We start from the raw sequence: 56,677 nt of genomic DNA on the forward strand, positions 1-56,677 counted from the left end.
GGCGCTGCGCGAACTGAACGATTAAACCTCGATATCCACCCACAGGCCCTGGCGCGGCGCGTCTTCGATCAGCGGCGCCACGGGCACGGTGTTGTCAGCGTTGAGCAAGTCGCCGGGAATCGGCAAATGCTGCTCCGCGTCGTCGTCGGCTTCACGCCGGCGTTTCTGCTGCTCCTGCTGGCGACGCTGCTCTTCGCGCAGCAGAAAGGTCGATTGCTCGGCATCGCCTTTTTTCAGGTCGATCGTGCTCTCGTTGGAGCCCGGTTGAACGGGCACCACCGGCGGAATATCCGGTTTCTGGCGTGCCGGGTCGAGTTGCGACGTGACCGGCACAACACTGACGGGCAGCATGGGTGGCAGCATGATAATTATTCTCCTGATCAACAGGCTGTCGGCGGGTGGCAGGGCGACTTGAGCACCCGCGTGCCAAGCTGTGACTCAGTCGACACTCTCAAGTGCCCGCCACCCGTCGATTCAATTTCCGCCTGCCCGTACAAACAGCGTAGTTTTTGTCAGAGTTCTTGGGCGCCGGGCCGTGTTCCGTTAACATAGTCGGCTTTTTCACGGCGGGAGTCAGGCAGCATGGCGCAGCAGTATCAACCGGGGCAACGCTGGATTAGTGACAGCGAAGCAGAGCTGGGGTTAGGCACCGTTCTGGCACAGGACGGCCGCTTGTTGACCGTGCTCTATCCGGCCACTGGCGACACTCGCCAGTATGCGCTACGGAATGCGCCCCTCACTCGCGTGAGGTTTTCGCCGGGTGACACCATCACCCATTTCGAAGGCTGGAAAATGACCGTACAGGAAGTCGACGACGTCGATGGCCTGCTGGTCTACCACGGCCTCAATGGGCAGAACGAGCAGGTCACCCTGCCAGAAACCCAACTGTCCAACTTCATCCAGTTCCGCCTGGCCAGTGATCGCCTGTTCGCCGGGCAGATCGACCCGCTGGCGTGGTTCTCGCTGCGCTACCACACCCTGGAACACACCAGCCGCCAGTTGCAGTCCTCGCTGTGGGGCCTGGGTGGCGTACGCGCCCAACCGATTGCCCACCAACTGCACATCGCCCGCGAAGTCGCTGACCGTATCGCGCCACGCGTGTTGCTGGCGGACGAAGTGGGTTTGGGCAAGACCATCGAAGCAGGCCTGGTGATCCATCGCCAACTGCTCTCGGGCCGTGCCAACCGCGTACTGATCCTGGTCCCGGAAAACCTGCAGCACCAATGGCTGGTGGAAATGCGCCGCCGCTTCAACCTGCAGGTTGCGCTGTTCGATGAAGAGCGCTTTATCGAAAGCGATGCCACCAACCCGTTCGAAGACACCCAGCTTGCACTCGTTGCGCTGGAATGGCTGGTGGACGACGAGAAGGCCCAGGACGCGCTGTTCGCCGCCGGCTGGGACTTGCTGGTAGTCGACGAAGCCCACCACCTGGTGTGGCACGAAGACAAGGCCAGCGCCGAATACTCGCTGGTCGAACAACTGGCCGAAGTGATTCCTGGCGTGCTGCTGCTGACCGCCACTCCAGAACAACTGGGCCAGGACAGCCATTTTGCGCGCCTGCGCCTGCTGGACCCGAACCGCTTCCACGACCTGCAAGCCTTCCGCGCCGAGAGCGAAAACTATCGTCCGGTGGCCGAAGCCGTGCAGGAGCTGCTGGACAAGGGCCGCCTGTCGCCGACCGCGCACAAGACCATTCAAGGCTTCCTCGGTGACGAAGGTGAAGCCCTGCTCACCGCCGTCAACGATGGCGACACCGAGGCCAGCGCGCGCCTGGTGCGTGAACTGCTGGACCGCCACGGCACCGGCCGCGTGCTGTTTCGCAACACCCGTGCTGCGGTGCAAGGCTTCCCCGAGCGCAAGCTGCACGCCTACCCGCTACCGAACCCGGACGAATACCTCGAACTGCCCCTGGGCGAACACGCCGAGCTGTACCCGGAAGTCAGCTTCCAGGCGCAACCGGACATCGAGGAAGAGAACCGCTGGTGGCGTTTCGACCCTCGGGTCGAGTGGCTGATCGACCAGTTGAAAATGCTCAAGCGCACCAAGGTCCTGGTGATCTGCGCCCACGCCGAAACCGCCATGGACCTGGAAGACGCCCTGCGTGTGCGCTCCGGCATCCCGGCCACGGTGTTCCACGAAGGCATGAATATTCTGGAGCGTGACCGCGCCGCTGCCTATTTTGCCGATGAAGAGTTCGGTGCCCAGGTGCTGATCTGCTCGGAAATCGGCAGTGAAGGCCGCAACTTCCAGTTCTCCCATCACCTGGTGCTGTTCGACCTGCCGTCCCACCCCGACCTGCTGGAACAGCGCATCGGGCGCCTGGACCGGATCGGCCAGAAACACGTGATCGAACTGCACGTGCCCTACCTGGAAACCAGCCCGCAAGAGCGCCTGTTCCAGTGGTACCACGAGGCGCTCAATGCCTTCCTCAACACCTGCCCGACCGGCAACGCCTTGCAGCATCAGTTCGGCCCACGCCTGCTGCCCTTGCTGGAAGCCGCCGACGACGGCGAGTGGCAAGCCCTGATCGACGAAGCCCGTGCCGAGCGCGAGCGCCTGGAGCAGGAGCTGCACACCGGTCGCGACCGCTTGCTCGAACTCAATTCAGGCGGCGCTGGCGAAGGCGATGCACTGGTCGAGGACATCCTCGAACAAGACGACCAGTTCGCCCTGCCGATCTATATGGAAACCCTGTTCGACGCATTCGGCATCGACAGCGAAGACCATTCGGAAAACGCGCTGATCCTCAAGCCCAGCGAAAAAATGCTCGACGCCAGCTTCCCCCTGGGCGACGACGAGGGTGTAACCATCACCTACGACCGTAACCAGGCGCTGTCGCGCGAAGACATGCAGTTCATCACCTGGGAGCACCCGATGGTGCAAGGCGGCATGGACCTGGTGCTGTCCGGTTCCATGGGCAACACCGCCGTGGCACTGATCAAGAACAAGGCGCTCAAGCCAGGCACCGTATTGCTTGAACTGCTGTATGTCAGCGAAGTGGTCGCCCCGCGCTCCCTGCAACTGGGTCGCTACCTGCCACCGGCCGCCTTGCGCTGCCTGCTGGATGCCAACGGTAATGACCTGTCGGGCCGCGTGTCGTTCGTAACCTTGAATGACCAGCTGGAAAGCGTGCCACGGGCCAGCGCGAACAAATTCGTACAGGCGCAGCGCGACCAACTCACACCGCGCATCAACGCCGGTGAAGAGAAGATCGCCCCGCGTCACGCCGAGCGTGTAGCCGAAGCCAAGCGTCGCCTGGCGGCAGACACCGACGAAGAGCTGGCGCGCCTGACCGCGCTGCAAGCGGTCAACCCGACCGTACGTGACAGCGAGCTGGTTGCCTTGCGCAACCAGCGCGAGCAAGGCCTGGCCATGCTTGATAAAGCGGCACTGCGACTGGAAGCGATTCGGGTGTTGGTGGCGGGTTGATAATCCGCTGAACGTAAAAGGCCCGCGCAATGCGGGCCTTTTTATTAGCCTTAGAGATCGTTCCCCCGCTCGGCGTGGGAATGCATCATGTGACGCTCTGCGTCACGACTTTTAAGCGGACGCAGAGCGTCCAGAGCGGCGTTCCCACGCAGAGCATGGGAACGATCACTCGGTCTCACGCCGTTGCCGCCGCTGCCGGCACCTCAACCGCACTCAACCCTTCCTTCATCCGCTTGGCATCACGCACAAAACTGCGCGAGGCCTGGAACAGAAACAGCATGGTCAAGAACAACGCCACTGGAATCAGGTACATGGCGTCATGCAAGCCTACCGCTTTATAAGCCTCTGTCATCTGCTGCGCCCCAGCCGCATACATCGCTGAATGGGCAAAGTGATCGGACAACGCCCCGACCACCACCGGCCCCATGCCACCGCCGAGCAGATACAGCCCGGCAAAGAACAGCGCCATCGCCGTTGCGCGCAAGCGTGGTTCGACCACGTCCTGGATCGCGGTATACACGCAGGTATAGAAGTTGTAGGCAAACAGCCAGCCCACACTGAACAGCGCGACAAACACCCCGATTTCGACACGCCCGGCATGCAATGCCCAGGCGGTGGTGACCGTGGAGATGATCAAGCTGAAGGCGGCGAACAACAGTCGGCCATTGGCGACCCGCTGATGAATCTTGTCGGCAATCCAGCCCCCCAGCGTCAAGCCCACCAAACCGGTCAGGCCGACGATGACACCCGTCGCGACGGCCGCGTCCTGCAACGGCATGAGGAAATAGCGCTGCAGCATCGGCACCAGGAACGAGTTGCACGCATAGGTGGCAAAGTTAAAGCACAACCCGGCCAGCACCAGCCACAGAAAGGTCGGCACAGCCAGCACGCGACGGATCGGGCGGTCGACGCGCTCTTGGGAGACTTGCACGGTTTCCGCCGCACCACGCTTGGGTTCTTTTATGTAGAACATAAACACCGCAAGGATCAGCCCCGGCACCGCCGCGATAAAGAAGGGCGCGCGCCAGCTGTCGAACGCCTTGACCATCGCACCGATCGTAAAGAACGCCAGCAACAGGCCCAACGGCAGACCAAGCATGAAAATCCCCATGGCTCGGGCACGGCGGTGGGCGGGAAAGAGGTCGCCAATCAGCGAATTGGCCGCGGGTGAATAGCTGGCTTCGCCGATGCCAATGCCCATGCGCACCAGCAGGAAGGTCCAGAAACTGCCGACCATGCCGTTGACCGCCGTCAGCCCACTCCAGGCGAACAAGCCCCAACCCATCAACTTGCTGCGTGAACCGGTGTCGGCCAGGCGCCCGAGCGGCAGCCCGGCAATGGCGTAGACGATGGTAAAAGCGGTGCCGATGATACCGAGCTGGAAGTCGCTCAGGTGCCATTCCATGCGGATGGGCTCAATGATGATCGCGGGAATGGTGCGGTCAAAAAAGTTGAACAGGTTAGCGAGGAACAGCAGGAACAGAATGCGCCAGGCATTCGCCGCTTGGGTCGAGTTCTGCATGGGTCCGTCTCTTTTATTGTTATGAGAGCTGCGATGCCCGATGCATCCTGCTCAGGTCACTGCAACATAGTCAGGCTGGCAGTGATTGTCTGTAATGATTCGTAAAGCTGATAGGGCATGATTTCACCCAGGCAACAGCGGATTTTGCCCACGAAAATATAAGTGCGTGCCCCTCTTCCCAATGGCGATGGCACGGATAGAATGGCGAGCCTTTCGTAGCACCCTCCTCCTACTTTTCTTATTGATGACGCCCATGTCCGAAGCCAGTCCGTGTCTGAATTGCGGTGCCTGCTGTTCACACTTTCGCGTGTCTTTCTTCTGGGGTGAGTGCGCCTCGTCCGGGGGCACGGTGCCCGATGACCTGGTGGTGCAGATCAACCCCAGCCGCGTGGCGATGATCGGCACCGATCAGAAACCTGCACGGTGCTGCAGCCTTGAAGGTGAAGTCGGACAGGCCACCAGCTGCTCTATTTATGAGCAACGCTCCAGCGTATGCCGTGAGTTCGACTCGTCCTGGAGCCAGGGCGAGCAAAATGTCGATTGCGACGCCGCCCGTGCCGCATTCGGCCTGGCGCCGCTGGAAGCCCCACACTTCGAACTCGACCTGCCCATCAGCGCTTAGCACCAAACGCTATGGAAGGCATGTCAAAATAATTTGAGATCAAAACGCCATTACTCATGGCAAATCTTCGGAGACTTCTATACTCGATCTCATCGGTCATCGCCTCTGGCAGTGACATGGCTCTATGACGGGATACGCTATGGAATGGCTGGGGCAGCACTTTTTTACCGACCTTCCAGACAGTGGGCATTTATTACTCAATTGCAGTCATAACCCCTTTCTGGTGCTACTGGCGTACCTGGTCGCCTGCGCGGCGGGCTTCGGTACGCTGGACATGGCCGAACGTGTGGGCCATGTCGAAGACCCCACCGCCCGCCGCCATTGGCGCTGGCTGGGCGCGGGTTGCCTGGCAGGCGGAATCTGGTCGACCCATTTCATCAGCATGCTGGCGTTCCAGGCCCCCATCGCCATTCACTACGAATTGATCATGACGTTCGCCTCGCTGCTGATCGCCCTGATCGCCTCGCTGCTCGCCATGCAGACCCTCAGTCATACTCACCTGCGCTTTCATCAGTACCTGGTGGCTTCGGTGTGGATGGGACTGGGTATCGCGCTGATGCATTACGTGGGCATGTCGGCCATGCGCTCCCAGGCCCAGGTGTACTTCGAAACACGGCTGTTCCTGGCCTCGGTGGCGATTGCCATCGGCGCCAGCCTGGCGGCATTGTTGCTGTCCAGCTACCTGCGCAACGGAACCGGCATGTTTCACCAACTGCTCAAATACGCCGCCAGCCTGGTGCTGGGGGCCGGGATCCTGAGCATGCATTTCACCGGCATGGCGGCCATGCAAATGCTGGTGCCCGCTGGCGCGGATCTTTCATTGCCGGTGGATGGCAGTCCGGTTCAACTGGGGTTGTCGGTGGCGGTAATTACCTTGCTGGTGATCGGCAGTAGTGTCAGCGCAGCCCTGGCAGATAAAAAGCTGCAGCACAAAGAGCGGGACCTGCGCCGGGTCAATGCGCTGCTCAGCGAACTCGACCAGGCCCGCGCTTCACTGCAACAAGTGGCCCACTTCGATGCACTGACCAGCCTGCTCAACCGCCGTGGTTTCAATCAGATCTTCGCGGAAAAGGTTGCGGAAAAAACCCGAAGCCAAGGCATGCTGGCGGTAATCTTTCTCGACATTGATCACTTCAAGCGCATCAATGACAGCCTTGGCCACGATGCGGGCGACCAGTTGCTCACGGTGCTGGCCGGGCATATCAAGGGCTCGATACGCAGCCATGAAGATGTAGTGGCACGCTTTGGCGGCGATGAATTCTGCATTCTGATCACTATTCATCACCGCGACGAAGCCCGGCAGATGGCCCAGCGCATCATGCAGAAGATGAAAGAGCCCATCGAGCTGGCTGGCCGGCGCATGGTGATGACCACCAGCATCGGCATCAGCCTGTTTCCCGAGGACGGCCACACCTGCGAAGAGCTGCTGAAAACTGCCGACCTGGCGCTGTACCAATCCAAGGACGCCGGGCGCAACAGCTTGCACTTCTTCAGCTCCAACCTGAAAACACGCGCCTTCCTTGAGCTGCAACTGGAGGAGGAACTGCGCGCCGCCTTGCGTACGCGCAACCAGCTGGTGCTGTTTTATCAGCCGATCTTCGACATGAAGCTGGGCAAGGTCACGCGCCTGGAAGCCCTGGTGCGCTGGCAACACCCCCAGCACGGACTCCTGGCTCCGGACCGCTTTATCGGCATTGCCGAGAACAACGGGCTGATCGCCGAGCTGGACCACTGGGTATTGCGCCAGGCCTGTCACGACCTGAGCCTGTTGTCTGACCGGGGCTACACCGAGTTGATCATGGCGGTAAACTGCTCGGCGTTGAACCTGGCGCGTGACGAACTGGCCGATGAAATCGAAGACGCCCTGCGCTTCGCCGGCATAGGCACCAACCGACTTGAACTGGAAGTCACTGAAAATGCGCTGATGGGCAACATCAGCAGCACCCTGGCACTGTTGCGGCAAATTCGCGCCCTGGGTGTGTCACTGGCCATCGATGACTTCGGCACTGGCTATTCGTCGCTGGCTTATCTCAAGCGCTTGCCGCTCAACACCTTGAAGATCGACCGCTCGTTTATCCAGGACATTCCCAAATCCACCGCAGACAGTGAAATCGTCCAGGCGGTTATCGGCATGGCCCACACCCTGCACTTGCAGGTGGTTACCGAAGGCGTGGAAACCCAGGCACAGTTCGAGTTGCTGCTCAAGCATGGCTGTGACTACATCCAGGGCTACCTGCTCAGCCCGGCGGTGCCTTTCAATGACATCATCGGCGTGATGCAGGGGATTGCCATGCGCAACCCGCTATACCCGCTCAGCGTAGAGAACAACGACGCTCCACAGCCAAAAGACCCGGCGCCAGGGCGTATCGGCCCGCCGTCTATTGTCAGGCCGATTCGCTGAGACGCAGGCACGGGGAGTGGTGGTGTAATCGCTGCTTCTCTTCACGCCGGGTCATACCTGGAAACAATTGCGCCACTCATTCCTTCGGACCTCAACTGTTCCCGTGACGCTTACGTCACCCTCGGCTGTGACCTTTCTCTACGGCAAGGTGCCATCACGCGTTCAGCGGTTACTCGGCTACACACTTCAGCGCGTGAAAAATACGCACCTTTTTCGTGCGCGCCATTCTTATGCTGCCCTTTCCTGGATCAGGATCCATGGCGAGACCACCACTGCCCATAAGCTTGGATCCCGTTCGACCAGGTCCAATGCCCGCGTCGCAGACACCTCGCCAAGGGTGCCTGCAGCCAGCCAGGCGGCGACTTTGTCACGGTTGTCTTCGGCCATTCCTTCGGCGGCCTCGATCAAATCCAGGCCGGCATCGACCCACAATAGGGCACCCTTGGCAAAGAACGGTTCAAGCTCCTTCCAGGAAATTTCGGCGGTTTCACCGAGCAGCTTGGCATAGAGGGTGCTTGGTTCTTGCGTCATGGGAATTCACCTGAGTAGAAAATCGGCGCAATCATAGCCCCGTCGCTCAGGCAGAAAAACCCAGTAGCAAATGAAGTAGCGATTGAAACTGCCAGGAAAGCCAAGGAATGCCTTGAAAGCTGTTAGGAGCCCGGCGCAATTCTGTCTTTTTCTTTCACTTAAGCGACATACCCAGGTTTTGCCCCCAGCTGCCAGCTTTTCAAGCGATCAGCCGGCGCTCTACACTGTACCGGTACAGTTGCCAGGGCAATGCCGGGGGGATATCCGCGATATCTGATCCGGTTCTGCAGCTCACAAGGCCGCTAGAACTATAAAAAATACAACAGTAAGAGTGGAGCACTATGAATAAGGCTACTAAGCAGATTTCCAAACTGTTTGCCGCTATGGTCCTGGCTGGGGTTGCCGGCCATTCGTTCGCAGCCGACACCATCAAGATCGGCATCGCCGGTCCCAAGACCGGTCCGGTGACGCAATACGGCGACATGCAATTCATGGGTGCCAAGCAAGCCATCAAAGACATCAACGCCAAGGGCGGCGTAGACGGCAAGATGCTTGAGGCCAAGGAATACGACGACGCTTGCGATCCAAAACAAGCCGTGGCCGTTGCCAACAAAGTGGTCAATGATGGCGTCAAGTTCGTCGTCGGCCACCTCTGCTCCAGCTCCACTCAGCCAGCATCGGATATCTATGAAGACGAAGGCGTCATCATGATCACCCCCGCTGCCACCAGCCCTGAAATCACTTCCCGTGGCTACAAGCTGATTTTCCGTACCATCGGCCTGGACAGCGCGCAAGGCCCAGCGGCCGGCAACTACATCGCCGACCACGTGAAACCGAAAATCGTTGCCGTGCTGCACGACAAGCAGCAATACGGTGAAGGTATCGCCAGCGCCGTGAAGAAGACCCTTGAAGAAAAAGGCACCAAGGTTGCCGTCTTCGAAGGCCTGAACGCCGGTGACAAAGACTTCTCCTCGATCATCCAGAAACTCAAGCAAGCCAACGTCGACTTCGTCTACTACGGCGGTTACCACCCTGAGCTGGGCCTGATCCTGCGCCAAGCCAAGGAAAAAGGCCTGAACGCCAAGTTCATGGGCCCAGAGGGCGTGGGTAACGACTCCATCTCGCAAATCGCCCAGGGCGCTTCCGAAGGCCTGCTGGTGACCCTGCCGAAATCCTTCGACACCGACCCTGCCAACAAAGCCATCGTTGAAGAGTTCGCCAAGAACAAACAGGACCCAACCGGTCCGTTCGTATTCCCGGCGTACTCGGCAGTTGAAGTCATCGCCGGCGGTATCGCTGCCGCGAAGAGCGAAGACACCGCCAAAGTGGCCGAGGCCATCCACGCGGGTACCTTCAAGACCCCTACCGGCGATCTGAGCTTCGACGCCAAGGGCGACCTGAAGGACTTCAAGTTCGTGGTCTACGAATGGCACTTCGGTAAACCAAAAACCGAAGTTTCCCCTCAGTAAGCCAGGCGTTACTGGTCAACAAGCCCACTGTGCAAGCAGTGGGCTTTGTTTTACGAGGTTTATGGGCCATGTCACCCGCGATCCGGGCGCTGGCTCACCTGAAAATCTTAAAACCGTCACCAGCGGTTCGCTGGCAAACGCTTCGTGCAACCTGGTCACAGAACAGGGCACCGAGCCGGAAATGACTCCACCAGTGAAATGCGTATCGGGTTTTTAGGAGCGCTGTAATGCCTGAGATCTATCATTTTTTCCAACAGCTGGTTAATGGCCTGACCATTGGCAGCACCTATGCCTTGATAGCCATTGGCTACACAATGGTTTACGGCATCATTGGAATGATCAACTTCGCCCATGGCGAGGTGTACATGATTGGTTCCTACGTGGCCTTTATCGCCCTTGCCGGGCTGGCCATGATGGGGATCCACTCCCTGCCGCTGTTGATGACCGCTGCGTTCCTGGCATCGATCATCGTGACCAGTGCCTATGGCTACAGCATCGAGCGGGTTGCCTACCGTCCCCTGCGGGGCAGCAACCGTTTGATCCCGCTGATTTCCGCGATCGGCATGTCGATTTTCCTGCAGAACACCGTATTGCTGTCCCAGGACTCCAAGGACAAGTCCATTCCCAACCTGATTCCGGGGAGCATCTCCTTCGGCCCGGGTGGCGCACAAGAAGTGCTGATTTCGTACATGCAGATTCTGGTTTTCGTGGTCACCCTGGTGGCCATGCTGGGCCTGACGCTGTTCATCTCCCGCTCCCGTCTGGGGCGCGCCTGCCGGGCCTGCGCCGAAGACATCAAGATGGCCAACCTGCTGGGCATCAACACCAACAACATCATCGCCCTGACCTTCGTCATTGGTGCTGCGCTGGCGGCCGTGGCGGCCGTGTTGCTGAGCATGCAATACGGCGTGATCAACCCCAACGCCGGCTTCCTGGTGGGCCTCAAGGCCTTTACCGCTGCGGTATTGGGCGGCATCGGCAGCATTCCGGGCGCCATGCTCGGCGGGCTGGTGCTGGGTGTGGCCGAAGCCTTTGGCGCCGATATCTTCGGTGACCAGTACAAGGATGTCGTCGCGTTCGGCCTGTTGGTTCTGGTGTTGTTGTTCCGTCCGACCGGCATCCTGGGCCGTCCGGAGGTTGAGAAAGTATGAGCAGATATCTTAAATCGGCGTTTTTCAGCGCCTTGCTGGTGTGGGCCGTGGCCTTCCCGGTACTCGGCCTCAAGCTGAGCATTGTCGGCATCAACCTGGAGGTGCACGGCACCGGGCCTGTGACCCTGACCGTCATCGCCCTGTGTTCGGTGCTGATGTTCCTGCGTGTACTGTTCACCCAGCAGGTCGGTGCCTTGTTCAAGGGCAACCGTGGCCCGTTGGTGTCGCCCAAGGTCAGCCAATTTCTGACCCTGCCGCGCACCCAGCGCTACATCATCATCGGGTTGATCATCGCGGCGCTGATCTGGCCGTTCTTCGGCTCGCGCGGCGCGGTCGACATTGCCACGCTGATCCTGATCTACGTGTTGCTGGGCCTGGGCCTGAACATCGTGGTGGGCCTGGCAGGCCTGCTCGACCTGGGTTATGTGGGCTTCTACGCCGTGGGTGCCTATACCTACGCGCTGCTCTCGCATTACCTGGGCTGGAGCTTCTGGATCTGCCTGCCATTGGCGGGTATGGCGGCGGCCACGTTCGGCTTCCTGCTGGGCTTCCCGGTGCTGCGCCTGCGCGGTGACTACCTGGCCATCGTGACCCTGGGCTTCGGCGAAATCATTCGCCTGTTCCTGCGTAACCTCACCGATATCACCGGTGGCCCCAACGGTATCAGCAGCATTCCCAAGCCGACGTTCTTCGGGCTGTCGTTCGACCGCACCGCCGCCGAAGGCATGCAGACCTTCCACGAGTACTTCGGGATTGCCTACAACCCGGTGAGCAAAGTGGTGTTCCTGTACCTGGTCGCACTGTTGCTGGCATTGGCGGCCTTGTTCGTGATCAACCGCCTGCTGCGCATGCCCATCGGCCGTGCGTGGGAAGCACTGCGCGAAGATGAAATCGCCTGCCGTGCCCTGGGCCTGAACCCGACCATCATCAAGCTTTCCGCATTCACCCTGGGCGCTGCATTCGCCGGTTTTGCCGGCAGCTTCTTCGCCGCTCGCCAAGGCCTGGTGACGCCGGAATCGTTCACCTTTATCGAGTCGGCGATCATTCTCGCCATCGTGGTACTGGGTGGCATGGGCTCGCAACTGGGCGTGATCCTGGCGGCCATCGTGATGATCCTGCTGCCGGAAATGATGCGTGAGTTCAGCGAATACCGCATGTTGATGTTCGGCGCCATGATGGTGCTGATGATGATCTGGCGCCCTCAAGGCCTGCTGCCCATGCAACGTCCACACATGGAGCTGCGCAAATGAGCCGCGAGATCCTGAAAGTCGAAAACCTGAGCATGCGCTTCGGCGGTTTGCTGGCGGTCAATGGCGTGGCCCTGACCGTCAAAGAGAAACAAGTGGTAGCGCTGATCGGCCCCAACGGCGCCGGCAAGACCACGGTGTTCAACTGCCTCACCGGTTTCTACAAGCCGAGCGGTGGCAGCATCCTGCTGGACGGCCAACCCATACAGGGCCTGGCCGGCCACGAAATCGCCCGCAAAGGCGTGGTGCGTACCTTCCAGAACGTGCGGTTGTTCAAGGACATGACGGCGGTCGAGAACCTGTTGATCGCCCAGCACCGTCACTTGAACACCAACTTCTTCGCTGGCCTGTTCAAGACCCCGGCGTTCCGCAAGAGCGAACGCGAGGCCATGGAATACGCGGCGTACTGGCTGGACAAGGTCAACCTGACCGAGTTCGCCAACCGCCCGGCAGGCACCCTCGCCTACGGCCAGCAACGTCGCCTGGAAATCGCCCGCTGCATGATGACCCGCCCGCGCATCCTGATGCTCGACGAACCTGCCGCGGGCCTGAACCCCAAGGAAACCGAAGACCTCAAGGCGCTGATCAGTGTGCTGCGTGAGGAAAACAACGCCACGGTGCTGTTGATCGAACACGACATGAAACTGGTCATGAGCATCTCCGACCATATCGTGGTGATCAACCAGGGCACGCCGCTGGCCAACGGGACGCCGGAGCAGATCCGCGACAATCCTGAAGTGATCAAAGCCTACTTGGGGGAAGCGTAAAATGCTGCAATTCGAAAACGTTTCCACTTTCTACGGCAAGATCCAGGCCCTGCACAGCGTCAATGTGGAAGTGCGCCAGGGTGAGATTGTCACCCTGATCGGCGCCAACGGTGCCGGCAAATCGACCTTGCTGATGACCTTGTGCGGTTCGCCGCAAGCCTACAGTGGCAGCATCCGCTACATGGGTGAAGAACTGGTGGGCAAGCACTCCGCCGAGATCATGCGCAAGAGCATTGCGGTGGTGCCCGAAGGCCGTCGGGTGTTCTCGCGCCTGACCGTGGAAGAGAACCTGGCCATGGGTGGGTTCTTCACCGACAAGGGCGATTACCAGGAGCAGATGGACAAGGTGCTGCACCTGTTCCCCCGTCTCAAGGAACGCTTCAGCCAGCGCGGCGGCACCATGTCCGGCGGCGAGCAGCAAATGCTTGCCATCGGCCGGGCGCTGATGAGCAAGCCCAAGCTGTTGTTGCTGGACGAGCCTTCCCTGGGCCTGGCACCGATCATCATCCAGCAGATCTTCGACATCATCGAACAGCTGCGCAAGGACGGTGTGACGGTGTTTTTGGTGGAGCAGAACGCCAACCAGGCGCTGAAAATCGCTGACCGTGCCTATGTGCTGGAGAATGGCCGGGTGGTGATGCAGGGTACGGGTGAGCAATTGCTGACCGATCCGAAGGTGCGGGAGGCCTACCTCGGCGGCTAAGAAAGAGTGAGTTCCAAATGGGAGTTGGCTTGTGTGGGAGCTGGCTTGCCTGCGATGGCATCACCCCGGTGTATCTGAAGAACCGAGGCGTTTGCATCGCGGGCAAGCCCGACTCCCACATTTGCTTTGTATAAGTCATTAAACAGGTGTTGTTTGCAGTTTTTTTCGATGGCTTTGTAACGAATTCCCTCCCCCTTTCTCTAGTGGTGCATGCAGGCAATCAAGCCTGCGCATTCAACCACTGCTGGAGACACACCATGACCACCAAACTGTCCGCCGCCACCCTCGTTCTGGCCCTTGGTTCTGCCCTGAGCCTGTCCGCCCTGACCACCACCGCCCACGCGGCCGACGACATGCAGAAATGCTTCGGCGTGGCTGAAGCCGGCAAGAATGACTGCGCCGCGGGCGCCGGTACGTCCTGCGCTGGCACCTCCAAAACCAAAGACCAGGCCAATGCCTGGAAGCTGGTACCCGCCGGCACTTGCACCAAGACCCCAAGCACCACCTCGCCGACCGGTTTTGGCCAGGAAGCGGCCTTCACCGCCAAATCCTGAACCCCGCGCAGCCTGAGTACTGATGATGACGCCTACAGCCCAACACGCGGTCTCACCGGCTCAGGTGCCCGGCCTCCCCTATCGGGCCGGGCTGGGGCTCAAGACCGAGCACTTCAGCGAGGTGCTCGAGACCCGCCCCGACATCGGTTTTTTCGAAGTACACGCCGAAAACTACATGGTGGCCGGCGGCCCGTTTCATCACTACCTGGGGTTGATTCGTGCGCAGTACCCCCTGTCACTGCACGGCGTCGGCCTGTCCATCGGCGGCGAAGCCCCCTTGGATCGCGAGCACCTGGCACGCCTGGCCACGCTGATCGAACGCTATCAACCCCAGTCTTTTTCCGAACACCTGGCCTGGTCCAGCCACGGCCCGGTGTTTCTCAACGACCTGCTGCCCCTGGCCTACGATGCCTGCACCCTGGAGCGGGTATGCGAACACGTGGATCAGGTACAGAGCGCGCTCAAGCGGCCGATGCTGTTGGAAAACCCCTCCACTTACCTGCAGTTCCAGCGCTCTACCCTGGACGAAACCGACTTCATCAGCCAGATAGTCCGCCGTACCGGTTGCGGCCTGCTGCTCGACGTCAACAACGTCTACGTGTCCTGCATCAATCATCAGCGCGACCCGCTGACCTACATCGATGCCTTGCCATTGCACGCAGTGGGTGAGATTCATCTGGCCGGTTTTGCCGAAGACACCGACAGCCTGGGCGACCGCCTGCTGATTGATGACCACGGCGCGCCGATCGATAACGCCGTGTGGCAGCTTTACGCACAGGTACTGGCGCGGACCGGAGCGGTGGCGACGCTGATTGAGCGGGATAACCAGGTGCCCGCGTTCAGCGTGTTGCAAGCAGAGGCCCGGCAGGCCGAATGGTATTTGTCGCAGGTGGCCCGATGAGCATTCAGCAAACATTCGCCGAGGCTTTACTGGCCCCGCAAGCAACCTGCCCCGAGGGCGTATTCAGCAGCAACGGTGCTGAGCCGGCGAGCCGCTTTGCGGTGTATCGAAACAATGTCCATAGCGCTTTGATCAATGCTTTGGCAGCCGCCTACCCGGTGGCGCGGCAACTGGTCGGCGATGAGTTTTTCCGCGCCATGGCCGGCCTGTATGCCCAGGCCCACCCGCCCACCAGCCCCTTGATCAGTGAGTACGGCGGCACGTTCGCTGACTTTATCCAGGGTTTCGAACCAGCCTGGAGCGTGCCCTACCTGGCCGATGTCGCCCGGCTGGAACGCTTGAGGGTCCGCGCTTATCACGCGGCGGATTGCCAGGTTCTGGATCAGCACAGCGTACTTCGGCAACTGCAAGGTTGCGCGCAACTGGGGCAACTGCGTGTACGACTGCATCCATCACTTGCCACGCTGGAATCTTCCTACGCGGTGGTATCGGTTTGGGCGGCGCACCAGGCCGACGGGGCCATCGCCAGCTTGAACCCCTGGCATGCCCAAGGCGGGCTGGTCTTGCGCCAAGGGTTGGTGGTCAAGGTATTCGCCATCGACCGCGGGTCTGTGACCTTTATCAACCGACTCAACCAAGGCGCAGGGCTGGAAATGGCCATAGCTGATGCCCTGAAAGCCTCTGACGAATTCGATTTGCACCTATGTCTCACGCTATTGATCAGCCACGACGCCATCACCCATTTGCATCTGCAACCAGAGGTATCGCCATGAACTTTCCCGCTCCCTGCCTGGTAAAACGAACCGTGGCACTGTTTGAAAAAATCCCCTACAGCCTGATCGCCTTTATCGCGCGCTTCTCCATTGCGGCGGTGTTCTGGAAGTCTGGCCAGACCAAGGTCGAAGGCTTTGCCATTGACCTGATCAGCGGCACCTTCCAATGGGGTGAGCCCAAACTCGCCGCCTCGACCCTCTTTTTGTTTCGCAGCGAATACCAATTGCCTCTGCTGTCGCCAGAGGTGGCCGCGCACCTGGCAACCTTTGCCGAGCACTTTTTTCCGGTATTGATTCTGCTGGGGTTCGCCACGCGCTTCTCGGCCCTGGCCTTGATAGGCATGACCTTGACCATCCAGCTGTTCGTCTACCCTGACGCCTACCCCACTCACGGCACCTGGCTTGCGCTGTTATTGTTGTTGCTTGCCAAAGGCCCCGGGTGCCTGTCCATCGACCACCTGATTGCCCGTCGTTATCGCTGAAGCCGATCCAGCGCTTCGCCGCTGCGCTTGAACCAGTCCACCAGGTAGTCGGCCAACACCTGGGTACGCCGAGGCAAACCGCCCTGGTAGGGATGCACCAAGTACATCGGCATGCTGCGTGTCTGATAATAGCGCAGCAGCCAGCGCAATCGGCCGTCAGCCAGCTCCGTGGGTAGAACGTAGGACGGCAGGCGGGCAATACCGGCGCCGACCAACGCTGCTTTTTTCAACAGGTTGTAGTGGTTGGAGGCGAAGGTGCCGCTCACCTTTACCCGCAGCAATTCGTGTTGCTGGTGGTACAACCACTCCTCGCGGCCACTGTAATGACTGTTGAGCAAACAGCTGTGCGCCGCCAGGTCCGCTGGGGTCTGCGGCTCGCCATGCTGTTCCAGATAAGCCGGGCTGGCGCAGGTCATCTCATGCCAGGCCAGCAAAGGTTTAGCCACCAAGCGTTCATGTTCGATGGCGCCCGACCGTACCCCCAAGTCAAAACCATCCCGTGCCAAGTCTCGGTAGTTGTTATTGAGCTCCAGCTCGATCTGCACCTGCGGGTATTGCTTGGAGAACTCCATCAGCAAGCCATCGAAGAAGGTTTCACCCAACGACACTGGAACGGTCATACGCACAGGGCCAGCCAAATCATCTTTGAGCCGCGCCAATGCCTGGCGGGCGCGTTCCACCTGCACCACCAATGCTTGTGCCTGGGGCAGCAACGCCGCGCCGGCAGCAGTCAGGCTCAGCTTGCGCGTGGTGCGGTGCAGCAAAACCACGGCAAACTGCGCTTCCAACTGGCTGATGCGCTTGGACAACTGCCCTTTGCTGCAGCCCAATTGTGTGGCCGCCACGGTGAAACTGCCGGCTTCGATCAGCACGGCGAACGCCGCCAGGTCATCCATTTCGCTCATGGACTGTTTCCATTTGAAAACCAAAGGTTGCCTATTAGCACGTTTATCCAATTAAAAAGCCACACTAGACTGAACGCAAATCCCAACCCCTGTAGGAGCGAGCTTGCTCGCGAAGAACGTCAACGATCACGCGGTAAGCCTGACTACACGCCGGCGACCTTGAGTTTTTCGCGAGCACGCTTGCCCCTGCAGGAAATCAGCCCCAGAGGAACAGCACGATGAAAATCCTATTGATCGGTGCCAGCGGCACCATCGGTTCAGCGGTCAAGGCGGAACTGGCCCAGCGCCACGAAGTGATCAGCATCGGCCGCACCAGCGGTGACTTCCAGGTGGATATCAGCGATAGCGCCTCGATCCGTAAGCTGTTCGAGCAGACCGGTAAGTTCGACGCCCTGATCTGCGCGGCAGGCAGCGTCAACTTCGTGCCCCTGGCAGACATGAACGACAGCGATTTCGAACTGGGCCTGCGTGACAAGCTGATGGGCCAGGTCAACCTGCTGTTGATCGGCCGTGAGTACGCCAACGACGGTGCTTCGTTCACGTTCACCAGCGGCATCCTGAACCGTGATCCGATCCGTACCGGCGCTTCGGCGGCCTTGGTCAACGGTGCTCTGGACGCCTTCGTCAAAGCGGCGGCCATTGAATTGCCTCGCGGCCTGCGTATCAACTCGGTCAGCCCGACTGTGCTACTGGAAGCCATGGGCAGCTATGCCCCTTATTTCCGTGGCTACAAACCTGCCCCCGCCGCCGATGTGGCGCTGGCTTACGCAAAAAGCGTCGAGGGCCTACAAACTGGTCAGACCTTTATCGTGGGATGAGGGTGAGTACTGTAAGAAACGCCTGAAGCTGGCAAGCGGGCTTGTGATGCACGGCCAGCCTGCGTAACGTGGCGGCACTTGCCTGGAGACCCGATAATGCGCGCCGCCCGTACCCTCGTCCTGTTTGCCTTGCTTCCTGTATTCGCCGCCTGCCAATTGTTCGAAAGCGAGCCGGCCAAGCCATCGACTGTCGGGCTGACCCGTATGCAGGGTGAGTTGACCGCGGTGGACGGCAAACTGCTGTTCCAGCCGTGCGGCGACCAGCGTAGCTACGTGGTCAACGACACCGGCGGCACCAGCGTCCTGCAGGAAGCCGCCTCGCTGGCCGGCCAGCAGGGCAAGCTGTTTGCCGACCTGCGCGGCAAGTTTTCCGGGGTCGCCAGCGGCACCCAGGGTTCAGTGGACCTGCAACAGCTGTATCGCGTCGAACGCTCGACTTCAGCGTGCTCCGACCCGGACTTCAAGCGCATGATACTGCGGGCCAACGGCCATAAACCCGCCTGGGCAATGAATGTCACGGCCAAGGGTATGGTGCTGGAACGCGAAGGCCATCCACCTTTGGCAGTACCCTACGTCGAGGAACAACTGGGCGACGGCCGCTTCAATCTGATGACTGAAGCCAACAACCAGCACATCGAACTGTGGGTGGCGCCCCAGCGCTGCGTCGACAGTGTGAGCGGCAGCCTGCAACACATGAGCGCCGAGTTGCGCGTGAACGGCCAGGTGCAGCGTGGTTGCGCAGCATTCGGCGGCTCGCGGGACGACTGATTAGGCCCTGTGCTGTTTTAACCTGACGGAAACTTGCCATTGGGGCTTATAATCGCCGGTTTGCAAAACAGCCGGCCTCCTTGCCCGCCGCCTACCGGATCCTGTCATGTTACGAATCACCGAACTCAAGCTGCCCATCGACCATCCCGAAGAAGACCTGCGCACTGCCATCGTGCAGCGCCTGGGCATCGCCAGTGATGACCTGCTCGATTTCACCCTGTTCAAGCGCAGCTACGATGCGCGTAAAAAGACCTCTGAGCTGTGCTTCATCTACACCGTCGACCTGAACGTGAAGGGTGAAGCCGCGCTGCTGCTCAAGTTTGCCGACGACCGCAACGTCAACCCGGCACCGGATGTCAGCTACAAGGTGGTGGGCCAGGCGCCGGAAGGCCTGGCTGAGCGGCCAATCGTGGTGGGCTTCGGTCCCTGCGGGATCTTCGCCGGGCTGCTGCTGGCACAGATGGGCTTCAAGCCGATCATCCTCGAGCGCGGCAAGGAAGTGCGCCAACGCACCAAGGACACCTGGGGCCTGTGGCGCAAAAGCGTGCTCAACCCCGAGTCCAACGTGCAATTCGGTGAAGGCGGCGCAGGCACCTTCTCCGACGGCAAGCTGTACAGCCAGATCAAGGACCCGAAATTCCACGGTCGCAAAGTGCTGCACGAGTTCGTCAAGGCCGGCGCGCCGGAAGAAATTCTCTACGTCAGCAAGCCCCACATCGGCACCTTCCGCCTGACCGGCGTGGTGGAAAACATGCGCGAGCAGATCATCGCCCTGGGCGGTGAAGTACGCTTCGAGCAGCGGGTCACCGACGTGTTGATCGAAGACGGCCAGTTGAACGGCGTGGTCATCGACGGCGGCGAGCAGATCCTCTCCAAGCACGTGATTCTTGCCCTGGGCCACAGCGCCCGGGACACCTTCCGCATGCTCCACGACCGTGGCGTGTACATGGAAGCCAAGCCGTTCTCGGTGGGTTTCCGTATCGAACACCCACAGTCGCTGATCGACGCCGCACGCCTGGGTAAATACGCCGGCCACCCGAAGCTGGGTGCTGCGGACTACAAGCTGGTGCACCACGCCAAGAACGGCCGTTCGGTTTACAGCTTCTGCATGTGCCCGGGCGGCACCGTCGTGGCTGCGACCTCGGAGCCCCATCGCGTCGTGACCAACGGCATGAGCCAATACTCGCGTAACGAGCGCAATGCCAACTCTGGCATCGTGGTAGGCATTACCCCCGAGGTGGATTACCCGGGTGGCCCGCTGGCCGGTATCGAGTTGCAGGAGCGCCTGGAGTCCCACGCCTACATCCTCGGCGGCAGCAACTACGAGGCCCCGGCGCAACTGGTGGGCGACTTCATCGCCGGCAAACCCTCCACCGCCCTGGGCAGTGTGGAGCCGTCCTACAAACCCGGAGTGTCGCTGGGTGACCTGGCCCTGGCCCTGCCGGACTTCGCCATCGAAGCCATCCGCGAAGCCTTGCCGGCGTTTGAGAAACAGATCAAAGGTTACTCGCTGCACGATGCGGTGCTGACCGGCATCGAGACCCGCACCTCGTCACCACTGCGCATTACCCGCAACGAGTCAATGCAGAGCCTGAACGTCAAAGGCTTGTTCCCGGCTGGAGAAGGCGCGGGGTATGCCGGTGGGATTCTGTCGGCGGGTGTCGACGGGATTCGGATCGCCGAGGCGTTGGCGCGGGATATGCTCGGCATCCACGGTTGAAGCTTCGAGTTGTAAGCTTCAAGCCACAAGCTAAAAACAGGTATGCATCCTGCTTTTCTTGTAGCTTGGAGCTTACAACTTGGCGCTGCTTGTCAGATATTAGCGCGCAGGATGTTAGCGGGTAGCGCCTCACCGCGCTCGACACTCGCCGCAACCGCCGCGATCAACCCTTCCAGCTCATAGCCCTGCCCCGCCAGCCAAGCTTGATCGTAATAGGTCGTGGCATAGCGCTCACCACCATCGCACAAGATCGCAACGATCGACCCCGACTCCCCCGCCGCTTTCATCTGTTGCGCCGCCATCAGCGCACCGATCAGGTTGGTCCCGCTGGACCCGCCAACCCGTCGTCCCAAATGCTCAGCCAGGTAATGCATGGCCGCCAGGGACAATGCATCCGGTACCTTGACCATGGCGTCAATCACCGCCGGCAGAAACGAGGCCTCCACACGTGGGCGACCAATCCCTTCAATCCGTGAGCCACAGTCCAGGCGCAGGCTGGCATCACCACTCTGGTAGAAGTCGAAGAACACCGAGCGTTCGGCATCGGCACACAACACCCGGGTGCAATGCTGGCGATAACGCACATAGCGGCCCAGGGTCGCGGTGGTGCCGCCGGTGCCAGGGCTGGAAATCAACCAACTCGGCTCCGGGTGCTGTTCAAAGCGCATCTGCTGGAAGATCGATTCGGCGATGTTGTTGTTCGCCCGCCAGTCGGTGGCACGTTCGGCGTAAGTGAACTGGTCCATGAAGTGACCACCGCTTTCCTGGGCCAGGCGTTCGGATTCGGCGTAGATCTGCGTCGGGTCCTGGACCAGATGGCTCTTGCCCCCATAGAAGGCAATCTGGGCGATCTTCTCTTGGGACGTGGTAGCGGGCATGACGGCAATGAACGGCAAGCCGAGCAAGCGCGCGAAGTAGGCTTCCGAGATCGCGGTGGAGCCGCTGGACGCTTCAATAACGGGGGCGCCAGGCTTGAGCCAACCATTGCACAGCGCATACAGGAACAACGAGCGCGCCAGCCGGTGTTTCAGGCTGCCGGTGGGGTGGCTGGACTCATCCTTGAAGTACAACTCGATGCCTGGCAAACCCGGTAATGGCAGCGGGATCAGGTGGGTATCGGCGCTCCGCTGGAAGTCCGCTTCAATGATACGAATGGCTTCGCGGGCCCAGGTACGGTGGTCGCTCATGGTGGCTTCTCTAAAGGCTTTCAGCGGTGATCTTAGGATGTTTCCCACGCTTCACACAGATACAGTGACGACGCAATTGGACACACAATTGCTAGTCTTTAACCCACCGATGTTCCGGCCAACCACTTATAACAAATAAGAATATAACTTTTGTTTTAACAACTAACGGTACGGGTTAGGGTACCCACCTATTGAACCTGGATTGGAGAGCATCCCTTGCCTCTGCGTAGCACTTTCACCCGTTTCTTCCAGCTGGAAGCCGCCAGTGGTCTGTTGTTGATCGCCGCTGCCGCTTTGGCGCTGATTATCAACAACTCACCGTTGTCGCACCTGTACAACGCCTTTCTCGACACGCCGGTGGTGGCTCAGGTTGGCGCGTTGAAAATCGCCAAGCCGGCGCTGCTTTGGATCAACGATGGCCTGATGGCCCTGTTTTTCCTGCTGATCGGCCTGGAGGTCAAGCGTGAGCTGCTGGATGGTCACCTGTCCAAGCCTTCGCAAGTGGTGCTGCCTGGCGCAGCGGCCATCGGCGGCATGGTTGTGCCGGCGCTGATCTACTGGGCGCTTAACAAGGACAACCCGGCCGCCCTGGCCGGCTGGGCGATCCCCATGGCCACCGACATTGCCTTTGCGCTGGGCGTTCTGGCCCTGCTGGGCAAGCGCGTACCAGTGTCGCTGAAGCTGTTCCTGATGACCCTGGCGATCATTGATGACCTTGGCGCCATCATCGTCATTGCCTTGTTCTATTCCGCTGACTTGTCCACGGCATCCCTGGCGGGCGCGGGGGCGTGCTTGATTGCGCTGATTGCGATGAACCGCCTGGGCGTGATCAAGCTGGGGCCGTATATGATCATCGGCCTGATCCTGTGGGTGTGCGTGCTCAAGAGCGGTGTGCATGCGACCTTGGCGGGTGTAACCCTGGCGTTCTGCATTCCACTGCGCACCAAGAATGCCGAAACCTCACCGCTGCTGAGCCTGGAACACGCCCTGCACCCTTGGGTGGCCTACGCCATCCTGCCGCTGTTCGCGTTCGCCAATGCCGGTGTGTCACTCACCGGTGTCAGCCTGGAGAGCTTCACCCACTCCGTGCCCATGGGCATCGCCGCGGGCCTGTTGATCGGCAAGACAGTCGGTGTGTTCGGCCTCACCTGGCTGGCGATCAAGACCGGCATCGCCTCACTGCCCAGCGGCGCCAATTGGGGCCAGGTACTGGGCGTGGCGATCCTGTGCGGGATCGGCTTCACCATGAGCCTGTTTGTCGGCTCCCTGGCGTTTGTGCCGGGCGCCAGTGAGTTTGCCGGTGAAGATCGCATGGGGATTCTGACCGGGTCGATCCTGGCGGCCTTCATCGGGTATGCGGTGACGGCGATGGCAAGTCGCAAGAAAGCGGCCGTTGAATGATTGAAGTCAGTCAGTTGTAGGAGCGAGCTTGCTTGCGAAAAACTTAGAGGCGCCGCGTTCATTCATTGAGCACGCGTTATCGTTAACGTTTTTCGCGAGCAAGCTCGCTCCTACAAAAAAAACCCCCAACCGGTCACCCGGTTGGGGGTTTTTCTTCGCCTGTAGCTCAAGGCTTAGCGAGTAACGCGGCTGGTACCGTCGACGGTCATGATGCGTACGCGGTCACCAATGCGGAAGATTTCATTTTCCTGCACGGCTTGTACGTAGGCACGCATGCTGCCGTCGTCTTCGCGCACGGTGATTTCCACGCCCTGCGTACGGGTCAGGCCTTCTTCGGTGGCCGAGCCCAGCAGGCCGCCCGCAACTGCGCCGATCACAGCAGTCACGATGCTGCCACGGCCGCCACCGATGGCGCTGCCGCCAACGCCGCCGATGACTGCGCCCGCGGCGCCGCCGATTGGGGTCTTGGTGCCTTCGATCTTCACCGGACGCAGGGATTCGATGGTGCCCATGCGAACGGTCTGTACACGACGCGCCTCATCACGAGAGTACGAGTCGCCGGTCAGACTCGAGGCGCAGCCACCCAACAGCAACGACAGGGTGGTAAAGCAGGCAACTAGTAAAACGGACTTACGCATAGCATCAACTCCAAAGGACAGGTATTCATTAAACGCTGTGGCTTGGCGCGTGTCACGGCGCACCAGGCAGAAACTTGCTTTCATTCAGCCTGAGTACAGACTGCCAGCACCAGAGAACTCGACGAACGGTAACCAAGCCAGGGTACGGAACCATGCCATAACCGGCTCGATCAGTGTAGCCGCACAGCCGAAAGCGTCCGAAGTCTCTTGAACAGAGACTTCGACGCAACGGTGTTGATTCAGGTGGAATGACGAAAGGTGACGCTCAGGGCGCCAGGCGCTCGCGGCACCATTGGCCGTCTTGCAAGCGGTAGTTGAGGCGATCATGCAGGCGGCTGGCGCGGCCTTGCCAGAACTCGATGCGCTCAGGCAGTAAACGGTACCCTCCCCAATGCTCGGGGCAATCGGGCTGGGTATCGCTGAAACGCTCTTCAGTGGCCTTGAGCAGCGCCTGCAGCTCTTCGCGATCACGAATGACTTTGCTCTGCGGAGAGGCCCAGGCGCCCAGGCGGCTGCCCAATGGGCGCACCTGATAATAAGCATCCGACTCTGCAGGCGTGACCTTGGCCACACGCCCTTCAATGCGTACCTGGCGCTCCAGGGTTGGCCAGAAGAAGGTCATGGCCGCAAACGGCCGCGCCGCGAGTTGTTCACCCTTGGCGCTCTGATAGTTGGTGAAGAAGGTAAAGCCCTGTGCATCCAGGCCCTTGAGCAGCAGGATGCGGCAGTGCGGGCGGCCGTCCTGATCCACTGTCGCCAGCGTCATGGCATTGGCCTCCACTGGCGGCTGTTCGGTTTTCACCGCATCAGCAAACCAATGGTGGAACAACGCAAACGGCTCGTCCGGGGCATGGGCCTCGCTCAAACCGTCCCGTGTGTAGTCACGGCGCATATCGGCCAGTGCCTGGGTCATGCGGCTTTATCCTTGTGGTTCAACAGCTCAGTTCTTCGCCTGGTCGTTCGAAGCGGGTGCCGCCTTGGCTTTTGCCGTGGCAGGTTTCTTCGCAGCCGGCTTGGCCGCAGCCTTTTTAGCCGCTGGCTTGGCCGCCGCTTTCTTGGCCGTGGCCTTTTTGGCAGGCGCTTTGGCCGCCGGTGCTGGCGCAGGCACATTCTGCACCGCGACCATTTCGGCTACGGGCGGGGTCTTGCCGGAGTTGTACTTGCTCAGCAGTGCCAACATCGTTGTACGCTGAGTGAACATGATTTCCATGCGACGGTTCAGCGCACGCCCCTGATTGCTGTCGTTGGCGGCACGCGGCATAAGGTCGCCCATGCCACGCAGCATCAAGCGATCCTGTTTCAGACCACTCAGGCTGAAAATCGAGGCAATGGACTGCGCACGCTCCTTGCTCAACGCCTGGCTGGCCGGGGCGCTGCCCGTGGCATCAACGTGGCCCAGCACCAGTACGGCGGTCTTCGGGTCAGCTTCAACGGCCTTGGCCACCCGCGTGAACGGGCCCAGGGTCACCGGCAGCAACATAGCCGGACGCTTCGGGTTGTAGGAGCCGTCTACCGGGGCAATCACCACCAGGGTGTTGTCACGGCGCTCCAGTTGCAGGTTGCTGTCCTTGATGGCGGCACGCAGGCGTGGTTCGTATTCGTCCAGCCAGGCTTGGGTGATCTTCGGGTCAGGCATTTGTACATTGGTCACATCGACCTTGGCCAATGGCTTTGGCTTGCTTTCGAACGGCCACCACCAGCGCGGCTCGCTGTCGGTCTTGGCGACGACAGGTGCGGCGTCCGAGGCCGGGGTTGCCGCCTTGAGGTCGGCTTTCAGGTCGGCCTTGGCGTCGGCGGCTTTGTCTTCGGCACTCTTGGTGGAAAACGGCCACCAGCTGTAACCGGTGTCGGCTTTGGCAGCCGGGGCAGCGGCAGCAGCGGTGACAGGCTCAACAGGCTTGGCACCGGCGGCCGGCTTGGCGTCGGGTTTGGCATCCGGCTTGGCGTCGGTCTGGGCCACTGGATCCTTGGTCGCCGTTTTGTCAGATCCAAATGACCACCAATGCCCACCTTCGGCATCATTTTGTGGAGTTTGTGCACAACCCGTAATAGTGAGGCACAGCGCCAGTGCCAAAGACTTGTTCGATAACATGAGATATCCACAAAATGAGAAAAAACCAGAGGGTCGCAGGACCCGTTAAACAGACGCTAAAAGAACATTCAAGTTACAACATGTCGTTCAGCATCTTTTTTATACTTGCCTTTGTAACAAAAAATTGTGAAACAGCAAGGGGTTTATAGACAACCGGCCAATATTCCGACCAACTTCTGGGCCCGCGGGTCCATAAGTACGTAAGGCCCCAGGGTATTAGTCACAAAACCGAAGGCTACATCATGTTCAGGGTCGGCAAACCCGACTGAACCTCCTGCCCCGGGATGCCCGAATGCACGTGGCCCGAGGCCGAACGTGGCATTGGGCAACTGCGGTTGATCCAACATGCAGCCCAGGCCGAAGCGGGTTTGGGTCAATAAGGTTTTATCCAGCCCGATACTGTGCTCGCGGGTCAATTGTTCGAGCATGTCGCTTTCCAGCAAACTACCGTCCAACAAACCACTATAAAACCCGGCCAGGCTGCGTGCATTACCGTGGCCATTCGCCGCAGGCTGCTGCATGCGTCGCCATTCGGGCTTATTAGTGCTGGTCAGAATAGACGGTGGATTGGCAAATGCACGGGTAGTCATCGCCGCCGGCTCGCGCATCATTACTTGAAGTAACCGTTGCGCGGCTTCATCCCCCATAGTGCCTTTGCTGCGCGCTATATGAGCGACGCGATAAAACTCCTCATCCGGCAGGCCTACATGGAAGTCCAACCCCAATGGCCGTGCCACCCGCGCCACGATCGACTCCCCCGGCCCGCGCCCGTCGGCGCGACGCAACAGTTCGCCAACCAGCCAGCCGTAGGTGATCGCCTCATAGCCGTGGCCCTGGCCCGGTGTCCACCACGGGGCTTCTGCCGCCAGGGTATCGACCATCAATTGCCAGTCGTACAACGCTTCGGTGGGCAGCATTTCGCGGATGGCCGGCAGCCCGGCCTGGTGGCAGAGCAACTGGCGCAGCGTGATCGCGTCCTTGCCAGCAGCGGCAAACTCCGGCCAGTACTCGGCTACCGGCGCATCGAGCTTGAGCTTGCCTTCGGCCACCAGTTGCAGGGCAGTCACTGCCGCGAAGGTCTTGGTGCAGGAGAACAGGTTGACGATGGTATCGCTATGCCAGGCCTCGGCACCGTCCTTGTCGGCAGTACCGGCCCACAGGTCGACGACGGTTTGCCCGCCGATCTGGATGCACAGCCCGGCACCACGCTCCTGAGGATCATCGAACAGGGCGGCGAAGGCTTCGCGCACCGCTTCGAACTGCAGCTCGTAATGACCCTGAATCTGCACCTAAGTCCCCTCGGAAAACACCATGAAAAGTGGTCGCCATTCTTTCAGCCATTGTAGGTTTTGTGAACCCGTCAACGATGAATCAATGACCGTTTCCAGCGTGCCCACCAGCATGCTCAGCGCCCTGCCCCGCGCCTTTGCCGTCGCGCCCCGGCTTGCCGGCTTCACTTTCACGCATCGCTTGGGTGGCCTTGGCTTTTTGCGCCTCACGGCCCAACTGGTCGAGCGCGGCCAGGTTGCTCTTGCGCACCGTCTCGACAAAGCCCTGGAAGGGTACATCGGTGATGCCGACCAGGCCGAAATGGCCGTTTTCACCATCCAGCAGACGCCCGGTTACCGGCTGGTCCAGGTACTGGAACCAGTGCACCCCGACAATCGACGGCTCGGCCACCGCCTGCTTGAGGAACGCGGAGTACGCCGCGCCGCGGTCCTCTTCGCGGGCCAGTTGCGTCACGCCGCCCCAGAACGGGCCGCGGTCGGCGGAGCCAAAGTTGAATTCGGTGATCAGTACCGGTTTGTCCAGCGCACGCAGGGCGGCGAAGTCGTAACCGTCCTGGGGTTTCAAGGTGTACATGTTGAAGCTCAGCACGTCGCAATACTGCGCGCACGAAGCGACGGCCTCGGGCGTGCTCACCGCAAAACGGCCGCCCAGCAACAGCTGGTTGGGCGCGTGCCACTTCAGCGAGTCGGAAATGGTCTTGAAGTAGGCATCGGCGAAGGTCTTCTGGAAATACTTGAAGTCGGCTTCGATTTCCGGGTGTTCAGAGCTGGGCATCGGCGGCTCGAAGCCTGGGTCTTCCATCAGTTCCCAACCAGCCAGTTGAATACCCCAGGCTTTGGAAAGGCCCTCTTCATTGCGGTATTTATCGCGCAGTTGCTTGAGGAAGGCGCGCTTGGCCGGCACGTCGGTGGTCATGCGCAGGGTGCCGTACGCCAGGGCGTAGCGGGATTTTGCATCCTCGCCAGGACCGGCCCAGGCCAGTTCGTTGTCGGCAAAGAAACCGATCAGCCAAGGATCGTCACGGTGATCGCGTGCGGCAATAGCCACTGCGCGCTCGGTGGCCATGGCAAAGCGCGGGTCGAACGGGTCGGGCATGCCGCCCCACCAGTCGGTGCCGGTGCTGATGCTGGCATAGTCACCGACAATCGACAGCGGCAAGGTGTACGGCACGCGGTCGGCAGTGGCCAGGTCCGGATCGCTCCAGTTGCCGACGGTGTTGAAGCCCCAGGCTTGCAGGCGATCGAGGGTATGGGTCACCCAGCGTGGCTGGTCCAACGCGTCCCCGCCGTAAGTGCGTTGCAGGTTGGCGCCATAGAAATCGTACCAACGCCCGGAGCCAAAGCCGCGACCTTCGCCGGCGCCGTTGCCGGTGCGGCTGTCGTCGCTGCCGTAGTACTTGTCAAAGGGTTCGCCGGCCTTGGGCAGCGCCGCGAACATCCACTCGCGCCCCGCCACGTAGGTCTGGCTGTTGTCCGGCGCCACGGTGTTCACCCCCAGCGAGTAGAACGGATGCCCCTGCGGCGTCACCAGGTACCAGCGGCCGTCGCGCTTCTGGGTGCGGAAAAAACCGCTGGCATCGAAGGCCGGGCCCTTCTTCCAGCCACCGTATTGATCCAGGGAGGACTTGTCCCGCTCGGCCAGCCAGGTCTTGAGCTGCTGTTGTTCCTTGGCGGCCGATGCCTTGAGTTGCTCGTCGCTGCTGACCTTCTCCGGCCAGCGTGCGCGGTTGGATTGGCCATAGGCATCCACCAGTTCAGTGTAGGCAGCCTTCAATACCGGCTCGCTGTCCTGCACGCCAAAGCGCTCCAGCAGGATACTTTGAGCGGCATTGGGCTTGAGCATCGACAGGGTCACCGAGACGACCTGGCTGCGGTCGATTTCTCCGGCGCTGGCGGCCAGCAACACCCGCTGGCCATCCACGGTCATCGGCATCGGCGGGCCGGCCTTCATGCCCTGGCTCAGCGGTGAGTTGGCTTGCAGCGGGACGAGCAGCGTCTGGGCCGGGCCGGCAGGCAGGTCGATGCGGCTGACGAGCGTCTTGCCGTCGGCGCTCTGCACCTTGACGTAAAGGGTCAGTGCCCAGTTCATCGCGCTCTGGATACGCAGGCTCATGGCGCTCGATTGCGACCAGTCCCACGTCCCCGTCTGCGGGCTGAGCACCAGGCTCGGCTCGGCCGCTGGGTTGAAGGTGATGCGGCGCAGCACCTCGCCTTCGGGCGTTTGTTCGGCATTGTATTGCGGCAGGCTGGCGTCCTGGGTCGCCACCTTGACCACATCGGCAGGCCGGACGAAGTTGAACAGCGTTTGTTGCCCCTCGGGCGCCGCCATCAACGGCGCAGCGAACAGCAGGGCAAAAAGAGCGGGCAGCGTGCGAATCATACGAACAAGGTTCTCCCAAACGGCCGATGACTGGCCTGATGATAGTGATGAGATAGACCACAGAGTGGGCGAATCCGCCCACGGTGGCTTAAGAAATTTCGCGCCTGAACGGCGGCAATGCATTGAGGATCGCCTTGCCATAGCGCTGGGTAACCAGGCGACGGTCGAGCAAGGTGATGGTGCCGCGGTCTTCTTCGGTACGCAGCAGACGCCCGCAGGCCTGCACCAGCTTCAGTGAAGCATCCGGCACCGAGATTTCCATGAACGGGTTGCCGCCCCGGGCTTCGATCCATTCGGCCAGTGCGGCCTCGACCGGGTCATCCGGCACCGAGAACGGGATTTTGGCGATCACCACGTGTTCGCAGTAGGCACCGGGCAAGTCCACGCCTTCGGCAAAGCTGGCCAGGCCGAACAACACACTGGAATCCCCACCGTCGACCCGCGCCTTGTGCTTGTTCAGGGTTTCCTGCTTGGACAGGTTGCCCTGGATAAACACCTGCTTGCGCCAGTCGCGGTCGAGGCCGTCGAACACGTCCTGCATCTGTTTGCGCGACGAGAACAGCACCAGGGTGCCGCGGGAGCCTTCCACCAACGACGGCAGATCGCGAATGATCGCCGCCGTGTGTGCCGCAGCGTCCCGTGGGTCGGCCTTGAGGTCTGGCACCCGCAGCACGCCGGCGTCAGCGTGATGAAACGGGCTGGGCACCACGGCGGTAACGGCCTTTTTCGGCAGGCCGGCGCGCATGCGGAAGCGGTCAAAGGTGCCCAGGGCCGTCAGCGTGGCCGAGGTTACCAGGCAGCCGTAGGCGACGTTCCACAGGTTGCGGCGCAGCATTTCAGCGGCGAGGATCGGACTGGCGTTGACCTCGATATCGAACAGCGCACCGCTTTCCGACAACGTCAGCCAACGGGCCATGGGCGGGTTGTCTTCCGGGTCTTCGACGGTGAAGGCGGTCCACAGCTCCCAATTGCCTTGGGAACGAGACAGCAGGCTGCCGAACAAGGGGTACCACTCTTCGGCCTGGTTGCTGGCGATGCCGATATTGACCTCGCCATCCATGCCTTCCTTGAGCAAGTCCGTCAGGCGCGTGAACAGGTCGGTGAGGCGTGAAAAGCCTTTCTTCAGCTCGATGCCCATTTCGCGCATGTGCTCGGGAATCATCCCGCCGACAAAACGGTGACGCGGGCGCTCTCGGCCTTCGACGTCTTCACCGGGCTTGAAGTCCGCCACCTGCTCGCAGGCGCTGAACATGAACTGCTGCTGGGTCTTGATCTCGCGCGCCAGCTCCGGCACTTGCTCGATCAACTTGCCCAGGTCGCCGGGCAACGGGTGCTGGGCCAGTAACTTGGTGAGGTTCTTGGCAGTGGTTTCCAGCCAGTCGGCCGTGGAGCGCAAGCGGGTGTAATGGGCGAAATGGCCAATGGCCTTGTCTGGCAGGTGGTGGCCTTCGTCGAACACATAGAGGGTGTCGCGTGGGTCGGGCAGTACCGCACCGCCACCCAGGGCCAGGTCAGCCAATACCATATCGTGGTTGGTGACGATGACATCTACCTTGCCCATGCCTTCGCGCGCCTTGTAGAAGGCGCACTGGCCGAAGTTGGGGCAATGGCGGTTGGTGCATTGGCTGTGGTCGGTGGTCAGGCGCGCCCAGTCTGAATCTTCCAGGGCGGTGGGCCAACTGTCGCGGTCGCCGTCCCATTTGTTGCCGGCCAGCTTCTCGATCATGCTGGTAAACAGCTTCTGGCTGGCCTCATCCACCTCGATCTTGAAGCCTTCTTCTTCGAACAAGGAGGCAGTGGCGGTTTGGGCGTGGCCTTCCTGCAGCAATACGTCGAGCTTGGACAGGCACATATAGCGGCCACGGCCCTTGGCCAGGGCGAAGGTAAAGCTCAAGCCGCTGTTGCGCATCAGGTCGGGCAAGTCTTTGTAGACAATCTGCTCTTGCAGCGCGACGGTAGCGGTGGCAATCACCAATCGCTTGCCAGCAGCCTTGGCCGTAGGGATCGCGGCCAGGCTGTAGGCCACGGTCTTGCCGGTACCGGTACCGGCCTCGACGGCCACTACCGCAGGCTCACCCTCGCGGCGGCCTTCGTCGTCGGTGTCGATATCCCCGAGGACTTTTGCCACTTCGGCGATCATCAGGCGTTGGCCGTAGCGCGGTTTCAAGCTCTTGGCTTCGAGAAAACGCGAATAGGCGCCCTGGATCGTGGTTTTGAGTTCAGTGCTGATCATGGATAGTCGGGCGCAAAAAACGCTGGATAAATTTTCAGTGGTTCGGATCGGCCGCTATCATACCCCGCTAATTAATCCCGCGCAGAACGGAGTACCACAATGACCGCGTTTAGCCTCGCTTATACCCTGCATGTACTGGCCGCATTGATCTGGGTCGGCGGCATGTTTTTCGCCTGGATGATCCTGCGCCCCGCCGCCATGGCGGCGCTTGAGGGCCCTGCCCGGCTCAAGCTGTGGGCAAATGTGTTTCAACGTTTTTTTGTGTGGGTGTGGGTGGCGGTGGTGCTTTTACCGATCAGCGGCATCGGTTTGCTGCAACTGCGCTTCAGTGGTTTTGAGACCGCGCCGCGTTATGTGCAGGTGATGATGGGGCTGTATCTGGTGATGACGGCGTTGTTTATCCGAATCCAGGCCTTGAAGTTCCCGGAGCTGAAGGCAGCGGTGGCGGCTGAGGATTGGCCGGCGGGCGCGGCTGCGCTGGGGCAGATTCGCAGGTTGGTGGGGATTAATTTGATCGTGGGGTTGGTGGTGGTGGCGGTGGCTTCGGCTCGGCCGATGTTCTGAGCTGTTGGCTTGCCCTAACGCGTGTAGGAGCGAGCTTGCTCGCGAAAAACTCACAGACGCCGCGTTTATTCAGGAAGCACGCGTTATCGTTGACGTTTTTCGCGAGCAAGCTGGCTCCTACAGCCGCTGGATAGTCACAGACCCCGCAGGCCCAGCCGGCCCCGGTTGCCCCTCCAACCCTGGTCGGCCCTTTTCGCCGCCGTCCGCGCGGTACACCAGGCAGCCCTTGGACTGCCCGCCCTTGCCGGGTTTACCTGCAACACCCGCCAGGCCTCCAGCCCCGCCATCGACCCAGACCTTGATCTGTTCAGCCGGGAATTCCTGTGGCAACTCCAGGCGTACCTGGGCGCCCGCTGCCCCTGGCCGGCCATCGCCGCCGTTATCGCCATTAAAGCCGCGCCCGGCTGAACCCCAGGTGCAACCCGGGTCCACGCCGTTGGCACCGTCCAGGCCCGCATATCCTTGGGCTCCAGCGCCACCACGGGCATCCACCGACAGCGCTTCGGCAGTCAGCGAGTTAATGCGCAAGGTCAGATCACGCCCAGCCTTGGCGGGTTTTTCGTGGGTGCCGGGGGCGCCCCGTGAGGTGATCTGGCTACCGTGCTCCAACTGCGCCTCGCGTACCTGCATTTGCAAGGCGGTATTGCCAGGCACAATGGTGATGCGTGCGTCGCGCCCCAAGTGCAGCTCATCCACCGTGACCTGGCTGATGGTGGCCGGAATCAGCAAGGTGCCGTAGTCCGCCACGTCCAGGCGCTCGAGCTGCAACACGCTGGTGCTGCTGGGCAGGCGCATCAACGAATTGGTTTCGACACTGACGCTCTGGGCCAGGGCAACGGGGCTGACCAACAGGGCCAGCAGAAAAACCTTACGCATCATGGGGCTCCTGAGTGTTTTCAAATTTTTCTTTGAGCGCACAGTAACGACTTCTACCGGCGATTTGCCAGTGAAGGATCAAAAAACTTCAATTCCACCTCGGTGGGTATCGACCGCCGCGCTCTAGGCCCACGCGCCCAGCCGCGCTAGTCTCTACGGTCTTGATGCGAGGATCTGCAATGACCGCTGGAATTTCTGCCCGTACGCCCCAACAAGCCTTGGCGGCCCTGCTGGACCTTCACAGGCCAAAACGCCTGTTGTTAGTGGGCGCCAGCCAATTTCCGGCGCTGGATGCCTTCCGGGCTGCGCACGCGGATACCGAGGTGTTCTATGCCGCGCCAGGGCCGTTGCCGGAAGACCTCGCGGTGCAGCGCTTTGACCTCGCGCTGGTGGTCGACTGCCTGGAGCACCTGTCCAAACCCCAGGGCCTGACCCTGCTCGGAGGCATCCGTAACCTCAACGCCAGCCGCATTGCCGTGCTGGTCGACCTGGGTGCCTGCGACTGGAAGGACACCGACTTTTTCTCCCTGGCCCTGCAAGCCGGCGAACGCTTCCAACGCGATGATCAGGTGCTGACGCTGTTTACCTATGATCTGCTTGACTATAAACAGGTGCCGGACTGGCTCAACGCCCGCTTCTGGGCCAACCCGGAAAACTTCGGAAAGTATTGGTGGTAACCCGATGAGTACATCCATTTGCCCGTGTGGCAGCGGCAATCTGCTGGATGCCTGCTGCGGCCATTATCACGCCGGTCACCCGGCCCCCTGTGCCAGCGCGTTGATGCGCTCGCGCTACAGCGCCTATGTGCTGGGCCTGGTCGATTACCTGGTCGCCACTACGCTGCCTGCGCAACAGGCCGGCCTGGACCGCGACGCCATTGCCGCCTGGAGTGCCCAGAGCACCTGGCTGGGCCTGGAGGTGGAAAGCTCCGAGGTATTCGGCGGCCAGCCTGAGCACGCCTTTGTCACCTTTACCGCGCGCTGGCATGACGCTGCCGGTGAACATAGTCACCGCGAGCAGTCTTCTTTCGTACAGAATGAAGGGCGCTGGTACTTCATCGACCCTACGGTAGAAGTGAAGGCCGGACGTAACGATGCCTGTTTGTGTGGCAGCGGGCAGAAATTCAAGAAGTGCTGTTCCAGCTACTTCTAATCACTCGACGGGGATAGCGCCATGCTTCGGATGTATAGCTTGATGCTGGCGTTGACCCTGGCCCTGACCGGCTGCGCGTCCTGGTTCGAAGACGACGCGCCGCCCCCCCACGTTTCCCTGGTCAAGGTCGAAGTGGTGCGGGCCAAGCTGCTGGAACAGAAATTCAAGCTGTACTTTCGCGTGGACAACCGCGACGACGCCGACCTGACCGTGCGCGGCCTGGTCTACAAGGTCAGCCTGGGCAATCTGGTGTTGACCGAAGGCGAGTCCAACGAGTGGCTGACCGTACCGCCACGCGGTCATAAATTCTTCAAGGTCTCGGTGCGCACCAACCTCTGGCCACAGGTGCGTGAGGTGGTGCAGATGCTGAAAAATCCCGACCGGCCCGTGCCTTATCGTTTAGAGGGCGAACTGAAAACCGGATTATTCATCGGTAATGACGTGCAGGTGGCACACAATGGCGAGATAATCCCCGGCGATTTTATTCCGGAGCAACATCGATGACACAGCAACCCCATGTCCATGGTCCTGACTGCAACCACGATCACGACCACCATGATCATGATCACGACCACGGCCATGTCCACGGCCCGAACTGCGGCCACGCTCATCAAGAGCCGGTGCGCAATGCGTTGAAGGACGTAGGCCGCAACGATCCTTGCCCGTGCGGCAGCGAAAAGAAATTCAAGAAGTGCCACGGTGCTTAAACCGCACGGGTAGGAGCGAGCTTGCTCGCGAAAAACGTCAACGATAGCGCGCGTTTTCTGAGTAAACGCGGCGCCTATGGGTTTCTCGCGAGCAAGCTCGCTCCTACAAAACCTTAAGCCACCTCGATTGGTGGCTGTTTCAAGTTCTCACGCAATTGCCAAAACTCCCGCTTGCGTCGTTTCGCCGCGCTCACTAACGTAGCGCCTTTACTGACGCTACCCCCCCGCAGGAGCTTTGCCATGGCCTCGCCAGCCCTCTTACATTTTCTTCCCCGGTTCGGCGTTGCCGCGGCAGTGGTCAGTGCCTTGGGCCTGGCCGGTTGCCAGCTCCAGAACACCCAGGACACCCTGCCGCCCGTTGCTGGCGTGCAGCCAATCAAGGGCCTGGCACAGAATGTGTCGGTGCGCCGCAATGCCCAAGGCATGCCGCTGATCGAAAGCAACACCTTCCACGACGCACTGTTCAGCCTCGGTTACGTGCACGCCAGCGACCGCATCACCCAGATGGTCACCCTGCGCCTGCTGGCCCAGGGCCGCCTGGCGGAAATGTCGGGGCCGCAAGTGCTGGACGTCGACCGTTTCATGCGGGCGGTCAACCTCAAGAAAAGCGCTGGCGAGTTGTATAGCGCCTCATCGCCGCGCCTCAAACGCTTCTTTGAAGTGTATGCCCGAGGCGTCAACGCCTACCTGTTCCGTTATCGCGACAAGTTGCCGACGGACCTGGCCCAGAGCGGCTACAAGCCCGAGTACTGGAAGCCGGAAGATTCGGCGCTGCTGTTCTGCCTGCTCAATTTCAGCCAGTCGAGCAACTTGCAGGAGGAGCTTTCGTCCCTGGTGCTGGCGCAGAAGGTCGGCGTCGATAAACTGGCCTGGCTCACCCCAAGCGCACCGGACGAACCCGTCCCGCTGGCCGAAGCCGACAAGCTCAAAGGCGTCAACCTGAACCAGATCACCGGCCTCGCCGGGCTGGAGACGGTGGGCCAGCAATTGCGCGACCTCAATGCCCTGGGCGTCACCACCTCAAGCAACTGGGCCATTGGCCCACAACGCAGCCGCAGCGGCAAAAGCCTGTTGGCCAACGATATCGCCGCGCAGCCACAAGCACCGTCGCCGTGGAACTACGTGCAGATTCGTGCGCCCAAATACCAGGCCGTCGGTGCTTCGATTGCCGGCCTGCCGACCCTGCTGGCGGGTTTCAACGGCAAAGTGGCGTGGAGCATGAGCGCGGTCAAGGGCGACACCCAGGACCTGTTCCTGGAGAAGGTCAAACGCCAGGGCAGTGCGCTGTACTACGAGAACAACGGCAAATGGCTGCCGGCCGGCGTGCGCAACGAAACCTTCTTCATCAAGGGCCAGCGCTCGATTCGCGAAGTGGTGTACGAAACCCGCCACGGCGCTCTGCTCAACAGCAGCCAGGCGCTCACCAGCGGTCTTGGCCTGGCCTTGCAAACCGCCGACTTCAAGGACGACAAGAGCCTGGATGCGTTCTTCGACCTGTCCCGCGCACAAAACGCCGGCAAGGCCTCGGATGCTACCCGCGAGATTCGCGCCATCGCCCTGAACATGATCTTCGCCGACGCCAGCAACATCGGCTGGCAGGTCACCGGCCGTTTCCCCAACCGCCGCGAAGGCGAAGGCCTGTTGCCATCGCCGGGCTGGGACACGCGCTTTGACTGGGACGGCTACGCCGACGCGATGCTGCACCCGTACGATCAGGACCCGGCCCAAGGCTGGATCGGCACCGCCAACCAGCGTACCGCGCCGCGTGGCTACGGCATGCAACTGTCCAACGCCTGGGATGCACCGGAGCGCAGCGAGCGCCTGGCGCAACTGGCCAACGCCGGCAAGCATGACAGCCGCAGCCTGATCGCCATGCAATACGACCAGACCACCCTCTTCGCCGCCAAGCTCAAGAACATGTTCCAGGCACCCGGCATGGCCCAGCCGCTCAAGCAGGCCATCGAGGCCCTGCCGACAGCGGAACGTGCCAAGGCCCGCGAAGCACTTGAGCGCCTGATGACCTTCGATGGTCGGCTGGCAACCACCTCGGCTGACGCGGCAATCTACGAACTGTTCCTGCAGGAAAGCGCCCGGCAGATCTTCCTCGACAAACTCGGCCCGGAAAACAGCGCCAGTTGGAAAGCCTTCGCCAGCAACGCCAGCCTGTCCTACTCGGCCATCGCCGACCACCTGCTGGGCCGTGAAGACAGCCCATTCTGGGATGACACGCATACACCGCAAAAAGAAGACAAACCCGCGATCCTGGCTCGCACCCTGGCCGCCGCCATCACTACTGGCGACAGCCAACTGGGCGCCGACCACAAGGCCTGGCAGTGGGGCAAGCTGCACAGCACCACCTGGAAAAATACCAGCGGCCAGGTCATCCGCGGTCCCTTTGCCAGCGGTGGCGACCACAACACCTTGAACCCGGCGCCGTATAGCTGGGGCCAGGATTTCAACGCGACCCAGGTGTCGGCGCTGCGCATGATCATCGACTTCGGCCAAGTGGAACCGATGATGGGCCAGGGCGGCATCGGCCAATCCGGCAACCCGGCCAGCCCCAACTATGTCAATGGCATCGACCCGTCGCTGAAGGCGCAATACCTGAGCTTTCCGATGCAGCCGCAGAACTTTGAAAAGGTGTATGGCAAGACAAGGTTGACCCTGACGCCTGGTAAGTAACCGGGCTTCCCTGACGAAACTGGATAACGCTGTGGGAGCTGGCTTGCCTCAATGCCAGTCAGTTAAGGGCTTTTTGTAGGAGCGAGCTTGCTCGCGAAAAACTCACAGGCGCCGCTTTCATTCAGCAAGCACGCGTTATCGTTGACGATTTTCGCGAGCAAGCTCGCTCCTACAGTCGGCGATGACCGCTTGACTGACTGGCATTGTGGCTTGCCTGCGATAGCAGCCGACGGTAACCACGATGCGAAGCGAGCCGCTCTTGATCTTGCTCTTGATCTGCTTTTGATCTTGATCTTAGGCGCCCCGTCAAACCACGCTGGCCGGAATTCGACAGTGATTTGGGGGGTAAACCGGCAGGGATGCCGGTTTAGCCGCCCCGCGCCATGGATGGCGCGTGGCGGCGGCCCCCCAAATCACTGGCGAATTACGGGCACACCGAGTCCAAGCGAGGTGCCGAGTGGTGGGGCAAGAGCCTTTTTGGTTACTTTTGGCTGGGCCGGCATTCCGGGCTCTTTTCCAAAAGTGACCCGCTGTAAAAGCGGAACCCTAAGTGGCCGTTACCGCAGAAATGGATATGTACACAGATAACAGCTTCGGCTGTCAGGCCGCCATCGCAGGCAAGCCAACTCCCACCTTTGTACTACCTGCATTCAGATAGAACTTCTGCACCCAGCCCCGCCTCATAACTAACAAGCCCACCGCCCCGGCAACCCCATGGACCTTGTCATCGCCCGCCCCGAAGGCCTCTACTGCCCTGCCGGTGATTTTTATATCGACCCCTGGCGTCCAGTGGAACGTGCGGTCATCACCCACGCCCACGGCGACCACGCCCGCACCGGCAATCAACACTACCTGGCCGCCGCCCCCGGCGAAGGTATCCTGCGCTGGCGCCTGGGCCAGGACATCAACCTGCAAACCCTGGCCTACGGTGAACGGTTGGTGCATCACGGCGTGACTTTGAGTTTCCATCCCGCCGGGCATGTACTGGGCTCGGCCCAGGTACGCCTGGAATACCAGGGCGAGGTCTGGGTGGCGTCCGGCGACTACAAGGTCGAACCCGATGGTACCTGCGCGCCCTTCGAACCGGTGCGTTGCCACACCTTTATCACCGAATCCACCTTCGGCCTGCCGATTTACCGCTGGCAGCCCCAGGCGCAGATTTTTGCCGGGATCAATGACTGGTGGCAGGCCAATATCGCCAGCGGCAAAGCCAGCGTGTTGTTCTGCTACTCCTTCGGCAAGGCCCAACGCATCCTCCATGGGCTGGACGCCAGCATCGGCCCGATCCTCAGCCACGGCGCGGTCGAACCGTTGAACCGGGTGTACCGCGAAGCGGGCATCTACATCCCCGAGACGCTGTATGCCGGCGACTTCAAAAAGACCGACCCACTGCTGCGCCAAGCCCTGATCATCGCCCCGCCCTCCGCTGGAGGCAGTACCTGGATGCGTCGCTTTGGCGACTACAGCGACGCCTTCGCCAGCGGCTGGATGCGCCTGCGCGGTACCAGACGGCGGCGCGGCGTGGACCGTGGCTTCGTGCTCTCGGACCACGCTGACTGGCCGGGCCTGTTATGGGCCATCGAACAAACCGGGGCACAACGGGTGATGGTCACCCATGGTTCGGTCGGTGTGTTGGTACGCCACCTGCGGGAGAAGGGCTTGGATGCCCAAGGCTTCAGCACCGAATACGGCGATGACGAAGAAGAGGCCACGGCATGAAAGCCTTCGCTGAGCTGTACGCCAACCTCGACGCCACCACTTCCAGCAATGCCAAGCTCGCCGCCCTGCAGGCCTACTTTCTGCAGGCGCCGCCAGCAGATGCCGCTTGGGCCGTTTACTTTCTTAGCGGCGGGAGGCCACGACAGCTGGTGCCGACGCGCCTGCTACGGGACATGGCCACCGAAGCGGCCGGCATCGAACCCTGGCTGTTCGAAGAGAGCTACCAGTCCGTAGGTGACTTGGCCGAGACGATCTCACTGCTCCTGCCAGAATCCACCTACACATCCGAAGACGGCCTGGCCGTGTGGCTGGAAGAAAAACTGCTGCCCCTGCGCGGTCTGCCACCCTTGGACCTTGCAGACCGGCTGCCGGCGCTGTGGGCGCAACTGGACCAACCGAGCCTGATGGTGTGCATCAAATTGATCACCGGCAGCTTCCGGGTCGGGGTATCCAAACTGCTGGTGACCCGCGCCCTCGCCGCCATGGCCGATCTCGACAGCAAACGCGTGGCGCAGCGGCTAGTGGGCTACACCGATTTGTCGAACCGTCCCACAGCCGAAGGCTATCTAAAGCTGATTGCCGCCGAATCGTCCGACGAACACGCGCAACGTGGCGGGCAACCCTATCCGTTTTTTCTGGCTCACGGGCTGGCGCAACCGGTGGAGCAATTCGACACGCTGCTCGGTTCACCCGCCGATTGGCAGGTGGAATGGAAGTTTGATGGCATTCGCGCACAACTGGTCAAGCGCGAGGGACGCCTGTGGGTCTGGTCTCGCGGTGAAGAGTTGCTGACTGAACGCTTCCCCGAACTCCATAGCCTGGTCAGTGGCCTGCCCGACGGTACGGTGATCGATGGCGAAATCGTGGTGTGGAAAGACTCGGTGCAACCCTTCGCGCTGCTGCAACAGCGCATTGGCCGCAAGACCCTGAGTAAAAAAGTCCTTGAGGATGCGCCAGTGGCGGTGCTCGCCTACGACTTGCTGGAGTATCAGGGCGACGACTGGCGCAACCACATCCAGGCCGAACGTCGCACCCAATTGGAACAGGTGATCGCTACGTGCAACCAACCGGTGTTATTGCCTTCGCCCTTGCTGGAAGGCAAAACCTGGGCAGCCTTGGCCGAGCAGCGCGAAGCCTCTCGCAGCCTGGGCGTGGAAGGCATGATGCTCAAGGATCGCAACGGCCTCTACGGCGTGGGCCGCACCAAGGACATGGGCCTGTGGTGGAAATGGAAGGTCGACCCCTTCAGCGTCGACGCCGTGTTGATCTACGCCCAGCGCGGCCATGGCCGGCGCGCCAGCCTCTACAGCGACTACACCTTCGCGGTATGGGACGGCCCACCGGGAAGCGAGCGCACACTGGTGCCGTTCGCCAAGGCGTATTCCGGGCTGACCGACGAGGAAATGCGCAAGGTCGACGCCATTGTGCGCAAAACCACGGTGGAGAAGTTCGGCCCGGTCAGCAGCGTGACGCCCAGCATGGTGTTTGAGTTGGGTTTTGAAGGGATTGCCCTGTCCAAGCGGCACAAGAGCGGGATTGCGGTGCGGTTTCCGCGGATGCTGCGCTGGCGCCAGGACAAGGCGGTGGATGAAGCGGACAACCTGGCCACGCTACAAGACTTGCTGACTTGACATAGCACCCTGTGGGAGCGGGCTTGCTCGCGAATGCGGTGGTTTAACCAACTATTCAGTGACTGACACAACGCATTCGCGAGCAAGCCCGCTCCCACATGCCTGGTCTACCTTTGACCCGAAATAGTGCGCTCATTTGCTGACGCCCATTTTTGGGCGCCGCCTACACTTGGAACTGCCTTATCCCATCGTTTAAAAAGCCCATCCGGAACTATGGTGCAGAAATTGCTACTTGTGATGGGTCTGACACCGTTCAGTAACAGTCCTAATCGCGCCACAAGCGCTTATCTTGGTTTCCAGGGATTACATAATGAAAAAAGCATTGCTGACCCTTTCTGCACTGGCTCTGTGCATGGCTGCTGGTGTTGCTACAGCCAAGGAATACAAGGAACTGCGTTTTGGTGTCGACCCTTCCTACGCACCGTTCGAATCCAAGGCCGCCGACGGCAGCCTGGTGGGCTTCGATATCGACCTGGGCAATGCGATCTGCGCGGAGCTGAAGGTCAAGTGCAAGTGGGTCGAAAGTGACTTCGACGGCATGATCCCTGGCCTGAAAGCCAATAAATTCGATGGCGTGATCTCGTCGATGACCGTGACCCCAGTGCGCGAGAAGGCCATCGACTTCTCCTCTGAGCTGTTCTCCGGCCCGACTTCGCTGGTGTTCAAGAAAGGCGCTGGCTATTCGACGCCAGAATCTCTCAAGGGCAAATCCGTGGGTTACGAGCAAGGCACCATCCAGGAAGCCTACGCCAAGGCCGTACTGGATAAAGCCGGGGTGACCACCAAGGCTTACGCCAACCAGGACCAGGTGTACGCCGACCTGACCTCCGGGCGCCTTGACGCTTCCGTGCAGGACATGCTCCAAGCCGAACTGGGCTTTCTCAAGTCGCCAGCCGGTGCTGGCTATGAAGTGAGCGCAGCTATCGACGACCCACTGCTGCCGTCGAAAACCGCTATCGGTATCAAAAAAGGTAACACTGAACTCAAGGCGCTTTTGGATAAAGGTATCAAAGCGTTACACGATGATGGCACCTACGCCACTATCCAGAAGAAACACTTTGGCGATCTGAACCTGTACAGCGGCAAATAATGCCTGGGGCGCCCTGCTTCGGGTGGGGCGCTTTTTTATCGCCATAGGTCCTGATTTATGTTCGAAGATCTGTTGCAAACCCTCGGGCTGAGCGCATTCAGCTTGAAGGGTTTCGGCCCGCTGTTGCTGCAAGGCACCTGGATGACCATCAAGTTGTCGGTGCTGTCCCTGGCCGTCAGCGTATTGCTGGGCCTGCTCGGCGCCAGCGCCAAACTGTCCAGCCTGGCCATTGTGCGTATCCCCGCCCAGCTCTATACCACTCTGATTCGCGGTGTGCCGGACCTGGTGCTGATGCTGTTGATTTTCTACAGCCTGCAAACCTGGCTCAGTGGCTTTACCGACTTTATGGAATGGGAATACATCGAGATCGACCCGTTCAGCGCCGGGGTGATCACCCTGGGCTTTATCTACGGTGCGTATTTCACCGAAACCTTTCGCGGTGCGATCCTCGCCGTGCCCCGCGGCCAACTCGAAGCCGCCACCGCTTACGGGCTCAAGCGCGGGCAGCGGTTTCGCTACGTGACCTTCCCGCAGATGATGCGCTTTGCGCTGCCGGGCATCGGCAATAACTGGATGGTGATGCTCAAGGCCACCGCACTGGTGTCGATCATCGGCCTCGCAGACTTGGTAAAAGCCGCCCAGGACGCTGGCAAGAGCACCTATCAACTGTTTTATTTCCTGGTGCTGGCGGCGCTGATCTACCTGTTGATCACCAGCGCCTCCAACTTTGTCTTGCGCCGACTTGAACGTCGCTACTCCGCAGGCGCCCGGGAGGCAGTGCGATGATCGAGCTATTGCAGGAATACTGGCGCCCTTTTCTTTACAGCGACGGCCAGCACATCACCGGCCTGGCCATGACCTTGTGGCTGCTCAGCGCCTCATTGGTCATCGGTTTTCTGGTGTCGATTCCACTGTCCATCGCCCGCGTTTCGCGCAAGCGCATGGTGCGTTGGCCCGTGCAGTTCTACACCTACCTGTTTCGTGGCACTCCGCTCTATATCCAATTGCTGATCTGCTACACCGGCATCTACAGCCTTGCCGCCGTACGAGCACAACCGGTGCTGGATGCGTTCTTTCGCGACGCGATGAACTGCACCCTGCTCGCCTTCGCCCTCAACACTTGCGCCTACACCACGGAGATTTTCGCCGGGGCAATCCGCAGCATGGCCCACGGCGAAGTCGAGGCGGCCAAGGCTTACGGCCTCAGTGGCTGGAAGCTGTACGCCTACGTGATCATGCCTTCCGCGTTGCGACGCTCGTTGCCCTACTACAGCAACGAAGTGATCCTGATGCTGCATTCGACCACCGTGGCCTTTACCGCGACGATCCCGGACATCCTCAAAGTGGCGCGGGATGCCAACTCCGCCACCTTCATGACCTTCCAGTCATTCGGCATTGCCGCACTGATCTATCTGACGGTGACCTTTGCCCTGGTCGGCCTGTTTCGCCTGGCGGAACGCCGTTGGCTGGCCTTTCTCGGGCCGAGCCACTAAGGAGTTTGCATGCGCCACCAGCTACATGACCTGATCGCGCCGGTGCTCGGCACGGCGCGGCAGATCCACAGTTTTCACTTCGGCCCGCAGCAGCCCGAAGGCAAGGTGTACATCCAGTCCTCCCTGCATGCCGATGAATTGCCGGGCATGCTGGTGGCCTGGCATCTGAAGGCGCGCCTGGCAGAACTTGAAACGGCCGGGCGCTTGCGCAGCGAAATCGTGCTGGTGCCCGTCGCCAACCCGGTGGGCCTGGAACAGGTATTGATGGATATCCCCTTGGGCCGCTACGAACTGGAAAGCGGGCAGAACTTCAATCGCCTGTTCGTCGATCTTAGCGAAGACGTCGGTAACCAGGTCGAAGACCTGCTGGGCGATGATCCGCAGCGCAATGCCCAATTGATCCGCAGCGCACTGTCCCGCGCCCTGGCCGCGCACACCGCCCAGACCCAGTTGCACTCCCAACGCCTGGTGCTGCAACGCCTGGCCTGTGATGCCGACGTGGTGCTGGACCTGCATTGCGACTTCGAAGCCGTGGCGCACCTGTACACCACGCCCGAAGCCTGGCCACAGGTAGAACCGTTGGCGCGCTACCTGGGCTCGGAGGCCAACCTGTTGGCCACCGATTCCGGTGGGCAGTCTTTTGACGAGTGTTTCACCCTGGTGTGGTGGCAGTTGCAGCAACGCTTCGGCGAACGCTACCCGATCCCCATGGGCAGCTTGTCGGTGACCGTCGAGCTGCGTGGCCAGGGCGATGTCAACCACGGCCTCGCCGCGCTGGACTGCCAGGCCATCATTGATTATTTGATCCACTTCGGCGCCATTCGCGGCGATGCAGCCCCCTTGCCTGCCCTGGCCTACCCGGCTACGCCGTTGGCGGCGGTGGAGCCAGTGACCACTGCAGTGGGTGGCTTGCTCGTGTTCAGCGCCCTGCCGGGGGAATACCTGGATGCGGGGCAATTGGTCGCTGAAATCATCGATCCCATTACAGACCGCGTGACGCCTGTGCACTGCCAGCACGCCGGGCTGCTTTACGCCCGTTCGCTACGCCGCATGGCCACGGCCGGCATGGTGATCTGCCATGTCGCCGGCACACAGGCCTACCGCAGCGGTTATCTACTTTCGCCTTGAGGATGCATGCCACATGTACAAACTGACCGTTGAAGGCCTGCACAAAAGCTATGGCGACAATCAAGTGCTCAAAGGTGTGTCGCTCAAGGCCAAGACCGGTGATGTGATCAGCCTGATCGGCGCCAGTGGCTCAGGCAAGAGTACCTTCCTGCGCTGTATCAACTTTTTGGAAACCCCCAACGATGGCGCCATGACCCTGGACGGCCAGGCGATCCGCATGGTCAGCGACCGCCATGGCATGCGCGTGGCCGACGACGCCGAGTTGCAACGCTTGCGCACACGGCTGGCGATGGTGTTCCAGCACTTCAACTTGTGGAGCCACATGAGCGTGCTGGAAAACATCACCATGGCCCCGCGCCGCGTGCTGGGTTGCAGTAAAAAGGACGCCGAAGACCGTGCCCGCCGCTACCTGGACAAAGTCGGGCTGCCGGCGCGCGTGGCTGATCAATACCCGGCGTTCCTCTCCGGCGGCCAGCAGCAGCGTGTCGCCATCGCCCGCGCCCTGGCCATGGAGCCGGAGGTGATGCTGTTCGATGAACCCACGTCGGCGCTGGACCCGGAGTTGGTGGGCGAAGTTTTGAAGGTGATCCAGGGCCTGGCCGAGGAAGGCCGCACCATGATTATGGTGACCCACGAGATGAGCTTTGCGCGCAAGGTTTCAAGCCAGGTGCTGTTCCTGCACCAGGGCCTGGTGGAGGAGCAGGGCTTGCCGGAGGATGTGCTGGGCAATCCGAAAAGCGAGCGCCTGCAACAATTTTTGAGCGGCAACTTGAAGTAGGCGCGAGCTTGCTGTGGCGAGGGAGCTTGCTCCCGCTGGGGCGCGAAGCGGCCCCCGCTCTTTGCTCAAAAAGACTGGGACTGCTACGCAGTCCAGCGGGAGCATGCTCCCTCGCCACAGGGCAGCGCTTCTGCTTGACTGAATGGCATTAGGCAGTTGAACGTCGGCGCTGCCTACGGGGTCTTTGAACTAACCCCTCCAGAGCGTCCGCTGCCGCATGGCAAAAACCCACGATTTCGCCAAGCAATGGTTTGCCACCCAAGGCTGGAAGCCATTCGCCTTTCAGAAAGAGGTATGGGCCGCGGTCAAGGCCGGCCAGTCGGGGTTACTGCATGCCAGCACCGGGGCGGGTAAAACCTATGCCTTGTGGTTTGCCGCACTCAACCGTTTCGCCATTACCCGCCCGCCCGCCACAGGCAAACGCAAACCACCTGCCGAGCCGCTGACCGTCCTATGGATCACGCCGATGCGCGCCCTGGCCGCCGACTCCGCACGATCCCTGCAAGCACCGCTGGAGGCCTTGCAGATTCCCTGGAGCGTGGGCCTGCGGACCGGTGACACCAGCAGCAGCGAACGCGCGCGCCAGACCCGTCGCCAACCCACCGCTCTGGTCACCACTCCGGAAAGCCTGACCCTGATGCTGGCCCGTGCCGACAGTGAAACCAGCCTCGCGCACCTGCGCATGGTCATCGTGGATGAATGGCACGAACTGATCGGCAATAAGCGCGGCGTGCAGTTGCAACTGGCACTGGCACGCTTGCGGCGCTGGCATCCTGAGTTGATGGTGTGGGGTATTTCCGCGACGCTGGGTAATCAGGCCCACGCTTTGGAGGTACTGGTTCCACAGGGCGGCGGCATGAATGTACAGGGGCAAACGGCCAAGGCACTGAAAGTCGACACCTTGCTGCCGCCCGTCACCGAGCGCTTTCCCTGGGCCGGGCATATCGGCTTGAAGATGTTGCCGCAAGTGGTCGCCGAGGTAGAGGCCAGCAGCAGTTGCCTGGTATTTACCAACACCCGGGCCCAATCGGAAATCTGGTATCAGGCGATTCTCGACGCCCGACCGGACTGGGCCGGATTAATTGCACTGCACCACGGCTCGCTATCGCGGGAGACCCGGGACTGGGTGGAGCGAGCGTTGAAAGACGGGCAACTCAAGGCGGTGGTGTGCACGTCCAGCCTGGACCTGGGCGTGGACTTCCTGCCGGTGGAACGGGTGCTGCAAATAGGCTCCGCCAAGGGTGTCGCGCGGCTGATGCAACGCGCCGGACGTTCCGGCCACGCGCCAGGGCGGCCCTCACGGGTAACGTTGGTGCCAACCCACAGCCTGGAGCTGGTGGAAGCCGCAGCCGCCCAGGATGCGATCGCCCAACGGCGCATCGAAGCGCGGGAATCACCTTACAAGCCGCTGGATGTGCTGGTACAACACCTGGTCAGCATGGCCTTGGGCGGCGGGTTTACTCCGGCGGCACTGTTGGACGAAGTGCGCGGCGCCTGGGCCTATCGCGACCTCACCGAAGCGGATTGGGCCTGGGCCCTGGGGTTTGTGCGCCATGGTGGCCTGTCACTCACCGCTTATCCGGATTACCGCCGGGTGGAGCCCGATGAGCACGGCATCTGGCGTGTTCCGGATGCCCGCCTGGCACGCCGCCACCGCATGAGCGTCGGCACCATCGTCAGTGATGCCAGTATCCAGCTCAAGTTCTGGAGCAAGGGCGGCGGCGGCAAGAACCTGGGCAGTGTCGAGGAAGGGTTTATTGCAAGGCTCAAGCCGGGGGATGGGTTTCTGTTCGCCGGGCGCTTGCTGGAACTGGTGCGTGTGGAAAACATGACCGCCTATGTGCGCCGCAGCAACGCGAAAAAAGCCGCCGTGCCACGCTGGAATGGCGGGCGCATGCCCCTTTCCAACGAACTGGCCCAGGCGGTGGTCGAGCGTTTTGATACCGCCGCGCATGGGCACTTCGACGGCCCAGAGATGAAGGCGGTGCAACCGTTGCTGCACACCCAATTGCGCTGGTCCGGGCTGCCGACCCGCGAGCATTTGCTGGCTGAAACCCTGCGGTCGCGGGAGGGCTGGCACTTGTTTTTGTATCCGTTCGCTGGCCGCCAAGTACACCTAGGCTTGGCCAGTTTGCTGGCGTGGCGGGTCAGCCAGCAGCAGCCGCTGACCTTTTCGATTGCGGTGAATGATTATGGCCTGGAGCTGTTGAGCGCCACCGAGGTGCAGTGGCCCCAATTGTTGAATACTCGGTTGCTGAGCCCCCAAGGCCTGCTGGCTGACGTAATTGCCAGCCTCAATGCCGGGGAACTGGCCCTGCGCCGCTTTCGCGAGATTGCGCGAATCGCCGGGCTGGTATTTGCCGGCTATCCCGGCGCGCCAAAAAGTACGCGACAAGTGCAGGCTTCCAGTGGTTTGTTCTTTGAAGTGTTCAAGCAATATGACCCACAAAATCTGCTGCTGGCCCAGGCCGGGGAAGAAGTGCTGCGGGACGAGCTAGATATTCGCCGACTGGAACAGACGCTGAATCATCTGTCGACATTGAAGCTGGACCTGCACAGGATCCAGCGGCCCACGCCCCTGGCCTTTCCGCTGCTGGTAGAACGGATGCGCGAAAGCATGAGCTCGGAAAAACTCTCGGAGCGCATCGCGCGGATGGTCAAGGACCTGGAAAAAGTCGCCGACAAAGGGCAAGGCTGATGCATTACCCACTGACGGTTGAAGGCGAAGAACTCTGGCTATTGCCGGACAAGGCCGTGTATTGGCCCGCACGCCGATGCCTGCTGATTGCCGATGCGCATTTTGGCAAGGCTTCGGCCTATCGCAGCCTGGGACAACCGGTGCCGCAGGGCACGACTACGGCCAACCTGGAACGCCTGGACAAGCTGTTATCGGCCCTGCCGTGCGCGCAGTTGATCTTTCTCGGTGATTTCCTCCACGGTCCCGGCTCTCATGCCAGCGGCACCCTGAACGCAATCAGGGCCTGGCGTGAGCGCAATCGCACATTGGCCTTGACCTTGATTCGCGGCAATCACGACAAAAGCGCCGGCGACCCACCGTTGGATCTGGGCATCGAGGTGATCCCCGAGCCCCTGCTGATGGGCCCTTTCGCCTTGCAACATGAGCCAGACGCCCACGCCAGCCATCATGTACTGGCGGGGCATGTGCATCCGGTGTACCACTTGCGCGGCAAAGGGCGCCAGCGGCTACGCCTGCCGTGCTTCCAGATCGGCACTCAGATTAGCCTGCTGCCAGCCTTCGGCGCGTTTACAGGGGGTTATGCCGTGGAGCAGGCCCAGGACCAGCGAATCTTTGTGATTGGCGATCATCAGGTCTGGCCGATTCAATGAATCGACACAGGCCTGCTCAGGTATCAGGCAACGGGTGCGGGTGGCGGCTCGTCCGGTAAGGTCGGCTCACCCGGCTCGGTAGGCTGCGGGTAATCAGGTTCGGGTTGACCTGGGATGCCCCCCGCGTGCGCGGGGTTGGCCATCAAGGACCAGGCCAGAACACCAATCTGGTTGGGTTCAAGCCGGGCGAGTTCTGCGCTGATTCGCGGGTCGATCTTCATAGGGTACTCCTCAAGTATGGCCCGGCGCGTTTCACACGCGCCGAAGCAGTACACCTAGATAGAGTCACTTTCTGCAGACAAATTCCCTTTACCCGTAGGCGCTTTCGATCAAGCGCGTGGGAGAGTGACGCCGCGTTGGCCCTGATACTTGCCCGCACGGTCTTTGTAGGACACTTCACAGGCCTCATCGGACTGCAGGAACAGCATCTGTGCCACGCCTTCGTTGGCGTAGATTTTCGCCGGCAAGGTGGTGGTGTTGGAGAATTCCAGGGTGACGTGGCCTTCCCACTCAGGCTCAAGCGGCGTGACATTGACGATAATGCCGCAGCGGGCATAGGTGCTTTTACCCAGGCAGATGGTCAGCACGTCGCGAGGAATACGGAAGAACTCCACGGTGCGCGCCAGGGCGAAGGAGTTGGGCGGGATGATGCACACGTCGCTCTTGACGTCGACGAAGCTCTTTTCGTCGAAGTTCTTAGGATCGACGATCGCCGAATTGATGTTGGTGAACACCTTGAATTCATCGGCGCAACGCACGTCGTAGCCATAGCTGGAAACGCCGTACGAAATCACGCGCTCGTCGCCTTCGCCACGAATCTGGCGTTCGACGAACGGCTCGATCATGCCGTGTTCCTGCGCCATGCGGCGAATCCACTTGTCCGATTTGATGCTCATGGCGGTGTCCTGAATAGCGAGGCGAAAAAAATCTGTGGGCCATCTTACCGGGGCCGGCGTTGGGGTTCAAAGGCCGCACCGGTTTTCTTGATCAATGCACTGCCAGCTATAAGCCGCAGCCAGCGTGGCCGGGGCCCGGGTGCCCGGCGCCAATGACTGTAAATACCACCGCCAGTCACGAAATTAGAGAAACCTTCGGAAATACCATTGGCACGTTCCTGAAAAAGGGTTAAGGTGGCGCCACTGTGCTGCTTGTGTCACTGAGAATCTCTACACGATATGTTGAATTTCGATCCAACCATCTCCAAGAATTTTTCCTGCTCTTTGCACTCAGTCTCGGCCAGGGCTTTTCCTGAGTCGCAGTTAACTTTGTCCAAGGAGATACACCATGTCTAATCGCCAAACTGGTACCGTTAAGTGGTTCAACGATGAAAAAGGCTTCGGCTTCATCACTCCACAATCCGGTGACGACCTGTTCGTTCACTTCAAAGCTATCCAATCCGACGGCTTCAAAAGCCTGAAAGAAGGCCAACAGGTTTCTTTCATCGCTACCCGCGGTCAGAAAGGCATGCAAGCTGAAGAAGTTCAAGTTATCTAACTTGTACTGACTTAGTCGAAAAAACCCCGCCCTTAAAAGCGGGGTTTTTTTATGCCTGAATTTTGGCTGCTCGTTCCCACGCTCCGCGTGGTAATGCTTTTTGTGACGCTCTGCGTCACCCCTGCATGCCCACGCAAAGCGTGGAACGATCAGCACACCGATGTAATGACGGACACAAAAAAATGTGGGAGCGCAGCTGTATGTGGGAGCTGGCTTGCCTTCGATGCTATCGACTCAGTGCACTAGCTATACCGAGTTGATGCTATCGCAGGCAAGCCAGCTCCCACACAAGCCGGCTCCCACATTTTTGTCTTGTGTCGTTTATTGGAACAACGACTCACTCGACAAGCCATTCTTCTCCAGGATCTCGCGCAAGCGCTTGAGGCCCTCTACCTGGATCTGCCGCACCCGCTCACGGGTCAGGCCGATCTCCAGGCCTACATCCTCCAGGGTGCTGCTCTCATGGCCGCGCAGGCCGAAGCGGCGAATCACCACTTCACGCTGCTTGTCCGTGAGCTCTGAGAGCCACTGGTCAATACTTTGGGAAAGATCATCGTCTTGCAGCAGCTCGCAAGGGTCTGTCGGACGATCATCGGTCAGGGTGTCCAGCAGGGTCTTATCCGAATCCGGACCCAGCGAGACATCGACCGAAGAGACACGCTCGTTAAGGCCCAGCATGCGCTTGACCTCCCCTACCGGTTTTTCCAGGAGGTTGGCGATCTCTTCAGGCGAAGGTTCATGATCGAGTTTTTGCGTCAGCTCACGCGCCGCCCGCAGGTAGACGTTGAGCTCCTTGACCACATGGATCGGCAACCGGATCGTGCGGGTCTGATTCATGATCGCCCGTTCGATGGTCTGGCGAATCCACCAGGTGGCATAGGTGGAGAAACGGAAGCCCCGCTCAGGGTCGAACTTCTCCACAGCCCGGATCAAGCCCAGGTTGCCCTCCTCGATCAGGTCCAGCAGGGAAAGCCCACGATTGACGTAGCGTCGGGCGATCTTCACCACCAGGCGCAGGTTGCTTTCAATCATGCGCTTACGCCCAGCCGGATCGCCCTTCTGCGACAGACGCGCAAAATGGACTTCTTCTTCGGGGGTCAACAGAGGGGAAAAGCCGATTTCATTGAGGTACAGCTGGGTCGCATCGAGCGCCCGGGTGTAATCAACGTACTTGTGCTGCTTCAACGCAGCAGCATTTTTGGATTTGGTGCGAACTGAAGGTGGTGATACCCCTTCATTATCTGACATCGTTTCCAAATCGATGCCGGTCTCCATAAGGAGAACCTCATCGTCGATGTCAAACTCCGGCACTTCTTTACTGAGAGCCATTGTTATAGTCCTTTGGTGAGTTCGACCTCAAGCTCAAGCGACGCCTCTATCCTTGGCAACGCCGGAGCCTGTTCCTTCTACGTGAGGGAACAGGCTGTGCAACACATCAACGACGGGGCAGGAATTGCAGCGGATCTACAGGCTTCCCTTGGCGGCGAATCTCAAAGTGCAGTTTCACCCGGTCTGTGCCCGTTGACCCCATTTCGGCAATCGTCTGTCCGACCTTGACCTGCTGCCCCTCCCGAACCAACAACCTGCGGTTATGACCGTAGGCACTGACGTAGGTATCGCTGTGTTTGATGATGACCAGCTCGCCGTAGCCCCGCAAACCACTCCCGGCGTACACCACCGTCCCATCAGACGCAGCTAAAACAGGCTGTCCCAAATCCCCGGCGATATCAATGCCTTTATTCAAACTACCGTTTGAAGAGAATTTTCCAATCAACACTCCGTTTGAAGGCCATCCCCATCCGGTCGGCGCAGGCCCGGCAGGTGGCAACGGCGCGGGTGCCGGCTTGCTCGCAACCGTAGGCGTAGCGCTGCCTGCAGGCCGAGTGATGATGGTGGTCTTGCTCGAGGACGATGGCGAAGAACCCGACTTTGTCACAACTGCCGTAGGTGCAGAACCTGAGCGACCATCGAAACGAATGGTCTGCCCGGGATGGATCGTATACGGCACAGGAATGTTGTTACGGGCGGCCAGCGCCTTGTAGTCCCAGCCATAACGGAAGGCAATCGAGAACAGTGTGTCGCCTTTGCGCACCACGTATTGGCCGGTGGTGACCGTAGGTCTCTGGGGGGTTGCGTTGGTACGGTCAACGACCCGCGCACCGCCGGATGGCGTGCTCGAGCAGGCTGCCAATAAGGAACTCAAGACAAGGCCAAGCACCAGTCGCTGAAAGCTTGTTTTACTCATTCGCTGCGCAGGACCTGTGAGACTCACCCGCCGCTCCCTTTGTGGTGGCTGAACGTTAACGCCTGGATCAGGCTTGAAATATGACGCAAGTATAACTGGGCATTGGCTTTTTACTGGCACCTGACTGAAAGGAAAAATTCATCATGTTTAATCGTGGCTGCCAGGTGTGTTGATTCAATAGACCCCGCCGTAAGACACATCCCCGTCTACAGAATTCACTGCGCGCGAATAAATGATCAGGCCAGCGGGCCGTTGAGCAAGGGGACGAAACGCACAGCACCGAGTACATGCCGGGAAAAGCCTTCGTCTTCGCGGATAATAAGCATCAACTGTTGCACTTCGCCGGAGCCCACCGGGATGACCAAACGCCCGCCAGGCGCCAATTGATCCAGCAAGGCTTGCGGCACATCGGTGGCGACGGCGGTGACGATGATACCGTTGTAGGGCGCCAGCGCCGGCCAGCCCTCCCAACCATCGCCCCAGCGGAATACCACGTTGCGCAGGTTCAGCTCCACCAAACGCTCTTTGGCCCGGTCCTGTAGCACCTTGATGCGCTCGACCGAAAACACCCGCTCTACCAATTGCGACAGCACGGCCGTCTGGTAGCCGGAGCCGGTACCAATCTCCAGCACCTTGTCCAACGGCCCCGCCGCCAGCAGCAGCTCGCTCATGCGCGCGACCATGTAGGGCTGGGAGATGGTCTGGTTGTGGCCGATGGGCAACGCTGTGTCTTCATAGGCGCGATGTGCCAGCGCCTCATCGACAAACAGGTGCCGCGGCGTGCGCCGGATCACTTCCAGCACCTGCGCGTTGGACAAGCCTTCTTCATACAGACGCTGGATCAACCGCTCCCGGGTGCGCTGGGAGGTCATCCCAATCCCACGGCGCAACAGATCGTCTTGTTCACGAGCCATCAACGCAGTCCCTCCAGCCAGCCATCAAGGCCACTGAAGGCATCACTGAAGGTGCGATCAAACAGCAGAGGAGTAACGGAGACATAGCCTTGCATCACCGCATGAAAGTCCGTGCCTTCGCCGCCATCTTCGGCGTCGCCGGCGGCGGCGATCCAATACCCTTCCTTGCCGCGAGGGTCGACCACCTTCAAGGGCGCCGCCGCACGGGCGCGATGGCCCAGGCGCGTGAGTTGGATACCGCGAATATGGTCGAGGGGCAAGTTGGGGATATTGACGTTGAGCACCGTACGCGGCGGCAGGTCCAGGGAAGCATGGGCCTCCACCAACTTGCGCGCGTAGTAGGCCGCCGTCGCCAGGTTATCCAGTTGCCGCGAAGCAAAGGAAAAGGCAAAGCCGGTGCGGCCCAGGAAGCGCCCTTCAAGGGCCGCCGCCACGGTGCCGGAATACAGCACGTCATCGCCCAGGTTGGCGCCCAGGTTGATCCCCGAGACCACCAGGTCTGGCTGGTGCTCCAGCAAACTGTTGATTGCCAGGTGCACGCAGTCGGTGGGGGTGCCGTTAACGCTGATAAAGCCATTGGCCAGGACCCGCGGGTGCAGCGGACGGTCGAGCGTCAGCGAACTGCTGGCGCCGCTCTTGTCCTGGTCGGGGGCAACCACCACGCACTCGGCGTAATCCTGCAGCGCAGCATGAAGCGCAGCAAGACCGGGTGCGGTGGCACCGTCATCGTTTGATATCAGAATACGCATGGGCTGTCCGTCTGCCCCACCGGCACCAGATCAACAAGCTCGCGCACCAAGACAGTGGCGAAGCATCCGGCCGGCAGGACGAATTCCAATTGCAGAATGTCAGGCCCGGGATAATGCCACGTCAACCCGCCAATGGGCAGTCGCAGAATGCGACGTTCCTGGCTCATTCCCGCCTTCACCAACCAATCACGTAGGTCTGCTTCTCCAGCGACGACAGATTGTTCCAACTCGTATGTAAGACCTTTCGCCGGCGAATCGCCTTCGCCCCACTGCGGGCCGGTGGGATGCAGGTCCAGGATCGCAAGCCGCGGGTCACTGCACTCAGCTTCCCCGGCCGGAAAAAAACTGCGACTGTCGGTAAACGCCAGCAGATCGCCAACTTGGGCACGCTGCCATGAACCGTCGGCGACGCGGGCCGCCAACACTTGGTTGAACAGGTAACTGCGAGCCGTGGACAGCAAGCGCGAGCGCACGTTGCGCTGCTCGGGCAGGGCCTTGCGGGCAGCCCACTCGCGAGCATCCACCACATTGCCGCCGTTGTGGCCAAAACGCTGGGTGCCGAAATAATTGGGGATGCCGTGCCGGGCAATCAACTGCAGACGTGCGTCGATGGCAGCGGTGTCGCCGGCCAGTTGGGTCAGGCGCAAGGTGAAACCATTGGCCGAATGGGCCCCACGCTGCAACTTGCGCTTGTGACGGGCGGTTTTAAGGATCTTGAGGGTGTCGTTTTCTGCGCCGCTCATGTCCGGGTCGGCCTTGCCGGGCAACTGCACGCTGAACCACTGGCGGGTCAGGGCCTGACGATCCTTGAGCCCGGCATAGCTGACGGTGCGCAATGGCACCCCAGCAGCCTTGGCGATACGCCGTGCGGCTTCCTCAGTGTTCAAACCGCGCTTTTCCACCCACAGCCACAGGTGCTCGCCATCGCCGGTCAGCGGGAGGTCCAGCACCTCATCAACCTGGAAGTCTTCGGCCGTGGCCTTCAGTACCGCGCTGCCCAGGGCCTCGCCATAGGCCCGCGGGCCCAGCAGTTGCAGGTCGTTCATGCGCGCAGCAACAAGGCGACGGAGTGCACCGCAATGCCCTCTTCACGACCGGTAAACCCGAGCTTTTCGGTGGTAGTGGCTTTCACGTTGACTTGATCCAATTCAATTTGCAGGTCTGCGGCGATCACTGCGCGCATCGCTTCAATATGGGGGGCCATTTTCGGCGCCTGGGCGACGATGGTGTTATCGACGTTGCCGACCTTCCAGCCCTTGGCATGGATCAGGCCGACCACATGGCGCAGCAACACACGACTGTCCGCCCCTTTGAAGGTGGGGTCGGTGTCCGGAAAGTGCTTGCCGATATCGCCTAATGCAGCCGCGCCGAGCAAGGCATCGCTCAAGGCGTGCAGGACCACGTCGCCGTCGGAATGAGCCAGCAACCCATGGTGGTGTGCAATGCGCACGCCGCCCAGGGTGATGAAATCGCCTTCAGCGAAACGGTGCACATCGTAGCCGTGGCCAATACGCATAAAAAAACGCCCCGATTTAATTCAGGGCGTGATTCTACCTACTTTTGCCTCAGATTAACCGAGCAAAGCACGCCCATGATGACGCAAATGGTCTTCGATGAAGCTGGCGATGAAAAAGTAGCTGTGGTCGTAGCCAGGCTGCAGGCGCAGTTCCAGCGGATGGTTGGCTGCCTTGGCCGCCTGCAGCAGGGCTTCAGGCTTTAGCTGAACGGCGAGGAAATCGTCGCGATCGCCCTGGTCCACCAACAGCGGCAGCTTTTCCGAGGCTTCGCTGATCAGCACGCACGCATCCCATTCACGCCACTTAGAGCGCTCTTCACCCAAATAACGGGAAAAGGCTTTCTGACCCCAAGGACAGTCCATCGGATTGTTGATCGGCGAAAATGCCGACACCGACAGGTAACGTCCAGGGTTGCGCAGCGCACAGACCAGCGCACCGTGACCGCCCATGGAGTGGCCGCTGATGCCGCGCTTATCCGACGCAGGGAAATGCGCTTCCACCAAGGCCGGTAACTCCTGTACCACGTAGTCATGCATCCGATAGTGCTTGGCCCAGGGTTCCTGGGTGGCATTGAGGTAGAAGCCGGCGCCGAGGCCGAAGTCCCAGG

54 protein-coding genes (2 of these 54 running past the window's edge) are annotated in these 56,677 nt (G+C 60.6%); 33 read left to right on the forward strand and 21 right to left on the reverse strand.

Going from position 1 to position 56,677, the window contains the following annotated elements; translation table 11 throughout:
- A protein-coding gene (locus BT204_RS11555) for an aminotransferase class V-fold PLP-dependent enzyme (protein ID WP_072446870.1) crosses the window boundary here: on the forward strand, positions 1-25 show its 3' portion. It extends 1,157 nt beyond the left edge of the window; the window shows 25 of its 1,182 coding nt (coding positions 1,158-1,182); its start codon lies beyond the left edge, outside the window; the stop codon is at positions 23-25.
- Here BT204_RS11555 and BT204_RS11560 read toward each other — a convergent pair.
- Positions 22-363 (reverse strand): hypothetical protein, encoded by a 342-nt coding sequence (locus BT204_RS11560; RefSeq protein ID WP_014717286.1) that lies wholly within the window; start codon positions 361-363, stop codon positions 22-24. The genes BT204_RS11555 and BT204_RS11560 overlap by 4 nt on opposite strands.
- Positions 364-582: 219 nt before the next feature.
- Here BT204_RS11560 and rapA point away from each other — a divergent pair, with 219 nt between their 5' ends.
- Positions 583-3,429 carry an RNA polymerase-associated protein RapA gene (gene rapA / locus BT204_RS11565; RefSeq protein ID WP_034125960.1) on the forward strand — a complete coding sequence of 949 codons (2,847 nt, stop codon included), beginning with the start codon at positions 583-585 and terminating at the stop codon, positions 3,427-3,429.
- A 175-nt stretch (positions 3,430-3,604) separates the two neighbouring features.
- Here the strand turns inward: rapA and BT204_RS11570 are convergent, their stop codons facing one another.
- Positions 3,605-4,951 carry a spinster family MFS transporter gene (locus BT204_RS11570; protein ID WP_072446872.1) on the reverse strand — a complete coding sequence of 449 codons (1,347 nt, stop codon included), beginning with the start codon at positions 4,949-4,951 and terminating at the stop codon, positions 3,605-3,607.
- Positions 4,952-5,204: 253 nt separating this feature from the next.
- Here BT204_RS11570 and BT204_RS11575 point away from each other — a divergent pair, with 253 nt between their 5' ends.
- Positions 5,205-5,573: a YkgJ family cysteine cluster protein gene (locus BT204_RS11575; RefSeq protein ID WP_034125958.1), complete on the forward strand. Its 369-nt coding sequence runs from the start codon at positions 5,205-5,207 to the stop codon at positions 5,571-5,573.
- A 139-nt stretch (positions 5,574-5,712) separates the two neighbouring features.
- Positions 5,713-7,974 carry a putative bifunctional diguanylate cyclase/phosphodiesterase gene (locus BT204_RS11580; protein ID WP_072446873.1) on the forward strand — a complete coding sequence of 754 codons (2,262 nt, stop codon included), beginning with the start codon at positions 5,713-5,715 and terminating at the stop codon, positions 7,972-7,974.
- Between the two features lie 228 nt (positions 7,975-8,202).
- Here BT204_RS11580 and BT204_RS11585 read toward each other — a convergent pair whose 3' ends face one another.
- A complete protein-coding gene (locus BT204_RS11585; RefSeq protein ID WP_034125956.1) occupies positions 8,203-8,505 on the reverse strand; it encodes a DUF2288 domain-containing protein in 303 nt (100 codons plus the stop codon).
- A gap of 341 nt (positions 8,506-8,846) precedes the next feature.
- On the opposite strand from BT204_RS11585, the gene BT204_RS11590 reads away from it, so the two are divergent.
- From BT204_RS11590 to BT204_RS11630, 9 genes are all read left to right on the forward strand, one after another.
- Entirely contained in the window at positions 8,847-9,974 is a 1,128-nt protein-coding gene (locus tag BT204_RS11590; protein WP_003193533.1) for a branched-chain amino acid ABC transporter substrate-binding protein, read from the forward strand.
- 227 nt (positions 9,975-10,201) lie between these two features.
- Entirely contained in the window at positions 10,202-11,125 is a 924-nt protein-coding gene (gene livH, locus BT204_RS11595) for a high-affinity branched-chain amino acid ABC transporter permease LivH (RefSeq protein WP_003193535.1), read from the forward strand.
- A complete protein-coding gene (locus tag BT204_RS11600) occupies positions 11,122-12,375 on the forward strand; it encodes a high-affinity branched-chain amino acid ABC transporter permease LivM (RefSeq protein WP_034125955.1) in 1,254 nt (417 codons plus the stop codon). The genes livH and BT204_RS11600 overlap by 4 nt, the downstream gene beginning before the upstream one ends.
- Positions 12,372-13,139 (forward strand): high-affinity branched-chain amino acid ABC transporter ATP-binding protein LivG, encoded by a 768-nt coding sequence (gene livG, locus BT204_RS11605; protein ID WP_003193538.1) that lies wholly within the window; start codon positions 12,372-12,374, stop codon positions 13,137-13,139. The genes BT204_RS11600 and livG overlap by 4 nt, the downstream gene beginning before the upstream one ends.
- A 1-nt stretch (position 13,140) precedes the next feature.
- The gene (locus tag BT204_RS11610; protein ID WP_003193540.1) at positions 13,141-13,842 is read left to right on the forward strand and encodes an ABC transporter ATP-binding protein; all 702 of its coding nucleotides are present in this window, start codon (positions 13,141-13,143) and stop codon (positions 13,840-13,842) included.
- Positions 13,843-14,099: 257 nt separating this feature from the next.
- Positions 14,100-14,396 (forward strand): BufA1 family periplasmic bufferin-type metallophore, encoded by a 297-nt coding sequence (locus tag BT204_RS11615; protein ID WP_034125953.1) that lies wholly within the window; start codon positions 14,100-14,102, stop codon positions 14,394-14,396.
- Between the two features lie 22 nt (positions 14,397-14,418).
- Positions 14,419-15,297: an MNIO family bufferin maturase gene (locus tag BT204_RS11620; protein ID WP_072446875.1), complete on the forward strand. Its 879-nt coding sequence runs from the start codon at positions 14,419-14,421 to the stop codon at positions 15,295-15,297.
- A complete protein-coding gene (locus BT204_RS11625; protein ID WP_072446877.1) occupies positions 15,294-16,070 on the forward strand; it encodes an HvfC/BufC N-terminal domain-containing protein in 777 nt (258 codons plus the stop codon). The genes BT204_RS11620 and BT204_RS11625 overlap by 4 nt, the downstream gene beginning before the upstream one ends.
- Entirely contained in the window at positions 16,067-16,552 is a 486-nt protein-coding gene (locus BT204_RS11630; protein WP_034125950.1) for a DoxX family protein, read from the forward strand. Before BT204_RS11625 ends, BT204_RS11630 begins: the two co-directional genes overlap by 4 nt.
- On the opposite strand, the gene BT204_RS11635 is transcribed toward BT204_RS11630, so the two are convergent.
- Positions 16,543-17,457, reverse strand: coding sequence for a LysR family transcriptional regulator (locus BT204_RS11635; protein WP_072446878.1), 915 nt, complete (start codon positions 17,455-17,457; stop codon positions 16,543-16,545). The two genes, BT204_RS11630 and BT204_RS11635, sit on opposite strands and share 10 nt — an antisense overlap.
- 218 nt (positions 17,458-17,675) lie before the next feature.
- Between BT204_RS11635 and BT204_RS11640 the strand changes: the two genes are divergently transcribed.
- The 3 genes from BT204_RS11640 to BT204_RS11650 all read left to right on the forward strand — a co-directional run bounded on the left by BT204_RS11640 (position 17,676) and on the right by BT204_RS11650 (position 20,763).
- A complete protein-coding gene (locus BT204_RS11640; protein ID WP_034125948.1) occupies positions 17,676-18,275 on the forward strand; it encodes a short chain dehydrogenase in 600 nt (199 codons plus the stop codon).
- A gap of 96 nt (positions 18,276-18,371) precedes the next feature.
- A complete protein-coding gene (locus BT204_RS11645; RefSeq protein WP_034125947.1) occupies positions 18,372-19,043 on the forward strand; it encodes a COG3650 family protein in 672 nt (223 codons plus the stop codon).
- A gap of 106 nt (positions 19,044-19,149) precedes the next feature.
- Positions 19,150-20,763, forward strand: coding sequence for an NAD(P)/FAD-dependent oxidoreductase (locus tag BT204_RS11650; protein WP_034125946.1), 1,614 nt, complete (start codon positions 19,150-19,152; stop codon positions 20,761-20,763).
- A gap of 92 nt (positions 20,764-20,855) precedes the next feature.
- Here the strand turns inward: BT204_RS11650 and BT204_RS11655 are convergent, their stop codons facing one another.
- Entirely contained in the window at positions 20,856-21,950 is a 1,095-nt protein-coding gene (locus tag BT204_RS11655; protein ID WP_034125945.1) for a PLP-dependent cysteine synthase family protein, read from the reverse strand.
- 216 nt (positions 21,951-22,166) lie between these two features.
- On the opposite strand from BT204_RS11655, the gene nhaA reads away from it, so the two are divergent.
- Complete coding sequence (gene nhaA / locus BT204_RS11660; protein WP_072446880.1) at positions 22,167-23,351, forward strand: Na+/H+ antiporter NhaA; 1,185 nt, start codon at positions 22,167-22,169, stop codon at positions 23,349-23,351.
- Between the two features lie 173 nt (positions 23,352-23,524).
- Here nhaA and BT204_RS11665 read toward each other — a convergent pair whose 3' ends face one another.
- The 6 genes from BT204_RS11665 to dinG form a co-directional block, all read right to left on the reverse strand.
- The gene (locus tag BT204_RS11665; RefSeq protein ID WP_003189251.1) at positions 23,525-23,989 is read right to left on the reverse strand and encodes an outer membrane lipoprotein; all 465 of its coding nucleotides are present in this window, start codon (positions 23,987-23,989) and stop codon (positions 23,525-23,527) included.
- Positions 23,990-24,254: 265 nt separating this feature from the next.
- Positions 24,255-24,902: a pyridoxamine 5'-phosphate oxidase gene (gene pdxH / locus BT204_RS11670; RefSeq protein WP_072446881.1), complete on the reverse strand. Its 648-nt coding sequence runs from the start codon at positions 24,900-24,902 to the stop codon at positions 24,255-24,257.
- A 27-nt stretch (positions 24,903-24,929) separates the two neighbouring features.
- Positions 24,930-26,081, reverse strand: a complete 1,152-nt coding sequence (locus BT204_RS11675; RefSeq protein ID WP_072446883.1) for an OmpA family protein — start codon at positions 26,079-26,081, stop codon at positions 24,930-24,932.
- A 143-nt stretch (positions 26,082-26,224) separates the two neighbouring features.
- Positions 26,225-27,370 carry a serine hydrolase domain-containing protein gene (locus tag BT204_RS11680; RefSeq protein ID WP_072446885.1) on the reverse strand — a complete coding sequence of 382 codons (1,146 nt, stop codon included), beginning with the start codon at positions 27,368-27,370 and terminating at the stop codon, positions 26,225-26,227.
- 82 nt (positions 27,371-27,452) lie between these two features.
- A complete protein-coding gene (locus tag BT204_RS11685; RefSeq protein ID WP_072446887.1) occupies positions 27,453-29,750 on the reverse strand; it encodes a beta-galactosidase in 2,298 nt (765 codons plus the stop codon).
- 88 nt (positions 29,751-29,838) lie between these two features.
- The gene (gene dinG / locus BT204_RS11690) at positions 29,839-31,983 is read right to left on the reverse strand and encodes an ATP-dependent DNA helicase DinG (protein ID WP_014717263.1); all 2,145 of its coding nucleotides are present in this window, start codon (positions 31,981-31,983) and stop codon (positions 29,839-29,841) included.
- Between the two features lie 99 nt (positions 31,984-32,082).
- Between dinG and BT204_RS11695 the strand changes: the two genes are divergently transcribed.
- On the forward strand, positions 32,083-32,547 hold the full coding sequence (locus tag BT204_RS11695) for a CopD family protein (protein WP_019817847.1): 465 nt from the start codon (positions 32,083-32,085) through the stop codon (positions 32,545-32,547).
- Between the two features lie 117 nt (positions 32,548-32,664).
- Here the strand turns inward: BT204_RS11695 and BT204_RS11700 are convergent, their stop codons facing one another.
- Entirely contained in the window at positions 32,665-33,423 is a 759-nt protein-coding gene (locus tag BT204_RS11700; RefSeq protein WP_034125938.1) for a hypothetical protein, read from the reverse strand.
- 179 nt (positions 33,424-33,602) lie between these two features.
- Here BT204_RS11700 and BT204_RS11705 point away from each other — a divergent pair, with 179 nt between their 5' ends.
- From BT204_RS11705 to pdeM, 14 genes are all read left to right on the forward strand, one after another.
- A complete protein-coding gene (locus BT204_RS11705; RefSeq protein WP_034125937.1) occupies positions 33,603-34,100 on the forward strand; it encodes a DUF6231 family protein in 498 nt (165 codons plus the stop codon).
- Positions 34,101-34,104: 4 nt separating this feature from the next.
- Complete coding sequence (locus BT204_RS11710) at positions 34,105-34,575, forward strand: YchJ family protein (RefSeq protein WP_034125936.1); 471 nt, start codon at positions 34,105-34,107, stop codon at positions 34,573-34,575.
- 21 nt (positions 34,576-34,596) lie between these two features.
- Entirely contained in the window at positions 34,597-35,079 is a 483-nt protein-coding gene (locus tag BT204_RS11715; protein WP_057975616.1) for an LEA/WHy family protein, read from the forward strand.
- Positions 35,076-35,282 carry an SEC-C metal-binding domain-containing protein gene (locus tag BT204_RS11720; protein WP_057975615.1) on the forward strand — a complete coding sequence of 69 codons (207 nt, stop codon included), beginning with the start codon at positions 35,076-35,078 and terminating at the stop codon, positions 35,280-35,282. The genes BT204_RS11715 and BT204_RS11720 overlap by 4 nt, the downstream gene beginning before the upstream one ends.
- A 240-nt stretch (positions 35,283-35,522) precedes the next feature.
- Positions 35,523-37,964, forward strand: coding sequence for a penicillin acylase family protein (locus BT204_RS11725; protein WP_072446889.1), 2,442 nt, complete (start codon positions 35,523-35,525; stop codon positions 37,962-37,964).
- 714 nt (positions 37,965-38,678) lie between these two features.
- Complete coding sequence (locus tag BT204_RS11730; RefSeq protein ID WP_054897985.1) at positions 38,679-39,683, forward strand: ligase-associated DNA damage response exonuclease; 1,005 nt, start codon at positions 38,679-38,681, stop codon at positions 39,681-39,683.
- Complete coding sequence (locus tag BT204_RS11735) at positions 39,680-41,314, forward strand: ATP-dependent DNA ligase (protein ID WP_054917886.1); 1,635 nt, start codon at positions 39,680-39,682, stop codon at positions 41,312-41,314. Before BT204_RS11730 ends, BT204_RS11735 begins: the two co-directional genes overlap by 4 nt.
- Positions 41,315-41,624: 310 nt before the next feature.
- Entirely contained in the window at positions 41,625-42,404 is a 780-nt protein-coding gene (locus BT204_RS11740; protein WP_014717255.1) for a transporter substrate-binding domain-containing protein, read from the forward strand.
- Positions 42,405-42,461: 57 nt separating this feature from the next.
- Entirely contained in the window at positions 42,462-43,190 is a 729-nt protein-coding gene (locus BT204_RS11745; RefSeq protein WP_003189227.1) for an ABC transporter permease, read from the forward strand.
- On the forward strand, positions 43,187-43,897 hold the full coding sequence (locus BT204_RS11750; protein WP_054917884.1) for an ABC transporter permease: 711 nt from the start codon (positions 43,187-43,189) through the stop codon (positions 43,895-43,897). Before BT204_RS11745 ends, BT204_RS11750 begins: the two co-directional genes overlap by 4 nt.
- Positions 43,898-43,906: 9 nt before the next feature.
- Entirely contained in the window at positions 43,907-45,025 is a 1,119-nt protein-coding gene (locus tag BT204_RS11755) for a succinylglutamate desuccinylase/aspartoacylase family protein (RefSeq protein ID WP_072446890.1), read from the forward strand.
- A gap of 13 nt (positions 45,026-45,038) precedes the next feature.
- Complete coding sequence (locus BT204_RS11760) at positions 45,039-45,803, forward strand: ABC transporter ATP-binding protein (RefSeq protein ID WP_034126849.1); 765 nt, start codon at positions 45,039-45,041, stop codon at positions 45,801-45,803.
- 217 nt (positions 45,804-46,020) lie between these two features.
- Positions 46,021-48,501, forward strand: coding sequence for a ligase-associated DNA damage response DEXH box helicase (locus tag BT204_RS11765; RefSeq protein WP_057975610.1), 2,481 nt, complete (start codon positions 46,021-46,023; stop codon positions 48,499-48,501).
- Entirely contained in the window at positions 48,501-49,151 is a 651-nt protein-coding gene (pdeM, locus tag BT204_RS11770) for a ligase-associated DNA damage response endonuclease PdeM (protein ID WP_054917875.1), read from the forward strand. Before BT204_RS11765 ends, pdeM begins: the two co-directional genes overlap by 1 nt.
- Positions 49,152-49,174: 23 nt before the next feature.
- Here pdeM and BT204_RS11775 read toward each other — a convergent pair whose 3' ends face one another.
- Both BT204_RS11775 and dcd read right to left on the reverse strand, forming a co-directional pair.
- Entirely contained in the window at positions 49,175-49,372 is a 198-nt protein-coding gene (locus tag BT204_RS11775; protein ID WP_005785769.1) for a hypothetical protein, read from the reverse strand.
- 108 nt (positions 49,373-49,480) lie between these two features.
- A complete protein-coding gene (gene dcd / locus BT204_RS11780; protein WP_003189215.1) occupies positions 49,481-50,047 on the reverse strand; it encodes a dCTP deaminase in 567 nt (188 codons plus the stop codon).
- A gap of 388 nt (positions 50,048-50,435) precedes the next feature.
- On the opposite strand from dcd, the gene BT204_RS11785 reads away from it, so the two are divergent.
- The gene (locus BT204_RS11785; protein WP_002554837.1) at positions 50,436-50,645 is read left to right on the forward strand and encodes a cold-shock protein; all 210 of its coding nucleotides are present in this window, start codon (positions 50,436-50,438) and stop codon (positions 50,643-50,645) included.
- A 321-nt stretch (positions 50,646-50,966) separates the two neighbouring features.
- On the opposite strand, the gene rpoS is transcribed toward BT204_RS11785, so the two are convergent.
- The 7 genes from rpoS to fghA all read right to left on the reverse strand — a co-directional run.
- Positions 50,967-51,974, reverse strand: a complete 1,008-nt coding sequence (gene rpoS / locus BT204_RS11790; protein WP_034126846.1) for an RNA polymerase sigma factor RpoS — start codon at positions 51,972-51,974, stop codon at positions 50,967-50,969.
- Between the two features lie 106 nt (positions 51,975-52,080).
- Complete coding sequence (locus tag BT204_RS11795; RefSeq protein ID WP_003189213.1) at positions 52,081-52,917, reverse strand: peptidoglycan DD-metalloendopeptidase family protein; 837 nt, start codon at positions 52,915-52,917, stop codon at positions 52,081-52,083.
- Between the two features lie 209 nt (positions 52,918-53,126).
- Positions 53,127-53,762: a protein-L-isoaspartate(D-aspartate) O-methyltransferase gene (locus tag BT204_RS11800; RefSeq protein WP_169850588.1), complete on the reverse strand. Its 636-nt coding sequence runs from the start codon at positions 53,760-53,762 to the stop codon at positions 53,127-53,129.
- 41 nt (positions 53,763-53,803) lie between these two features.
- A complete protein-coding gene (gene surE / locus BT204_RS11805) occupies positions 53,804-54,553 on the reverse strand; it encodes a 5'/3'-nucleotidase SurE (RefSeq protein ID WP_003189210.1) in 750 nt (249 codons plus the stop codon).
- Positions 54,541-55,599, reverse strand: coding sequence for a tRNA pseudouridine(13) synthase TruD (gene truD, locus BT204_RS11810; protein WP_072446892.1), 1,059 nt, complete (start codon positions 55,597-55,599; stop codon positions 54,541-54,543). The genes surE and truD overlap by 13 nt, the downstream gene beginning before the upstream one ends.
- Complete coding sequence (gene ispF / locus BT204_RS11815) at positions 55,596-56,069, reverse strand: 2-C-methyl-D-erythritol 2,4-cyclodiphosphate synthase (RefSeq protein WP_034126843.1); 474 nt, start codon at positions 56,067-56,069, stop codon at positions 55,596-55,598. Before ispF ends, truD begins: the two co-directional genes overlap by 4 nt.
- Positions 56,070-56,123: 54 nt before the next feature.
- On the reverse strand, positions 56,124-56,677 hold the 3' portion of the coding sequence (gene fghA / locus BT204_RS11820; protein WP_058410376.1) for an S-formylglutathione hydrolase. Its footprint extends 292 nt past the window's final position; only the last 554 of its 846 coding nucleotides appear in the window; its start codon lies off the right edge, out of view; its stop codon occupies positions 56,124-56,126.

The organism is Pseudomonas sp. NFPP02, assembly GCF_900119355.1.
GTDB classification, from domain to species: Bacteria; Pseudomonadota; Gammaproteobacteria; order Pseudomonadales; family Pseudomonadaceae; genus Aquipseudomonas; species Aquipseudomonas paracarnis.

Coding starts and splice junctions, on each gene's coding strand:
- BT204_RS11560 (WP_014717286.1), bottom strand. CDS start 363: ATGCTGCCACCCATGCTGCCCGTCAGTGTTGTGCCGGTCACGTCGCAA.
- rapA (WP_034125960.1), top strand. CDS start 583: ATGGCGCAGCAGTATCAACCGGGGCAACGCTGGATTAGTGACAGCGAA.
- BT204_RS11570 (WP_072446872.1), bottom strand. CDS start 4,951: ATGCAGAACTCGACCCAAGCGGCGAATGCCTGGCGCATTCTGTTCCTG.
- BT204_RS11575 (WP_034125958.1), top strand. CDS start 5,205: ATGTCCGAAGCCAGTCCGTGTCTGAATTGCGGTGCCTGCTGTTCACAC.
- BT204_RS11580 (WP_072446873.1), top strand. CDS start 5,713: ATGGAATGGCTGGGGCAGCACTTTTTTACCGACCTTCCAGACAGTGGG.
- BT204_RS11585 (WP_034125956.1), bottom strand. CDS start 8,505: ATGACGCAAGAACCAAGCACCCTCTATGCCAAGCTGCTCGGTGAAACC.
- BT204_RS11590 (WP_003193533.1), top strand. CDS start 8,847: ATGAATAAGGCTACTAAGCAGATTTCCAAACTGTTTGCCGCTATGGTC.
- livH (WP_003193535.1), top strand. CDS start 10,202: ATGCCTGAGATCTATCATTTTTTCCAACAGCTGGTTAATGGCCTGACC.
- BT204_RS11600 (WP_034125955.1), top strand. CDS start 11,122: ATGAGCAGATATCTTAAATCGGCGTTTTTCAGCGCCTTGCTGGTGTGG.
- livG (WP_003193538.1), top strand. CDS start 12,372: ATGAGCCGCGAGATCCTGAAAGTCGAAAACCTGAGCATGCGCTTCGGC.
- BT204_RS11610 (WP_003193540.1), top strand. CDS start 13,141: ATGCTGCAATTCGAAAACGTTTCCACTTTCTACGGCAAGATCCAGGCC.
- BT204_RS11615 (WP_034125953.1), top strand. CDS start 14,100: ATGACCACCAAACTGTCCGCCGCCACCCTCGTTCTGGCCCTTGGTTCT.
- BT204_RS11620 (WP_072446875.1), top strand. CDS start 14,419: ATGATGACGCCTACAGCCCAACACGCGGTCTCACCGGCTCAGGTGCCC.
- BT204_RS11625 (WP_072446877.1), top strand. CDS start 15,294: ATGAGCATTCAGCAAACATTCGCCGAGGCTTTACTGGCCCCGCAAGCA.
- BT204_RS11630 (WP_034125950.1), top strand. CDS start 16,067: ATGAACTTTCCCGCTCCCTGCCTGGTAAAACGAACCGTGGCACTGTTT.
- BT204_RS11635 (WP_072446878.1), bottom strand. CDS start 17,457: ATGAGCGAAATGGATGACCTGGCGGCGTTCGCCGTGCTGATCGAAGCC.
- BT204_RS11640 (WP_034125948.1), top strand. CDS start 17,676: ATGAAAATCCTATTGATCGGTGCCAGCGGCACCATCGGTTCAGCGGTC.
- BT204_RS11645 (WP_034125947.1), top strand. CDS start 18,372: ATGCGCGCCGCCCGTACCCTCGTCCTGTTTGCCTTGCTTCCTGTATTC.
- BT204_RS11650 (WP_034125946.1), top strand. CDS start 19,150: ATGTTACGAATCACCGAACTCAAGCTGCCCATCGACCATCCCGAAGAA.
- BT204_RS11655 (WP_034125945.1), bottom strand. CDS start 21,950: ATGAGCGACCACCGTACCTGGGCCCGCGAAGCCATTCGTATCATTGAA.
- BT204_RS11665 (WP_003189251.1), bottom strand. CDS start 23,989: ATGCGTAAGTCCGTTTTACTAGTTGCCTGCTTTACCACCCTGTCGTTG.
- pdxH (WP_072446881.1), bottom strand. CDS start 24,902: ATGACCCAGGCACTGGCCGATATGCGCCGTGACTACACACGGGACGGT.
- BT204_RS11675 (WP_072446883.1), bottom strand. CDS start 26,081: ATGTTATCGAACAAGTCTTTGGCACTGGCGCTGTGCCTCACTATTACG.
- BT204_RS11685 (WP_072446887.1), bottom strand. CDS start 29,750: ATGATTCGCACGCTGCCCGCTCTTTTTGCCCTGCTGTTCGCTGCGCCG.
- dinG (WP_014717263.1), bottom strand. CDS start 31,983: ATGATCAGCACTGAACTCAAAACCACGATCCAGGGCGCCTATTCGCGT.
- BT204_RS11695 (WP_019817847.1), top strand. CDS start 32,083: ATGACCGCGTTTAGCCTCGCTTATACCCTGCATGTACTGGCCGCATTG.
- BT204_RS11700 (WP_034125938.1), bottom strand. CDS start 33,423: ATGCGTAAGGTTTTTCTGCTGGCCCTGTTGGTCAGCCCCGTTGCCCTG.
- BT204_RS11705 (WP_034125937.1), top strand. CDS start 33,603: ATGACCGCTGGAATTTCTGCCCGTACGCCCCAACAAGCCTTGGCGGCC.
- BT204_RS11710 (WP_034125936.1), top strand. CDS start 34,105: ATGAGTACATCCATTTGCCCGTGTGGCAGCGGCAATCTGCTGGATGCC.
- BT204_RS11715 (WP_057975616.1), top strand. CDS start 34,597: ATGCTTCGGATGTATAGCTTGATGCTGGCGTTGACCCTGGCCCTGACC.
- BT204_RS11720 (WP_057975615.1), top strand. CDS start 35,076: ATGACACAGCAACCCCATGTCCATGGTCCTGACTGCAACCACGATCAC.
- BT204_RS11725 (WP_072446889.1), top strand. CDS start 35,523: ATGGCCTCGCCAGCCCTCTTACATTTTCTTCCCCGGTTCGGCGTTGCC.
- BT204_RS11730 (WP_054897985.1), top strand. CDS start 38,679: ATGGACCTTGTCATCGCCCGCCCCGAAGGCCTCTACTGCCCTGCCGGT.
- BT204_RS11735 (WP_054917886.1), top strand. CDS start 39,680: ATGAAAGCCTTCGCTGAGCTGTACGCCAACCTCGACGCCACCACTTCC.
- BT204_RS11740 (WP_014717255.1), top strand. CDS start 41,625: ATGAAAAAAGCATTGCTGACCCTTTCTGCACTGGCTCTGTGCATGGCT.
- BT204_RS11745 (WP_003189227.1), top strand. CDS start 42,462: ATGTTCGAAGATCTGTTGCAAACCCTCGGGCTGAGCGCATTCAGCTTG.
- BT204_RS11750 (WP_054917884.1), top strand. CDS start 43,187: ATGATCGAGCTATTGCAGGAATACTGGCGCCCTTTTCTTTACAGCGAC.
- BT204_RS11755 (WP_072446890.1), top strand. CDS start 43,907: ATGCGCCACCAGCTACATGACCTGATCGCGCCGGTGCTCGGCACGGCG.
- BT204_RS11760 (WP_034126849.1), top strand. CDS start 45,039: ATGTACAAACTGACCGTTGAAGGCCTGCACAAAAGCTATGGCGACAAT.
- BT204_RS11765 (WP_057975610.1), top strand. CDS start 46,021: ATGGCAAAAACCCACGATTTCGCCAAGCAATGGTTTGCCACCCAAGGC.
- pdeM (WP_054917875.1), top strand. CDS start 48,501: ATGCATTACCCACTGACGGTTGAAGGCGAAGAACTCTGGCTATTGCCG.
- BT204_RS11775 (WP_005785769.1), bottom strand. CDS start 49,372: ATGAAGATCGACCCGCGAATCAGCGCAGAACTCGCCCGGCTTGAACCC.
- dcd (WP_003189215.1), bottom strand. CDS start 50,047: ATGAGCATCAAATCGGACAAGTGGATTCGCCGCATGGCGCAGGAACAC.
- BT204_RS11785 (WP_002554837.1), top strand. CDS start 50,436: ATGTCTAATCGCCAAACTGGTACCGTTAAGTGGTTCAACGATGAAAAA.
- rpoS (WP_034126846.1), bottom strand. CDS start 51,974: ATGGCTCTCAGTAAAGAAGTGCCGGAGTTTGACATCGACGATGAGGTT.
- BT204_RS11800 (WP_169850588.1), bottom strand. CDS start 53,762: ATGACCTCCCAGCGCACCCGGGAGCGGTTGATCCAGCGTCTGTATGAA.
- surE (WP_003189210.1), bottom strand. CDS start 54,553: ATGCGTATTCTGATATCAAACGATGACGGTGCCACCGCACCCGGTCTT.
- truD (WP_072446892.1), bottom strand. CDS start 55,599: ATGAACGACCTGCAACTGCTGGGCCCGCGGGCCTATGGCGAGGCCCTG.
- ispF (WP_034126843.1), bottom strand. CDS start 56,069: ATGCGTATTGGCCACGGCTACGATGTGCACCGTTTCGCTGAAGGCGAT.